The sequence below is a fragment of the Microcoleus sp. B3-D2 genome (assembly GCF_036705345.1).
Lineage (GTDB): Bacteria > Cyanobacteriota > Cyanobacteriia > Cyanobacteriales > Microcoleaceae > Microcoleus.
Genome location: NZ_JAUBUG010000064.1, coordinates 1 through 42,595 on the forward strand (window position 1 = coordinate 1; position 42,595 = coordinate 42,595).

General features: G+C 45.3%; 23 protein-coding genes. 9 read left to right on the forward strand and 14 right to left on the reverse strand.

Annotation, left to right across the window (positions count from 1 at the left end; translation table 11 throughout):
• Positions 1-63 precede the first annotated feature (63 nt).
• The 5 genes from QUB14_RS21665 to QUB14_RS21685 all read right to left on the reverse strand — a co-directional run bounded on the left by QUB14_RS21665 (position 64) and on the right by QUB14_RS21685 (position 5,806).
• Entirely contained in the window at positions 64-1,851 is a 1,788-nt protein-coding gene (locus QUB14_RS21665) for a tetratricopeptide repeat protein (protein ID WP_333297317.1), read from the reverse strand.
• 3 nt (positions 1,852-1,854) lie between these two features.
• Positions 1,855-2,502, reverse strand: a complete 648-nt coding sequence (locus QUB14_RS21670) for a tetratricopeptide repeat protein (protein WP_333219149.1) — start codon at positions 2,500-2,502, stop codon at positions 1,855-1,857.
• Positions 2,503-3,600: 1,098 nt separating this feature from the next.
• On the reverse strand, positions 3,601-4,152 hold the full coding sequence (locus QUB14_RS21675; RefSeq protein WP_333219147.1) for a shikimate kinase: 552 nt from the start codon (positions 4,150-4,152) through the stop codon (positions 3,601-3,603).
• Between the two features lie 22 nt (positions 4,153-4,174).
• On the reverse strand, positions 4,175-5,059 hold the full coding sequence (locus QUB14_RS21680) for a LapA family protein (RefSeq protein ID WP_333219145.1): 885 nt from the start codon (positions 5,057-5,059) through the stop codon (positions 4,175-4,177).
• Positions 5,060-5,167: 108 nt separating this feature from the next.
• Positions 5,168-5,806, reverse strand: coding sequence for a flavin prenyltransferase UbiX (locus tag QUB14_RS21685; RefSeq protein WP_333219143.1), 639 nt, complete (start codon positions 5,804-5,806; stop codon positions 5,168-5,170).
• Positions 5,807-5,902: 96 nt separating this feature from the next.
• Between QUB14_RS21685 and QUB14_RS21690 the strand changes: the two genes are divergently transcribed.
• A complete protein-coding gene (locus QUB14_RS21690; RefSeq protein ID WP_333219141.1) occupies positions 5,903-7,150 on the forward strand; it encodes a tetratricopeptide repeat protein in 1,248 nt (415 codons plus the stop codon).
• 480 nt (positions 7,151-7,630) lie between these two features.
• Here QUB14_RS21690 and QUB14_RS21695 read toward each other — a convergent pair whose 3' ends face one another.
• On the reverse strand, positions 7,631-9,997 hold the full coding sequence (locus QUB14_RS21695) for a ribonuclease R family protein (RefSeq protein WP_333219139.1): 2,367 nt from the start codon (positions 9,995-9,997) through the stop codon (positions 7,631-7,633).
• Positions 9,998-10,873: 876 nt separating this feature from the next.
• Between QUB14_RS21695 and QUB14_RS21700 the strand changes: the two genes are divergently transcribed.
• Entirely contained in the window at positions 10,874-11,863 is a 990-nt protein-coding gene (locus tag QUB14_RS21700; protein WP_333219137.1) for a hypothetical protein, read from the forward strand.
• 214 nt (positions 11,864-12,077) lie between these two features.
• Here the strand turns inward: QUB14_RS21700 and clpP are convergent, their stop codons facing one another.
• Positions 12,078-12,710: an ATP-dependent Clp endopeptidase proteolytic subunit ClpP gene (gene clpP / locus QUB14_RS21705; protein WP_333047400.1), complete on the reverse strand. Its 633-nt coding sequence runs from the start codon at positions 12,708-12,710 to the stop codon at positions 12,078-12,080.
• A gap of 1,025 nt (positions 12,711-13,735) precedes the next feature.
• On the opposite strand from clpP, the gene QUB14_RS21710 reads away from it, so the two are divergent.
• Positions 13,736-17,620, forward strand: a complete 3,885-nt coding sequence (locus QUB14_RS21710) for a PAS domain-containing protein (protein ID WP_445251857.1) — start codon at positions 13,736-13,738, stop codon at positions 17,618-17,620.
• A 537-nt stretch (positions 17,621-18,157) separates the two neighbouring features.
• On the opposite strand, the gene QUB14_RS21715 is transcribed toward QUB14_RS21710, so the two are convergent.
• From QUB14_RS21715 to QUB14_RS21725, 3 genes are all read right to left on the reverse strand, one after another.
• The gene (locus QUB14_RS21715; protein WP_333219133.1) at positions 18,158-19,378 is read right to left on the reverse strand and encodes a heparan-alpha-glucosaminide N-acetyltransferase domain-containing protein; all 1,221 of its coding nucleotides are present in this window, start codon (positions 19,376-19,378) and stop codon (positions 18,158-18,160) included.
• Positions 19,379-19,548: 170 nt separating this feature from the next.
• The gene (locus QUB14_RS21720) at positions 19,549-20,961 is read right to left on the reverse strand and encodes an adenylate/guanylate cyclase domain-containing protein (RefSeq protein ID WP_333219131.1); all 1,413 of its coding nucleotides are present in this window, start codon (positions 20,959-20,961) and stop codon (positions 19,549-19,551) included.
• A 48-nt stretch (positions 20,962-21,009) separates the two neighbouring features.
• Positions 21,010-26,538 carry an ATP-binding sensor histidine kinase gene (locus QUB14_RS21725; RefSeq protein ID WP_333219130.1) on the reverse strand — a complete coding sequence of 1,843 codons (5,529 nt, stop codon included), beginning with the start codon at positions 26,536-26,538 and terminating at the stop codon, positions 21,010-21,012.
• Positions 26,539-26,894: 356 nt separating this feature from the next.
• Between QUB14_RS21725 and QUB14_RS21730 the strand changes: the two genes are divergently transcribed.
• Positions 26,895-27,776: a Cof-type HAD-IIB family hydrolase gene (locus QUB14_RS21730; protein WP_190658377.1), complete on the forward strand. Its 882-nt coding sequence runs from the start codon at positions 26,895-26,897 to the stop codon at positions 27,774-27,776.
• A gap of 583 nt (positions 27,777-28,359) precedes the next feature.
• Here the strand turns inward: QUB14_RS21730 and QUB14_RS21735 are convergent.
• From QUB14_RS21735 to QUB14_RS21750, 4 genes are all read right to left on the reverse strand, one after another.
• Positions 28,360-29,250, reverse strand: coding sequence for an alpha/beta fold hydrolase (locus tag QUB14_RS21735; protein WP_333219127.1), 891 nt, complete (start codon positions 29,248-29,250; stop codon positions 28,360-28,362).
• Between the two features lie 207 nt (positions 29,251-29,457).
• Positions 29,458-31,485: an adenylate/guanylate cyclase domain-containing protein gene (locus QUB14_RS21740; RefSeq protein ID WP_333219125.1), complete on the reverse strand. Its 2,028-nt coding sequence runs from the start codon at positions 31,483-31,485 to the stop codon at positions 29,458-29,460.
• Complete coding sequence (locus QUB14_RS21745; RefSeq protein WP_333219123.1) at positions 31,475-36,151, reverse strand: response regulator; 4,677 nt, start codon at positions 36,149-36,151, stop codon at positions 31,475-31,477. Before QUB14_RS21745 ends, QUB14_RS21740 begins: the two co-directional genes overlap by 11 nt.
• An 812-nt stretch (positions 36,152-36,963) precedes the next feature.
• Entirely contained in the window at positions 36,964-37,473 is a 510-nt protein-coding gene (locus QUB14_RS21750) for a hypothetical protein (protein WP_333219121.1), read from the reverse strand.
• Positions 37,474-37,550: 77 nt separating this feature from the next.
• Here QUB14_RS21750 and QUB14_RS21755 point away from each other — a divergent pair, with 77 nt between their 5' ends.
• From QUB14_RS21755 to QUB14_RS21775, 5 genes are all read left to right on the forward strand, one after another.
• Positions 37,551-38,468 (forward strand): histone deacetylase, encoded by a 918-nt coding sequence (locus tag QUB14_RS21755; protein ID WP_333219119.1) that lies wholly within the window; start codon positions 37,551-37,553, stop codon positions 38,466-38,468.
• A gap of 136 nt (positions 38,469-38,604) precedes the next feature.
• A complete protein-coding gene (locus QUB14_RS21760) occupies positions 38,605-39,885 on the forward strand; it encodes a glycosyltransferase (RefSeq protein ID WP_333219117.1) in 1,281 nt (426 codons plus the stop codon).
• 85 nt (positions 39,886-39,970) lie between these two features.
• A complete protein-coding gene (locus QUB14_RS21765) occupies positions 39,971-40,981 on the forward strand; it encodes a glycosyltransferase family 2 protein (RefSeq protein ID WP_333219115.1) in 1,011 nt (336 codons plus the stop codon).
• Between the two features lie 195 nt (positions 40,982-41,176).
• The gene (locus QUB14_RS21770; protein ID WP_333219113.1) at positions 41,177-41,758 is read left to right on the forward strand and encodes a serine acetyltransferase; all 582 of its coding nucleotides are present in this window, start codon (positions 41,177-41,179) and stop codon (positions 41,756-41,758) included.
• A gap of 254 nt (positions 41,759-42,012) precedes the next feature.
• The gene (locus QUB14_RS21775) at positions 42,013-42,372 is read left to right on the forward strand and encodes an acyltransferase (RefSeq protein ID WP_333219111.1); all 360 of its coding nucleotides are present in this window, start codon (positions 42,013-42,015) and stop codon (positions 42,370-42,372) included.
• Positions 42,373-42,595: the final 223 nt, after the last annotated feature.

Genomic DNA, 42,595 nt, shown 5'->3' on the forward strand with positions numbered 1-42,595 from the left:
AGTCCGAGAGTTCAGCCTTGTGGCTGGAAACGCTATGTACGGGCTTTCACCGTGATTCACGTTTCAACGAATCGCACGACTTCCGATAATTGCTTGAGTTTTAAGGACTTGTGCCACTGCTTCTGCTTCTAATTCTGCACCAGGAAGGGCGTCAAGTTGTACAGGCAAGTCCCCCAATTTAGGCGGTAGACTTGGCATTATAGGATTACCAACAATTAAAGTATTTGGCGGATTAACTCGCTGATTTTTTTGTTTTTGTTGATGGGTTAAATCTAATACCTGAATGGAAGGTGCAGTTAAGATAGTATGTTTTTCAATCAGATATTTACCATCCGGATCAATTAAAGCATAAAAAGGCAACATAAACAATGAGTGTTGGGGAATTAAAATTACTAAATCTTGGGGATTGTTTGGTAATAAATCAGCAATGGGTTGAATAAAAATTTGGTGAAGTTGCTGTAATTGAGGCTTAGTCTGAGAAGCACCACGAGAAAACAAACTATTGCGGGCATCAATTACTAATTTGTTAAGGTCTAAACCTGAGATTTCTTCCTTATTTGCTGGATTTTTAAAAGCATTTAGATCGACTGGGCGTAAGGTTATTTCTCCTGTTGGTTTGATTACCCAAATATAAAGCTCTCGATCAGAAATTAAAGAATATTCAACTAAAGTAGCTTGTTCAACTGCGGCTATTTTTTGAATTTCTGCAATCGTAGGCGGTTTAATTGTTCCTTGCTGAGAACTTGAATTTGGTGTTTCTTCATTAGCTAAACGTTGGGATAATAATTCCACAAATGCCCTCGATCTTCCCCGTTCTGATACTTCTAAAGCTTGATTAGGTTGTTTTTGAGTAATCAAAGCTTTTTGTAATAATTTATAGCTAATATTATGGGATTCAAACATTGAAATTTTATTAGCATCATTTAAACCGGGCTGCAAAGATTCAATTACTTTAATAGATTCTGTTAAATTTACAATTGCTTCATTAATTTTGTTAGTTTCTAACAGATTTAAACCAATAATTCGCAAGGTAATTGCGATACTAGCCCGATCTCCAATCGTTTTTTGGATTACTAAAGCTTGATTTAAGGAATCTAAAGATTGAGTAAATTTACCTTGTTTTTGATAAATCTGCCCCATATTAGTTAAAGTAACACCTATTCCTGCTTGATCTTTTTCTTTTTGATAAATAGCTAAGGCTTGCTGATTAAAATTTACTGCTAGATCGTATTGACCTAAGTTAGTATAAATTTGAGCAATATTATTAAGAGTAATAGCAACACCCAAACTATTATTAATCTCTTGATAAATACTTAAAGCTTGCTGATAAAGAGTTAATGCTTGCTTATCCTTACCTTGATTACTGTAAATTTGTCCCAAGTTATTCAGATTAACCGCCTCACCTTGACGCACCATTGATTCAGCACTAAAAGCATTACCAACTCCAGCACGAATCGCTGAAATTTGACGAACAAAAGCAGGATTTAAAGAAGATTTTCCTAGAATATCATGTAGTAACTGAAAATCTTGAGCTTTTAATCCTTGATAATCTTTACCAAGATTTTTTTGATAAATTACTGAAGCTTGTTGGGCAAAATCTAAGGCTTGTTCATATTGTCCAAGGCTAAAATACAGAGCGGCTAAGTTATTACGAATTGCTGCTTCATCTCCCCGATAACATAAACTGTTATTAGGATTTTGATGAAAACAATCACTTATTAGCTTTATTTTCGTTAAAGCCTCTTGATAAGCTGCCAATGCTTGACCATATTCGCTAAGATTAGCATAAGTTACTCCTAAATTATTAAGATTCTGAACTTCTCCAATACGATCAGTTTGTTCTTGATAAATTGCTTACAGTTGCGTATATATTTTAAGAGATTGCTGATAATTACCTAATTTAAAATAAATTGCGCCCATTGGGTTAAGCGTATATTTTTCAGTGGTTAAAAAGCTATCACGATCCCCTTTTTTTATTTTAATAAGTTCCTGAAAAATAGTTAAAGCTTGTTGATAAGATGCTAAAGCTCGCTCGTAGTCTCGCTTGCGATCGTAAACTTCCCCCATATATTTAAGTGTATATCCTTCATACGCGCGATCGGAATCAGGTAATTTACCTAGTGCTTTAAAAATAACTAAAGCCTGTTGAAAATAGTGTAAAGCCCGATCGTATTTCCCTAAACTAAGATATACTTCCCCTATATAATTCAGACTATTTCCTTCACCCGCCCGCGCCCCTACTTGACGAAAAATTCCTAGGGCTTGATTATATTTATATAAGGCAGATTCGGCTTCAGCTCGTTGATAAAGATCGTAACCTTCTTGATTAAGATAAACAGCATCAGTAATTTTTTGTTCGATTGTTGAATTTGCTGCTTGTGCTAATTTTTGTGGACTGGATATAATATTATTAATAGGGTAACTTACCGATTTCCCAGAAACGGTTAAGCATAACAACAAGGTGGTTATTAGCAAACAGATATATTGAAAAGACCAACGCATAATCTATTTTCTCCTTTAAGATTTACCGTAGTTAGCCTTAACTAGACTATAATGTATGGAATTTTAAACAAATAAGCAATTTCTTGCAGCCCTCACGAGGAATATTAGATAATTACTTTGACAGATAAATGCAAAATCAAGGTAAAAAAATTGCCATAAACCTAATTCATTGATGGGGTGACAACGCCTCTGAAACCTTGATTGTAAAAGCATTGAAGCCCCTGAAGCTCAAAAAAGATAGTGCATTATTGACAGGCTGATTGACTCATAAGATTGTCCGAGGGATCCTTGAAGCTGATTCAAAGGCTCTGGCCACTCTCTTTTATTGACTCTAGCACAGCAAGCGTATCTTTTCGCTTGGTCACTCAACTCACAACCTTGACGCAGCTTTGCTTTCAACCTGCTTGGCACCGTCAAAAAAATCTGGCATAAGCCTGATTTTTCCGGGTAAACTGTATCTGTTGCTCAAAATGTTATTCCCAAGAGCCCGCAAGTCTGGCAGCCAAAAACTCGATCGCAATAAAAAAGCAGCTTTTGAGAGCTGCTCGTCAGAATGCATGAGGTATTGTTTTTAGAATAGGACAGGTTGAATTCGAGCGGTGCTGGGTTACATTTTTTGATACCGGAAAGTTGATGAGTGAATGGACGATCGTAAAATCGTCACATAGGACGATAGCATTGATGCTAAATTTCCCGACAATCAAGTTAGCGTTTAACTGTCCTTGCGCCCTACAGCCCTTCAGCGGTGGGGCCCTTTTATTTTTAGGGAGAACTCAATAGGCGACCTTAACGCATCAGATGAGTCTGCCATTAGTTCTTGTATAAAATCTCCGCATCGCCACATCCTCATACTTATAAAAGTTACGCCTCACATCCACTCAAACCCGGTGGACTGCAAAATATTGGGTGGTTAAACCGACACATTCAGACAAAAACCAGTATTTTTACCGAAGTCATACCCTTTTAGATTTTAGATTTTGGGAATGACTGATGAAGCTGGTGGTTTGGAGCTTGTGTAGAGTTGCATTATTTTTGGGAACTAATACCACAAGTCCTGAGAAACCTGTTATTTTCTGAGAAACCGGGTTTATGAATGTATCAATTGAGATCGGACCCGGTTTCTGATTTGATAACTTTTTGGATTTCCTCGATCGCCCTAGTCGCCACTGCTTCAGGTCTTTCGCCCACGCCAGCACAGACTCGGACATCTGCTTGAGTGTAAAAACGCTCTCGCTCTTTCAAAAGGCTTTGCAGCTTAGATTTGATCTCGCCCTCCTGCAGTAGGGGTCGAGCGGTGTCCGAACGCAGTCGATCGTACAGTTGATCTACAGGCACATCCAGCCAAACCACTACACCGTAGTGCAAGTAACCCCAATTCATCGATCGGGCCACAATGCCGCCGCCCGTAGCCACAACCGAATTTTGATAAGCAGACAATTCGCCGAGCACTTTAGTTTCTAGTTCCCGAAAAGCCTCTTCCCCCTCTTGAGCGAAAATCTCAGCAATTGACTGATTAGCAACTCGAACAATTAGTTCATCAGTATCAAAAAAACGGTATTTTAATTTTCTTGCCAAAATCCGCCCCACCGTTGTTTTTCCCGCACCCATCATCCCGACGAGATAAATATTTACTCCCCTCAACCCATCCACTGCCAAATCCTCCGATATTTTTCTATTTTTTTAGGTTAATCGATCCGCCACTGGCGCGATCGTCGTCATCAAACTCATCACCCTCATCCAATCCCCAATCATCCTCTGCTTCTGCAAGAGGATTTATTGGTGCTTCATCAGCGGGTTTAGGAATCTCCCCTCCTGGAGGAACCAGCACTCGATACTCCGCATCGTATACAGCCTCAGTTTGCCCCACCCCAGACTGGCTCGGATCTCGATAGCCGTAAGAATATACTGAGCCAGCCCAAGATTTGCTTTTCGGTTCCTGCTGAGCCTCGTAAGCCCTCGGATTTGCCCCTGGAACATCATTTACCTGCGGTCGATCGGGAAAATCGCGATCGTCCCCCCAATCGTCATCACCCCCTTGAGAGCCGGATTTTGAGCCATCTGAGACCCAATCGTCCTCATCGTCTGCTGCTGCATAAGTCCCTGGTTGAGCGTAATCCTTCGCCCCATCCTGGTTCGGAGTTTCTTGCAGGAAAGTCCGGGAACTGTAACCTGCCGGCGTACCGTACTCAGTTCGGTAGGAACCAGCAGCCTGAGTTTGGCTATTTTCCCTATTCATATCCGGGTCAATCCCCTCTTTTCTAGGAGGGGGAGGTGGCGTGTAAGGTGTTCTCCTGTCCTCTGGGAAAGTATCGGGACGGCTGCGACTGGATCTGCCGGTGCGCTCTCTCGTTAGAGATAGGTAATTTGAAAAAGCCAGCAAACCAGAAATCAATAAAGATGTGAGAGCTCCCACCACCATGCTGAGCAGAATCCAGATAGATAAGGGCAAAGCAGGCGATCGAACTCCCAAAAACACCAGCGATAATGCCGGCTCCACATTTTGCAGGGCAAAAATAGTCAGCCCCACCACAATTACTAGCAAAAATACAGGTCGCATTTTAAAAATATTGGTAATTGGTAATTGGTAATTGGGAATTGCTAATTTAAACTAACAAATCATCAATAACAAATAACAAACTGTCAACTGTCAACTGTCAACTGTCAACTAACTCCCTTCTTCTTCCTTCCAGCGTTTGAGAGGAACGCAATCAATCCCCAACTGGTCTAAAGCGCGAGCCACCACAAAGTCTACCAAATCTTCAATAGTTTGCGGATTGTGATACCAAGCAGGAATCGCTGGTACAATTCTAGCTCCAGCTTCCGCCAAGGTAGTCAAATTCCGCAGGTGAATCAAGCTAAAAGGCGTTTCGCGAGGCACGAGTACCAATTTTCGCCCTTCCTTGAGCTGAACGTCGGCCGCTCTTTCGAGCAAATCCGAACTCAAGCCAGCCGCCAATTTGCCCAGCGTACTCATGCTACAGGGAATAACGATCATCCCTTGGGTGCGAAAGGAGCCACTAGCAATATTAGCACCGACATCTTGCCAGGGATGGCACCGAAGTTTACCCATTGTGGCTACTCCTGCTTGTTCCCGCCAGAATTCCTCTTGAAGCGTCGGCTCTGCGGGCATTCGGGTGTTCTGTTCGCTTTGCCAAACCATGTAAGTAGACTTGGAAGCGACCAGTTCAATAGCGCGATCGGCTTCCAACATAAACTTCAGAGTTCGCACCGCATAAATCAGTCCCGATGCGCCGGTAACTCCTACAATTAGAGGTTGGGCGGGGACTGAAACATAATTAGTCATTAGCAAATTATCCTTTAATTGTAGTAGTAAGGTGGGCATTGCACGCTTACGAGTAGTTTGGTATAAAATTAATGCTACCTAAAATTATGCAAGCTTATGAAAAAAAATGCTGCTCATTCTCTCGCTGTTTCTTGTCAACCTACTGTACTTAAACTAGATGATTACAAATGTTACCACAATTTAGCGTCAGCCCTAGTTAAAGAAGATAAATTAGATGAAGCCGCTGCCGTCTACCTGCACGCTATTGAGCTTTACGCGAACTGTTCGTGGCTGCACCACTATTTAGGAAATGTCCTGCAAAAACAAGGTAAATTAGCTGAAGCCGTCTCTGCTTACCAGCAGGCTATAGAGCTTTATCCCAATTTTTCTTGGTCGCACAACAATTTAGGCAATGCTTTAGAAAAACAGGGCAAGCTAGAGGAAGGTATCGCAGCCTACCGCCGTGCTATTGAGCTTTATCCAAACTTTTATCTATTTCACACCAACTTAGATAAAGCTTTGCAAAAACTCAGTCGTCTCCGCGTCTTTCCACCTAAATCTTATTCTAAGTTTATATCGCCCTTGGCCAGTTTGGACAACCTGCGCCTAGCAATAGTTAGCACTCCCCGTTCTGGCAACACTTGGCTGCGGAAGCTTCTAGCATCAATGTACGATTTGCCTCAAATAGCCGTCCACACGCCTAGTGAAATAGCTTGGCAATCTCTGCCACCAAAAGTAATATTACAAATCCACTGGCGGGATACTGATAATTTTGTTTCACTGCTTGCCGAAAATGGATTTCGCCCAATAGTTATTGCCCGCCACCCTCTCGATGTCTTGATTTCAATTCTGCACTTTGCAGCTTACGAGCCACAAACTGCCCGCTGGTTAGACGGTGAAGCTGGCAGCGAAATTTCTATTATTAATAAATCCCCGCTCTCTTCGGAGTTTATCGATTATGCTGTAGGTAAGAGATCTGGCGCCCTTCTCTCTATTAGTACGGCATGGTGGAATAGAAAAAACACTTGGCAAATTCGCTATGAAAATTTGGTCGATGATACTGCCGAGGAACTATCTAAATTAAACCAACAACTGGGGCTGAAACCGGCGCGTCCAATATTAGATGTGATTCCCCTTCATTCCCTCGCTTCTTTAAGAACAACTGCTGCCAACAATCACTTCTGGCAAGGAAAGTGCGGAAATTGGAAACATCTGCTCACAGCAGCAGTTGCGCGGCGAATTGCGATTTCCCGTCAAAGCGTGCTAAATCAACTCGGATACGTTTGCGATGCTGATGAAAATTTGACAGAAGAAATGGCCCTCGCTACTTGGAATTCTCTGGCAGTAAGCGCAGTTAACTCCTAATATAGGGGTTTTTATTTAAATGCTGCCCGCGCTCAGTAATTGGTAATATCATACCAAATCCGGCTTTAATACTCCTCTATTTTTTAGTTTCTAATATCTAGGACGAAACTTCGTGTAGTTTGACCGCAACGATCGAATGACTTGTTTGATTTCAGAGTGGAATAACTGCAATTAAAGTTCTAGGTCAAAAAGATTAAATAGGTAAGGATAAAGCACTGGATGAGCGATAAACACCTAAATTATCGCGATTGCCCCTTGCGTCTTTTTCTTAAAATTTATTTACAGCAAGCTGTTTATTTATGTCCGGCTACTTATTAGTTAGTTGACGATGGACTGTTATTAGTAATTAGTGGTTCGTCATTAATTATTTTTTGATGATTGCTGAGTATAGTTTGCCGCCCACCTCTCAATACTTAGTTGCTAGACAATGACAACTAAGTATTGAGGAAAATCAACAGTCAACTGTCAACTGTCAACTGATTATTCATCATCATCAAAAGCTTGACTGCCGCCGCCAACTGCAACTAAATCAATTTGCTGGCGGTAGTAATCCACACTCTTGACTTGAACTTCCACCCGATCGCCCAAACGGTACTGATTGCGGTTTTTGCGACCCACCAAAGTTTGCTGGCGCGATCGATATTCGTACCAGTCATCCTTCAGCGAAGAAACGTGTACCAGTCCTTCAACTCGCAGGATGTCGCTCTCCGGCGGCCGCACCTCAATTTCCACAAAGAAACCATAAGACTGCACACCTGTAATCAAACCCTGGAAAGTTTGCCCGGTGCGTTCTTTCATCAATCCGGTTTTCTTCAATCCCTGCAAATCGCTTTCGGCATCCTCAGCAACCCTTTCGCGTTCCGTCAGGTGTACCACGGCCGATGCAAACTCCGTCTCAAATTCGTGGTGCAAATCTGGCGGGAGAACATTCCAAGTAATTTGACCGTGACAGGAGGAATGGTGCAAGTCAACTTTTTCCTTAGCCCGTGTTGTGCGACTGCTGCGGCCTTGCTCGAACACCGCTTGCAACACCCGCAGTATCAGCAAATCGGCGTAGCGGGAAAGCGGCGAAGTGCAGCGCGTGTAACCCTCTGACAGCGACAAACCGAAGTGCGGCTTGGGAGTTGTGCTGTAAACAGCGGGCTTCATCGTGTCTTCTAGCAGGTAGGTGAGAACTCTTTCCGACTTAAGGCCGGCAAACTGCTGGGTAAATCGCTGAAAGTCCAAGGGCAAAACTTCTTCTTCGCTTTCGAGATACAGTTCGCCTCCGAGGTTGTTGGAGAGTTTGATGAACTCTTGAATGTCTGCCGGGTCTGGCATCGGCTGGACGCGGTAGATTGCAGGGACTCCCAAGGCCTGCAGGTGAGTGGCGACAGCTTGGTTGGCGAGTACCACCAACTCGGAGACAGCCGACTGGGCGGGGGGAGCGAATGCAAAAGCTCCTAATTCGCCTTCGTCGTCGAAGTGAGAGTTAGCATCGGGCAAATTTAGTTCAAAAGCTCCCCGCTTGAGCCTTGCCTTTCTGGCAGCCTGTGAGGCAGCCGACATTTGATCTAGGAAAGGACGGAGGGCGGATGATAAAGGGTGATCTTCGGCACCGCCTGGTTCGAGAATTGCTTGAGCTTGCTGGTAGGTGAGGTGGTAGTCAATTTGAATGACGCTGGCTTGAATTTCGTATTCTAAGAGTTCTCCAGATTCGTCTAGGGTGAGCAGTATGCTGAAGGTCAGCCGTTCGGTATCTGGCAGCACAGAGCAGCGCTCGTTGAGGATTTCTGGGAGTACGGCGATGATTTTTTCTCCCAGATGGGCGGCGGTGCCTCGCTTGCGGGCTTCGCGGTCGATCGGGGTTTCTGGCTGCACGTACTCGGCGGCGTCGCTGATGTGGATTCCTATTTGCCAGCGGCCGGGCTTCAGGGTTTCGATCGACAAAGCGCGTTCCACTGGCGGATCGGATAGGAATGAGGTCGGATCGAACTCGTTTTCGGCTCCTCCCTCGGAGAGATTTTCCTCCTCAACTTTAGGGGCAGCGTTTTCGCTGTTGGTTGTTCCCGGTTCGTTTTTGCTGAAGCTAACAGTCAGAATGTTACGCAAATCTAGCCGTTTTTTGATGTCGGTTTTTTTGACTTTGCTGGGCAAATTTTCGGCTGCTTTGATGACGGCGGCGGGGAACGATCGCGGCAAGTCGTGTTTGCAGCATACGATGTCGAGGTCGTCAGCGGCTTCGGCGTCGGAACCGAGTACCTGTACTACTTTGCCGACTGGGCGGTGGGTGCCGAGGGGGTAGCGTTTGACTTCGACGTGTACTAGGTGGTCGATCGCCTCTTGAAGATTTGTGCCATTTGCGAGCAAGTCTAGTTCAAACAACAGGCGATCGTCCAGGGGGATTGCTCTGTAGCTGACGCGGCCGGTGGGGGTGGCAGTTTGCTTGACTCGCGCCAGTACCGAGGGGTTGGCGCGTTCCAGGATGAGCATGACTTCGCCTTCGGGCGATCGGCGGCGGCTACCTTCTTTGATGATTTTGACTAAGACTCGATCGCCATTCCAAGCTGTCGAGAGGTGACTTTCCCGCACGTAAACGTCTTCTGAGCCTTCGGCGTCTTGAATTGCAAAGCAAAATCCTTTGCTCGAACAGCGCAGTTTTGCTTCTACTACGTCGTCTTCAACTACTCGGCGATAGCGGCCTTTGTCTTTGACTAATATGCCAATTTTCTCTAGAGCTTCTAATGCGATTTGAAGTTTGAGTTGACTGGTGGCGTCGTTGCAGTCGAGTTTTTTCTCTAATGCTTTAGGAGCCACTAATTTGTCTTCTGTAAAATTTGCCAGCAGTGCAGCGATAGAAAATTCCATGTAGCGATCGATCCTCTTGTTTCCAGCAATTAGTCTAAATTTTGGCGAAATCAGCCGCACCCCCTCGGGCCCTCGCAGTGCCTGCTTCCCAACAAATGCGCGGGTTGATAGGTGGAGACGCGAGCACAGCCACCTTGTTTCATCGCGAGGTTTTTTTGAGATTCTCTCCCGACACCGACTTGGTGCTAATTGTCTGCTGTCTGTCTTGAACTGACTGCTGACGGTGCAGACAAATGTCCCGCACGCTATTCCCCAATACAATTTTTTAGCGTTGGTTTGTTTGCTTTTAGGTCAGCAGCGCCGAGCACTTTGCGAATTAGAAAGCCCCTGTCGGTTCTTAAAAGATGGCTCGATACTGAAAGCGACGGCTTGAGTCGAGGATGAGCCGATGGAGGGATGGAGAGGGAGAAAATTTGCATTTCTGCCTTCTGCCTTGTTTCCTTCTGCCTTGTTCCTTCTTCCTTTTGAAGTGCCTCTTGCTTCTTGCTTTAGCAAAGAACTTACCGGATCGAGGCAAAATTGCTAGTAGCTCGCTGCTGCGATGCCCCTGTGTTTTGCACGCGATCAGTCCTTGCGGACGGAGGTGCAACGAGCGGGCCGGGAGCAATCTGTGCTGTAGAAAGTGCAGGTACGCAAACCGGAGACTTTTACTACTTTTGCTTAGTTGCTGTGTCATCTCCTATAGGTAGAAATGACGCCCGATGCTTGTTAGCTTAAACCGCTGGATGTGGCATGGGGTTTAGTGGCGTTTAAGGTTGCGCGGATGACTCACCTTTAATTTATTGTATGTTGAATAGGTGCTTTCAGAAAATTGTTTTCTCAGGGCTGTACTACACTTAAGTCATAAGCCCCCTCTGGTTTCGGGGTCAAAAAATTATGTTTGCTGAATTTCGCGCCCTTTATCCCGCTGGACAGTTAATTTGTGAGTTGCTGACTGTTCATCACGGTAAGTTTGTTGTTCGCTGTCTGGTTCAGGTTGACGGCAAAACTCTGGCTACGGCTATGTCGGCTGCTGAGTCTGTTGAGGATGCTGAAGACCGCGCCCGGTTGCGAGCGATCGCTGTCCTTGGATTTGCTGCGCCCGATCGTGCGATAGCGAGTGTTGATCCGGCTCCGGTTGCTCCGGTTGCTCCGGTTGCTCCGGTTGCTCCGGTTGCTCCGGTTGCTTCGGTTGCTGCTGTTCCCCCTCCCCCTCCTCCTGCTGTTCCGGTTCCTGTTGGGCCGACAAGTGTTCCTCTTCCGGTTCTAGAAATGCCTGTTGCTGACAAATTGCCTGAAACACATCAAAGCAATTTTGTCAAGACTGAAGCGAAATTAAATGAAGAGCCGATCGCACCTGTACCGGAACCGCTGCCTCCAAAGGTCGATCGCGTGGAGCCTACTGGATTTGTACCGAAGCAGTTAGACTCGGACGCTTGGCTTTCTTCCAGCTACGGCGAACCACTTGAGGAACTGGATGTGCCGACTCCTAGCCAAAGTGAACCGCTACAGGGTGCGGCCGAAGTCAGGGGATTGCAACCGATCGCAGTGGGAATCCCCAGCGATGCGATCGAGGATAATTCTGATACGATCGCCCAAATAGAGGCAATCCTCAGGCGCTTGAAATGGACTAAGAAACAAGAAACTGACTGTCTCGAACAAAATTTCGGCAAGTCGTCGCAGAGAGAGCTTTCTAGCGAACAGTTGGTAGATTTTCTAGAATATTTGGAAATCTACAGCAGAACTACTGAGGAAATCAAACGATTGGGCTGGACTGCCAACCAAGGAAAAGATTATCTCAAACAAGGTTACGGCAAAGAAGCGCGCCATTTCTTAAATCAAGTAGAATTGCTCGACTTCCTGCAATATCTCGAATCTTTGCCTTAGTAATTCTGTAGGGTTTCTAGGTGTGAGGTTTTTTTAGAAAAAGCTAAATATAGCAGTTTTCAATTGTATGAAATACAGTAATGACTTAACTGTGACGCCGTATCATGCGCCCCAGCATCTGTAATTCACTCCACTGAAAACTGCTATATGACCGTTAAAAATTAAAAATCAAAAATGAAGAATATTTTCTCATTTTTGATTTTTAATTTTTTATTTAGACGACAGCGGCGATCGGTCTGCTGGCGGAAGGACGGCGATCGATCACTTGATCGACTAATCCGTAGTCCTTTGCTTCTTCAGCGGACATGAAGAAATCCCGTTCGGTATCTTCTTCAATGCGGGAAAGCGGCTGACCGGTATGGTTGGCAAGATGTTCGTTCAGGCGGCGCTTGTGGTACAAAATCTCTTTGGCCTGAATTTCAATATCCGTTGCTTGTCCTTGAGCTCCGCCTAGAGGTTGGTGGATCATAATCCGGGAGTGAGGCAAACTCATCCGCTTGCCTTTAGCGCCGGCACTCAACAGAAAAGCGCCCATGCTGGCGGCCAAACCGAGACAAATAGTACAAATGTCGGGGCGGATGTGGTTCATCGTGTCAAAAATGCCCATACCTGCTGTTACCGAACCCCCTGGGGAGTTGATATAGAGGTAAATATCTTTCTCCGGGTCTTCGGCGTCTAAAAATAGCAATTGGGCAACGATCAGGTTGGCTAAGTCAGAGTCAACCTGTTGGCCCAAGAAGACGATGCGATCGCGCAGGAGTCGCGAGTAGATATCAAAGGCGCGTTCGCCGCGACCGGATTGTTCTATAACGGTTGGGATCATTGACAGGGCCTGCCTATTACGTATCTTTTTTTTATTTTAGCGATTTGGGTTTATTTGTAGTGAGCCATCGGTGGCGGGCGATCGGCTTTTACGCGCAAAATCCTTAAGTTGGGACGGGTTGAGGCATTTGGGCCGTCGCAATTTCTCGATCGTCCGCTCGATCTGCTGTTTCTGCTTTAGACTAATTGCAATCTAACTGCAATAACGACATAAGTAGTCGAAACAATTCTGTGTAAAGAAACAGGAGGCAATTGCTAGGCAGTAGCCCTTATGCCTGTCTTGACAGTGGGCTTAAATGTTGTCTGGCAGAGCTTGGTAGGCTGTTGAAATCCTCCTTAAGGCAATACTGCGGACTATTTTGAGATAGGGATGCGATGCCTGCGGCCAGCAACGCTTACGCAGTACAGCACAGAAGCGAAAAAATTTAGTCGAATCGGATTTAAAAACAAACAGAAAAAAAAGCACTCTTTTAGGTTAAGCTAAAAAAACACACAACCTCTTCAGATTTACTGATGATTATTATTCAATCAATCTTACAACAAATACCAGGAATTAGTCAACCCCAAAGAAGTTTTTAGGGGTTTTATTTTCAGCTATTTGGCTCGTTTAGGGCAAAGTTAAATTTACAAATCTTAGTTGTCGTTATAGTTTTTTTTAAAGTAGAAGAACTGATCATCGTCACTTTCGCAAAGGCTTTAACTTTCCACAATTTAATCAACGCTGCTTAAAAAGTGTCGGGACTATTTTTAAGGGAGCTCTGCCTGTCTAATTTTTGACAGATATTGAGTACGAGAGATACCATGTGTTTAAACTGTATGAAATCTTCTAAGAGAAACGATTAAGCGTTGGCCAAATAAATGGATTCAACCCTCACCTTTGGCATTAAGGCAAATTCGGACGCTGATTGCGGAACAGGGTCAATCCTATTCAATCGTCATTCGAGAGGGCAGCAAACAGCTTTTAGCTCAGTATTTTTAAGCGAGGAATGGTGTGTGAGTGATTTGGTAGATGAGGCTGCTCCTAAAAATTTATTTGCAGGCGATAGCGAGATGGCGATGCGGATACGATCGCACGATTGGTCGCAAACTTCACTGGGGGCGGTCGAAACCTGGTCGGACAGCCTGAAAACGGCTTGGCAAATCCTGTTGACCGAACTCGATCGCACTCAGCACCCGGAAAAGACGCAGCTAGAATCTAATCTTCTGCCGCAGGAGCGCCCATCAACAGATGCCTTGCGCCAAGCTGCCCAAGCCGATGCGTTTCGAGTCAGGCTCACCAATGCGCTACGCCCGCTGAGTGATGCCAATGAGATTCAGGCAACCGCTGCCCGCATTCTGGGGGATTCTCTAGGAGCAAGCCGCGTCATTTACATCGAAGTGTTACCAGGCGGCAAAGAGGTCATCGTTCATAAAAACTACACGAACGGTGTTGCCGAACTGAGCGGGCTGTACAATCTGGAAGACTTCGGACGCAACCTGACAGACGACCATCGAGCGGGGCGAACAGCGATCGTTCCCGATGTGGCAAACTACCCTAAATACACGGCAAGCCAGAAGGCAAGTTATCAAGCGATTGATATTGCTGCACATATTGATGTGCCGCTGATCAAGAACGCTCGATTTGTCGCGTTGCTGGCGGTGCATCAGGCAAACCCTCGTCCGTGGAGGGAAGATGAGGTGAGACGAGTCGAGGAAACCGCAGAGCAGACGTGGGCAGCCATCGAGCGTGCCCGTGCAGAAGCCGCATTACGCCAGAGCCGCACCGAACTCGAACAGCAAGTGCGGAACTTCGATGCGATCGTAACTGCAATTCCCGATTTTATTTACACCTTTGATTTGGCGGGACGGTTCACGTATATCAGCCCGGGGTTGCTCGATCTTTGGCAGAAAACTTCGGATGAAGCTCTGGGAAAGAATTTTTTCGAGCTAGATTATCCAACCGATTTAGCGACCCGACTTCAACATCAGATTCAACAAGTCATCGAGACGTGCCAGTTGCTCAAAGACGAAACGCCCTACACTAGCGCCATCGGCACGCGCACCTATGAATACATTTTCGTGCCGCTTTTATGCATAAACGGTGCTGTAGAAGGAGTGGCAGGCGTGATGCGAGACATCACCGATCGCAAACGGGTAGAGCAAGCCTTGCGCCAAAGCGAGGAGCAGACTCGGAATATTCTGGAGACCATCGCTGAAGCCTTCTTTGCCCTGGATGAAAACTGGCGGTTCACCTACGTCAATCGCTCTGCCGGGACACTGCTCGATCGCACTCCAAAGGGTTTGATTGGCAAGAATTTATGGGAAGAATATCCAGGACTGATTGGCAATGATTTGGAGCAGATTCACTGGATCGCCATGGGCGATCGTGTGGCTGCGTCAATGACCGCGTTTTACCCGGATCACGATCGCTGGTACGAAGTTCGCACCTACCCAGCGCCAAATGGCATCACCGTTTATTTCAACAATGTTACCGAGCAGATTCAAACTGCCGCAACCCTGCGTCAATCCGAAGAACGCTACCGCACTTTATTTGAGTCGATCGACCAAAGCTTTTGTCTCTGCGAAATGCTGTTTGACGAGAACGGTGAACCGATTGATTATCGCTTTCTGGAAGTCAATCCGATCTTTGAAAAGATGACGGGACTTCAGGATGCAGTCGGGAAAACGGCGCGGGAACTGGTTCCAGATCTGGAAGCGCACTGGTTTGATATCTATGGCAAAGTCGTGCACACTGGTGAATCTGTGCGGTTTGAGAATCAATCCGCTGCGATGAATCAGTGGTTTGATGTCAACGCTTTTCGAGTCGGCGAACCGCAAAATCATCAGTTTGCCCTCTTGTTCACTGATACAAGCGAACGCAAACGGGCAGAAGAAATTTTGCAGCGAGCCGGCGAATTCGATGCTTTCCGTGTTTCTCTCGCCGACGCGCTGCGTCCGCTTGCCGACCCAGTGGAGATTCAGGCTACTGCCAGCCGTGTGCTGGGTGAATATCTCGGCGCCAACCGGGTGGCGTACTTTGAGGTTCGCGGTGCTGATTACGTCGTTGAGCGTGATTACGTCAATGGAGCCTTAGCGATCGCTGGCAACTACCCGATTGATTCGTTCGGGCCGAAGCTGCTCGCAGCATTCGGCACTGGTCGCGCCGTGTCCGCATCTGATGTGGAAGCCGATCCCAACCTATCTCCAGATCAGCGATCAGCCTACGCCGCGATCGAGATTGGGGCATACATCGGCATACCCCTGGTCAAGGAGGGCGAGTTCGTAGCGGGGCTGGCTGTCCACACATCCGAGCCGCGAGCCTGGACACTGGACGAGGTGTCCCTGGCCGAAGAAGTGGCCGAGCGCACTTGGGCGGCAGTCGAACGCGCCCGCGCCGAAGCAGCCTTGCGAGACAGTGAGGAGCTAAAGCAACGCATACTCCAAAGCAGCCAAGATTGCATTAAAGTCTTAACGCTCGATAGCGAAATCGTCTATATCAATCCAGGCGGATTCTGCTTGTTGGAAATCGACGATCCGTCACTCGTTCTAAACACTTGTTGGCAAGATATCTGGCAAGGTAAATATTATGAAAATGCCAAGGCGGCGATCGCGGCTGCCAAAGCGGGCAACGTCGGTCAGTTGCAAGGCTATCTTCCCACTTGCAAGGGCACACCAAAGTGGTGGGACATCATTATCACACCCGTGCGGAATACCACTGGAGAAGTGACGCAACTTTTAGCAATTTCACGTGATATCACGAAGCAAAAGCAAGCTGAAACTGAACTGGAACGAATGCTGGCGCAAGAGCAAGTTGCACGAGAATCTGCCGATCGCGCTAACCGAATCAAAGATGAGTTTTTGGCGGTGCTGTCCCATGAATTGCGATCGCCACTCAATCCGATTCTCGGCTGGTCAAAACTATTGCAGCAGAGGAAATTGGACGCGGCAAAAACCGCAATGGCATTAGAGACGATCGAGCGTAACGCGCAACTCCAAGTGCAACTCATTGACGATTTGCTCGACATCTCTAGGATTTTGCGCGACAAACTGATTTTAACCGTGATGCCCGTCGATCTGAGTAAAGTCATCTCAGAAGCCCTAGAAACGGTTCGCTTGGCCGCAGAAGCGAAAGCCATTCAAATTGACACAACGATTTTACCCAGTGTTGGCATCGTAATCGGCGATGCTGGGCGCTTGCAGCAGGTGGTTTGGAATCTGTTGTCTAACGCAGTCAAATTCACACCTCAGCGGGGACAAGTCGCTATCACCCTCACTTTGGATGAAACCCACGCTCAAATTCAAGTTACCGATACTGGAAAAGGGATTCGCTCTGATTTCCTGCCCTATGTCTTCGAGCATTTCCGGCAAGAAGATGGAGCCACCACCCGCAAATTTGGCGGCTTGGGATTAGGACTGGCAATCGTGCAGCAAATTGTGCAATTGCACGGGGGAACAGTCGCGGTTGATAGCCAGGGTGAAGGACAAGGAGCTACGTTTACAGTTCGGCTTCCGCTTGCGCCTCGCTCTCAGGAATTGCCAGGGATCGAGCAGCCATCCGACTCAACCGCCGGAGATTTAAGCGGCATTCATGTCTTAGTCGTGGATGATGAGGCAGACTCACGCGAGTTTGTGGCGTTTGTTTTAGAACAAGCGGGGGCGATCGTCACCAGCGTTGCCTCTGCAACTAAAGCACTGCAAGCATTGTCCCAAGCGGTTCCAGAGATCGTTGTCAGTGATATTGGGATGCCAGAAATGGATGGCTATATGTTGATGCGTCACATTCGTAGCCTGCCGCTTGAGCAAGGCGGACAAATTCCCGCGATCGCCCTCACAGCCTATGCTGGAGAGATGGATCTACAGCAAGCGATCGCCGCAGGCTTTCAACGTCACCTTGCCAAACCTATTGATCCAGAGGCAGTGATTGCGATCGTCACCGAATTAGTATCATCAGCCTAAATCTGCCAAAGCAAACACCACCTGACTCTCAAATCTTGCCTACTTATAACCCTGAGCACGATCGCGGTTCGGTTTTTTAGGAAGTGATGGCGATAGCCGAATTACCGCAATGAAGGCACAAGAAAAACTGCAATAATTCTTGTACTTTCTTGGTTGCGAAAGATCGGCCTCGGCAATCTTCATGGATCAACTACAGCGATCGCATTATTAGGATTAAATAGCTTGCAGAGAGAATGAAATATGCGATCGCAAACTGTGCGGTTCTGGAGTTAGTCTAGCCGTCTTTCCCAAAAGATAGGGGCAGTGGTGACTTCGACATGGCAAGCGATCGCCATTCGCTATAATATTTAGGCCTAAAAATAGCGAATACACTGTTGGCGAATTCAGAAAAGACCTATGCTCTTGTAGTTAATTTAGTAATTAAACAATATAGTGAACTCTTGTTTTGCCGTGGTATTCACCGACAATACCCAAAGCCTTCTCAAGTATATCGGGCGCTACCCAGAAAAGAATTATATCCACTACATACCAAACCACTCAAATTTTTATCGCCCAACCGCGGCGGTATATTCCATACAAAATTAACCACCAAAATAAGACCGCTGTCACGGCAAATGCCAGAGAACCATTCAGCGGCCCCGCCCACGGCACAAACCAGTTTTCATAAATCCAAGTGTAAGTGGTTGGAGCATTTCCCCCGCTGCCGATATGGGTTTTCAACAGAACTCTGGCGACAATACCGGAAGCAACAAACAGGAAAATAGCATTCAATCCCATGATTTCAAAGGGTCGCCCCCATTTCCAACCTCGCACTTCTATTGTGTCGTAGCAAACTGCTAGTAATAGCAACGCCCAACCAGCGGTAAACACTACATAGGAACTTGTCCAAAGTTGTTTGTTGATCGGAAATAAAAATCCCCACAAACGGCCGATTACTACGCAACGGAACCCCCAGATTGCTAAGTTTAAACTGGTGCGGGTTTTGATTTGCTGCACGCGCAGCCATTCTCCGGTAAAGTAGCCTGTGAGGACTGTGACAACTGCGGGTAAGGTACTCAACAATCCTTCGGGGTCGAAGGGGCCGCTTTTGTACAGGTGTTGGCTACCGAGAATTAGCCGATCGACATATCCCCCTAAATTGCCCTCTGGCGTGAGTTCGCCGGCAGTGTACCCCCCTACAGCAAATACGGTTAAGGCAGCCCAATAGCCCAAAAGTACGGCAACAGCGAGCAGTTTTTGATTGCGGGGGGAAAGGTTGAGAATGGCGATCGCACTGATGAAATAAGCTAAGCCGATGCGCTGCAATACTCCCATGATGCGGATTTTACCGAAGTTTTCCACCGGGGCGCTGTTGAGAAGTACGTCAAGGGCGATCGAAGATGTATTTAGCAGCAATCCTAATATAAATAAAATCGCGGCGCGGCGCGCAATTCGCCAGTAAATATTTGAAGAAGGAAGAAGGAAGAAGGAAGAAGGAAGAGGGTTTTTATCCGATTCTGATTTTTCCTTGGTTTGTGTAATTTTTGAGGTTTCTATTCCGGTTTTTGGATAATTTTGAATATATTTAGGCAGCGAGAAAGACATCGCGCAGCCAACGATGAACAAGAAAAACGGAAATACTAAGTCTGTCGGGGTGCAGCCGTGCCATTCTGCGTGCCCTAGCGGCGGATACACCTGTTTCCAACTGCCGGGGTTGTTGACTAGAATCATCGAGGCGCTCGCAATTCCGCGAAAAACATCAAGGGATTTGAAGCGCATAAATTAACTTATTTGTTCACTGTTCACTGTTCACCGTCCACTGTTCACTATCTTAGCGGATGCCCATTTCCTAATTCTTTTCGGCCCAATTCCCAATTCCCCATGCCCAACTCCCAATGCCCCATGCCCCATGCCCCATGCCCCATGCCCCATGCCCCATTACCCCTCAACTAAATTTCTATTCCTTCCAGAGTCATAATGACTGCATTCTTCATCAACATCTCGCAGCGTTCTGCATAAAAAGCTGCTGCCTTATCATACTTGTTGACTTGCAAGACGCGCAGAAACATTTGCCTTGCTTGCGCGAATTGCTGCTGGTAGTGAAAAAAAATTCCCTGTTCAAAATAAGTTTGAGTTTGTGCTTTTAGTTCGATCATTGTCGGCGAGTCGCCATCGTAAATTTCAAATACAGCAACAGGTGTTTGTTTTCCTTTTACTTGAACGCGATCGAGAAATCGGCACTTGTAATGTTGAGGATCGTCTATCCGGCAAAGGGTTTGGACGCTAGCTACAATAGCCACCCCATAAAGCTTTGTCAATCCTTCCACGCGGGAAGCTAAATTAACGGCATCAGAAATCACCGTACTTTCCATTCGTTCCGCTTCGCCAATCGTACCTAACATTAAAGTCCCCGTATGCAAACCAATCCCTATCGAAATAGGTTGATAGCCACTGTTTTGCCTGTGTTTGTTATAAATTTTCACTTGCTGCTGCATCTCAATTGCTGCTTGCACAGCATCTTCAGCCCTGTTAGGAAACAAAGCCATAATCCCGTCACCAATATATTTATCTATAAAACCGTTGTACTCGCGGATAACTGGGCCAACTCGGCTTAAGTAAGAGTTAATAAATTCAAAGTTTTCTCGGGGAGACATACTTTCTGACAGACTTGTAAATGAGCGAATGTCCGCAAACATAATCGTCATTTCTGCTTGTACAGAGTCTCCTAGTCTGGCATCAACTATGCTTTCTCTTTTGAGAAACTTCAAAAATTCACGGGGTACAAAACGGGCTGATGCGGCTGCAATTTTTTCTAGTTCGCTCTTGCTGGATTCGATTTGATTGAGCGATCTAAATGCTCTCAGTGCGGTGACTACTGTGGTAAATAATTTTTTGTTAGTAAGTTCTGTTTTGGTTTTGTAATCATTGATATCGTAGCTGACAATTACTACATCTTCTGGTACTTGCCCGGGCTGTCCAGTGCGTAAAATAATTCGCACAATTTGATTATTTAAAATATCGCGGATGTATTTAACTACTTCCAAGCCTGCTTCTTCTGTTTCCATAACTACATCGAGTAAAATCAATGCTATGTCGTAGTTATTTTGGATTATTTCTTTAGCTTCTTTCCCTGAGTAAGCGCTGATAAAGGTTATACTTTTTCCTTCAAATTTAAAATCGTTTAACGCTAGTTTAGTAATATTGTGAATTTCTATTTCATCATCTACAATTAATATTTTCCAACTGTCTTCTAGCGGTTTTTGTTCCGCCTCGTCTTCTTCTGCAAATATTAATTCATCGTCGCCCGCCGCGATTAATTCGTCATCGCCTGCAGCCAACAGGTTTTTACTAGCTTCTGACATATATCGTTCTCCTATATAAAACTTATATCCATGTTGGCGGTTTAATAACTAATTGCTCATTTTAGCGGGAAATTCAATCATAAATTTTGTGCCTTTATTTACTTGACTTGTGCAGTTAATTGTGCCTTTTAGTTTTTGAGTAACAAGGTTATAAATAATGTGCAGTCCCAATCCCGTGCCTCCCTGACCTCTTTTGGTTGTAAAAAACGGTTCAAAAATTTTACTTAGATTTTCTGGGTCAATTCCTTTGCCGTTATCGGCATATTCAAATATTAGCCGATCGCCCTCTAGTTTGAAATCAAAAGCCAGAACTCCTTCGTCTTCTCCATCGTAGGCGTGAATTAGGGAATTCAACACCAGATTTGTCACAATTTGACACACTACGCCCGGGTAACTGTCCACTACAATATTTTCATCACACTTAATGTGTATTTTGTGCTTAGTTCTTTTTAGTTTGGCTGTTAAGGATGTCAAAATTTCCTCTAGATAGTTTTTAACATTAAACGTGCGTTTTAACTCGCTCGACTGATCTACAGCTACTTCTTTAAAACTGTGAATCAAGTCGGCTGCCCGCGTGAGGTTAGATAAGATCATATTACTGCTTTGCATGGCGGTATCCAGAAACTTTTCTAACTCGGAACGTTTTATTTGGCCGTTACTGTAAACCTCAAAAAACTTTGTGGCTTTTTCAGCAAGCAGGGAGGCGGCGGTGATGCCGATGCCGATGGGAGTATTGATTTCGTGGGCAACACCTGCAACCAACCCGCCGAGCGCAGCCATTTTTTCCGACTCTACCAGTTTATTTTGAGCCGATTTTAAGTCTTCTAAAGTTTGGGAGAGCTCGGAGGTACGCTGCTGTACTAAATTTTCGAGATTCTGATTGAATTGGTGCAAGTTGGCGTAAAGTTGGGCATTCTCGATGGAGATAGAAATTTGAGAAGACAGCAGTTTTAATATTTCTAACCTGTCTTGTGTAAAAGCGCCTGTAGTCAGATTGTTTTCTAAATATAGAATGCCAGTGAGTTGGCTTTGATTAATTAACGGAGTGCAAAGAATTGATTTAGGTTGAACAGCCATTATATAGGGTGTGCGAGTAAATTGTCCTTCGCGGCTGGCATCGTTTAAAACTATACTTTGCTGGGTGCGGGCGACGTAATTCACAACTGCAACTGCCAGCAAAGTTACTTCTCGATCGTCGGCTACAAAATCTATCGGGATTGATTGCATGACAGCAACGCGATCGACATCTACAGAGCCTGATGCTTCAATCACCCATTGACCCTCTTTTTCTAGTATTAAAAAGCCTGTTTGCGCCCCCGCATTTTCAATAACAATTTTCATCATTTTTGCCAGCAGTTTGTCTAGAACTATTTCGCCGGCTAAGGTTTGCGATGCTTTAACTGCTGTGGTCAAGTCTAGCACGCCTGCACTGTCGTTCGTAGTGGAAGCGCTGCTGGTAGATTTGTGAGTTTCAATATTAGTTGAAATCGAGCCTGAAGTTAGCAAGTGCGAGTATTTCGATTCTAAATGCGCTGCTTTGGCTGTTGCTCCCCAGCGCTGATAACAATAACGCGCTTCTGTCAAGTAAGTTTTAGAACTTTTTTCTCGTCCTATCGATAGATAAAATGCTCCTGCCAATTCTGCTGCTAGTGCTTGTACTTGTATGTATCCGTTTTCTTGGGCTCCTTCAATTGCGCGATCGTAATATTCCATTGCTCTCACAACCTTGCCCAAAACCCGCGCTTTTTCTGCCGTAAGTAAGTCGCATTTATGCTGAAGATTCATGGGCGCCGAAAGCGCTTTTTGTTGCAGTTTTTTCCGGTTACTGACAGCGTAAAAAATATGCTCTTCTTGTTCCTCATTGGTCGCAGATGGATAGGCTGCTAGGCGGGCTAGAGAATCGTAAAACTGGTATTCAGAAACATTAATAAAGCCTGCAACTCCGTCTAAATATACTTCGGCTTGCGCTGCATTTTCTAGCGCTGTAGCGATATCTCCAAATAAATACGCTAGGATTAATTTTTGCACATAAAAGTGCTGTAGCCCCACCCGATCGTTAGCTTTCAACAGCAGCGACAACAATTTTTTTTCGCTGTATGCTTCATCTAATATAAGGTGTGGACTTTCCAATTTTCCCATCAATTCCAAAATAGTTTGCCGATATATTTGATTCCAATTCAAGACAGTTTCTTGCTTGAGTTGAAACAGCAAATGGTTGTAACTTACCATTCTCCGTTCCAGTTGTGGCAATTCTTGACCGATGAAATACAAAGACTGACAAATATTTACCGCTGCATATCCAACACATTCTAAATCCCCATTTTCTAGCGCGCTTTGATAGGCGTCCTCTAATAGCGGCAAAGAGTCTTTAACGTGATGCTTGCCGTTCATCAAAATGAATGCTACTAAATTAAGCGTTTTGCTTTTGAATTCTAACGCATTTAATCTCTCGCTCAAATTTAAAGCTAATTGACCAAAGCGATCGCCAGATTCAATATCTCTAACTATTCCTTTTAAAATTGCTCCGTAATTAGCATAGCCGAAGGCAGAAAAAGTAGAGTTTCCGTAATTAATAGATAAATTCACTTGCTCGCACACAATCAGCGGCAGCAGCACAGGTTCAACTATAAATGTAGCTGAAAACATACTGGAAAGCACGCGCATAGTTGCTAACTTGTGCGGATTTGTCATAATCGGCAAGTTAATTAAATCTTCTATTTTCTTTCCTGTTAAATAAGCTGCGGTTTTAGCCAGTGCTTGCTGAATGTGGAGGGGAATCGGCGATTCGGGAAAGTTTATTCCTAACATTTTTAGTGCTTCGCGACCAATTTTTACCGATTCTTGGAGTTTGGCTTGCATCGCACAAGCTATGATTCTGATTTCAAATACTTTGATTTTGTCTAGTTCATTTTTTGCGTGTTGCAGGACAATTCTCGCCCATTTTTCCATTGGCTCAAAGTCGGTATTGAGGTAAGCAGCTTCTGCTGCTGACTCGTAGAGTGCAAGAGTCAATTCGTAGTCAGTTTCCCAACTTTCCGGGGGCAGCAGTTCAATACCTGCGGTTAAATATTTCAGGGCAAGTTCGTAAGCTGCACTTGCTTTTGCTTTGCGGCCTGCAATTAAATTTAATTTGCATAAATGAAATTGTTCTAATTGGCTGGTGATGATTTCTTTGGCAAAATTTAGTTGGTTTACGGTATCGAAAATATGCTCTTCTAATTGCTCTGGCGGTGCATTGCGTAATAAAAAACTGCCTATTTTTAGATGAATTTCTTGTTTTTGAGAATCGGATATTAAAGCATAGGCTGCTTGCTGCACTCGCTCATGCAAAAATTTGTAAGTTGCGCTCAAAATATCAGCCACTGGCAGGGAAAATTTATCGGTAAAGTCTCTAGATATTGTGTCTGTTACTTCTGTGCTTGCTGCTAGTGCGATCGGCATTTTGTAGGCGTTATTCACGAGCAAAATCAGACCGGACTGAAGTGCCTCACCGAGGTCGGTTGCTGCGGACGCCAGAGGTTTTTCGGCGATTGTCGAGAGAGTTTTTAAATCAAATTTGTTTCCGATACAAGCGGCTACTTTAAGCAGTTCCTGGGTAGCCTCTGAAAGTTTCTGAATGTTATCTATCATTAATTCGACAACATTGTCAGTTATTCCCATTTCTTGTATTTGTTCGATCTCCCACTGCCACTCGCCTGTGATATGGCATTTTTTCACAATTTGCTCTGAGATTGGTTGCGCTAATGCCGACAGGTTAGATTCAGCTAGCTTGACCAAATTATTCGAGGGTAAAACTTTAAATTTAATTAAGTTTTTTGAGTTAAGAAATTTAATCAATTGAGTTAAAAAGAATGGATTTCCAGCGGTTTTTCGGAAAAGCAATTCTGCTAAACTTAGGGATTTTTCTGGGGCGCAGTTCAAAGTATCGGCAACGAATTGGTTGACGCTGCTTATATCTAACGGCGGAAGGGCGATCGCCCTCACAGTTCCGCCTGCTTTTTTAATTGCTTCGGCGGTCAGCATTAGGGGATGATTTGCATCTACTTCCTGCTCTCTATAAGCTCCAATTATTAATAAATATTGAGTTTCCAGGTCAGTTGCTACCAGTTCTATTAACTTGAGAGATGCTGAATCGACCCACTGCAAGTCGTCCAGAAAAATTACTAGGGGGTGTTCTTTTTGAGCAAAAACGCGGATGAAGTTTTGAAATACTAAATTAAAGCGATTTTGAGATTCATTTGCTCCTAAATCGGGCACGGGGGGCTGCGGCCCGACAATCAGTTCTACTTCGGGAATAGCTTCAATAATTACTTGGCAGTTGCCGCCGAGTGCTTTTAAAATTTTTTGTTTCCAAACATGAATTTGTGCGGCATTCTCTGTGAAAATTTGCCGTAACAAATCTTGAAAAGCTTGGAGCAAAAAAGCGTAGGGAATATCGCGCTTAAAATGCTCAAATTTGCTGTCAATAAAATACCCGTTTTCCCGCCGAATCGGCTTGTAAACTTCATATACTAACGACGATTTGCCCACACCTGCACCACCAGAAATCAGCACGATTTCTGTATTGCCTCGCCTCATCCGCTGGAAAATACTGAGAAGCATATTAACTTCTGCTTCTCGCCCGTAAAACTTTTGCGAAATTTGCAGGTGACTTGACTGATCATGTTCGCCGAGGATTATGTGGGAAATTTTGCCTGTTGTTTGCAGTTGAGCGAGACAATTTTCCAAGTCGTACAAAAGTCCGAAAGCACTTTGATACCTGTCTTCGGCTGTTTTTGCTAAGAGTTTTATGACGATATCGGAAACGACTTGAGGAATCTCTTTGGTTCCTACTTGATTGATTCTGCCTTCGATGCTTCTGTTTTCTACTTTTTGCTTTCTGTTTTCACAAGGAGAAACTGGCGTTTTAGCAATATGGCAGTGTACTAATTCCATGGGATCGATCGCCTGAAAAGGCAATTCGCCACACAGCATTTCGTAAAAGGTGACGCCTAAAGAATAAAAATCGGTGCGGTAGTCGATCGCCCGATTCATGCGTCCCGTTTGTTCAGGAGACATATAGGCGAGAGTGCCTTCGAGTAAATGGGGATGGCTGGGGGCAGGGTTTTCGCCCGGTAGCAGGGAGGCGATCGCAAAATCAGCAATCTTGACATCTCCTGTCTCGATATTGACAATAATATTGCTGGGTTTAATATCTTTGTGAATAATGTGGTGTTCGTGAAGTTGCCCAATAGTTTCTGCTAGTTTGATGCCAATATGCAGAAATTGTTGTAACTCTAGCTGGTTGGTGCTGAGAAAGTCTTTTAGGGAAATGCCACCAAAATCTTCTAAAACTAAAACAGGAAAGTGATTGTATGTTTCTATTTTGTAAAGCTTGACTATTCCGGGCAAACTCAAATTTTTAAGAATTTCGGATTCGTGCAGGAGTTGGGATATTTGCGCTGGGGTAGGGTATGTCGGCGTGAGAGTTTTGAGGATAACAGGTTTTTGTTCCTCAAGCTGCATCCCTCGATAAATAACTGTGTGAGGGTTTGTATAAAGTTCTTCATCAATGCGGTATCCAGGGATAGAAATCATGATATTTGGGGGGAATTTGAAATATCTGGTTATACAATTTTAAATGTTAGATTGGGAATGATTGATGACATAAGGTTTTGGATCAGACCTACAGTTGCATTCTTTTTTGCCACAAGTATTATTAAGTAAGTGGAAATACACATCGCGATCGAGTGCGGTTTTTACGGCAGTAAACTGGCTACTATTATATAGCTGAGCTAAAACCATCCCTAAAGAGTTCTCCTCGATACTTTTTTTGTCGCTTATTTACTTATCTATATTTTAGTCTTCAAAAAATCAGAAGTCGCACTTTGCTATCCCGCCAGTGGCAAAATAAATGGGTGCTTGCAAATCAACAGCTAAAATCTAAAAAAATCATGCAGAATATAACTGCCTCAAATCCAGCTAATGCGACCGATCGCGCTTTTGGCACCGCAGACATTCAATTGCTGGTAGTGGATATAGACGGCACGATCGCAGGTTTGTCAAATACCATCCGAGAACCAGTCAAGCAGGCAATTTTGGCGGCCGAGTCGCGGGGAGTGAAAGTGGCCGTCGCTACGGGCAGGATGTACCGCTCAGCTTTGCGTTTTCACCGCGACATCGGCTCAACATTGCCGCTGATTTGCTACCAGGGCGCGTGGATTCAAGATCACGCTACTCAAAAACGGCTGCGGCACTTGCCGCTGTCGAAACAAACTGCTCTGCAACTGTTAGATTATTTTGAAGAACCGCATTTGCGACCGCTCCTTTCGATCCATTTCTACATTGAGGATCAACTTTACGTGCCGGAAATTACCGCAGCTACCCGAATTTATGCCGAACGATCGGGCATTGAACCAATGGTGATTAAAGATTTGCGGCGAGATCTTCCGGGGGAACCGACGAAAGTTTTGGCTTTGTGCGAGAATCCGGGGGTACTCGACGGCTTGCTCAGCAGTATGCGGCAGCGCTACACGCCTGCGGAGCTTTATTTGACTCGATCCGTTGCTACTTTTTTTGAAGCTACGCATCCTTTGGCGAATAAGGGAGATGCGGTGCAGTATGTAGCGGAGGAACTTTTGGGTTTGCAGGCGGCGAACGTGATGGCGATCGGCGACAATTTTAATGATGTAGAAATGATTGCCTACGCGGGTGTGGGCGTGGCAATGGGCAATGCTCCTGATGCGGTGAAGGCTGCTGCTGATTGGGTGGCGCCGGATGTGGAGGAAGATGGGGTGGCGGCTGCGATCGAACAATTTGTTTTGGGCGATCGTTGATATTTGTAGCACCAATAACCCAGGGGCGGGTTTAGCGACATTTGGAAAAAATGTATATCAACTCGCCCCGACCCAGCGACAATTTATTATTATATAACTCTCTAGTTTTGAGTTCTATGCAATCAAATTTTGATTATAAAAAAAATCCACAATTTCGGATTTTTCGAGATTAAGTCCACTCAATTACTTTGTTTGCAACATCCCAATATTTATTTAACGAACCGCGAAGACGCTAAGAACGCGTTCGGCGAAGCCGTTCCCGAAGGGTAGGAAGAAATGAAGAAAGCGGGGCGGGCTTACAGATCTTCTGGATGTGAATTTATAGATAATTTCAAACTCTTAAAAATGGGTTCCAACAGAAAGAGCACCGACGACTGGCCGTGTTTCGTCTCGGTGCTCTTACTGGTTCGCTCCTCACACGTCCATCAATATAGCTGACTCAGTAAATTGTGTCAATACTTTTTACAAAAATTGTTTTTTGAGTCGGCTGCTGCCGGGGTGCTGGTGCGGTGGAGCGAGGCTGAACCTTTGTAAGGCAGGGGTTTTTGTCGATCGCCCAAGGGTTGGATTCAGCATAAAAATTTTACTTCACTTCCAGCAGCCAGTCCAAAATCAGAGCGTTGACTTCACTCGGCCGCTCGTCGTGGGGACAGTGGCCTGTGTTGGGAATGGAAACAAATTTCACTGGTTTATCGTTGGCGGCCAATTGTTGATAAATTTGGCTGCCGGCGATTGGCGTCCACGGGTCGTCTGCGCCCCAAAGTACCAATAACGGACGATCGACTTTGGGCAGCAATTCTGAAGGTTGAGGGCCTGGAGGGGCTGTGAGAATCGAGGCAAACACTTGTTGAGCTCCGGGCTCGCAGGAGGGGGCGTGGAGGATCTCTACGAGTTCGTCGGTGATGGCTTCGCGGTTCCCGTAGACTTGGCGCAGGGTGTTGCGGATGCGGTGTTTTTGGCGGATGTTGTTGAACATAAAGGGGCCGATCAGGGGCGATCGAACTAATTTAGTAAAAGTCCCCATTACTACTCGCAGCGGGAAATTCAGTTCGTCGGGTCGGTGGTTGAGCCCGCCAGCACAGTTGATTAAGACTGCACCTGCTGATATTTCTGGATGGTTGGCGACTACCATCAAACTCAGCAAAGCGCCGATCGAATTCCCGACAAATACCGCCGGTTCCTGTACCAGATCCGCCCAGAAATCAGTCAGCAATTCTTCCCACAATTCCAGAGTGTAATCTAGGGCTGGTTTGGCGGAAGCACCGAATCCCAGCAAGTCCAGCGCAAATACGCGATAGCCGCCGGCCGCTAGTGGGGGGATATTTTGCCGCCAATGTCCGATCGAAGCCCCAAATCCGTGAATCAAGATCAGAGGGCGGCCGGTTCCTTGGACGGTATATTGGATTTTGTGACCTTTCCAAGTCCAAATTAGCTTTTCAAAACTCGTTGCAGATACTAATTGTTGTGCAGTCACGGCTATTATGTAAAGTTTCGTTAACTACTTTCATCATAGCAGAAGTCAGTAGTCAGTAGTCATGAATTATTGGTTATTGGTTATGTGTTATTGGTTATGTGTTATTGGTTATTGGTTATTGGTTATTTGTTATTTGTTATTTGTTATTTGTTGTAATACCCCATGCCCAATGCCCCATGCCCAATGCCCCATGCCCAATGCCCATTTTTAGTTTTTTTCTAGCAACCAATAAGTCATCATATTCCCCTTACCTTTTACCGGAATCACGCCTCGCCTCTCAAACAAATACTTATCTTTCAAAAGGTCATAAGTAACATCAGTAACTTGAATTCTGCCTGCAAAACCCGTAGCTTCCATCCTCGCCGCTACATTCACCGTATCTCCCCACAAATCATAAGTGAACTTGCTCACACCAATTACTCCCGCAACCACCGGCCCGGAATTGATGCCGACGCGAATTGCCAGTTTTTCCCCTGTCTCGGCGCACAACTTTGCTATTTTTGCCTGCATTCCCAGGGCCATTTGGGCGATCGCCTCGGCGTGGTCCTGTCTCGGGGTAGGCAATCCCCCGACTACCATGTAAGCATCGCCAATAGTCTTAATTTTCTCCACACCGTACTTTTCAGCTAACTGGTCGAAGTGGGAAAAAATTACGTTCAAGCGCTTGACCAACTCGGTGGGAGACATTCTAGCAGACAACTCAGTAAAGCCAACAATATCAGCAAATAAAACACTTACTTGGGCAAAACTGTCGGCGATCGTGCTTTGCTCTGCCTTCAAACGTTCTGCTATTGGTTTTGGCAAAATATTTAACAGCAACTTCTCGCTTTGTTCTTGTTGAACTTTTAGGGCTTCTTGTGCTAATTTGCGCTCGGTAATGTCCGAAACAGTACCCTCATAGTAGAGCAGCTCACCTTTTGAATCTCGAACAGCCCGGACATTTTCTGACACCCAAATCCGCCGCCCGTCTTTGCGGCATACCATAGATTCAAACCCCGAAACGGCATTCTCAGCATCCATAGCAGCCACGAATTCGAGGCGGCGTTCCTGGTCAACGTACAGTTGCTGAGCAATATTTTTAATGTCGGACATCAGTTCTTCTGGGGATTCGTAACCGTACAATTTAGCCAAAGCTGGATTAGCGCTGAGATAGCCTCCTGCAGGCGTGCTTTGAAAAATGCCTTCCATCGCATTTTCTACAATACTGTGATATTTTTCTTGGGCAATACGCAGCAATTCTTCTGCTTGTTTGCGCTGAATTAAAGAACCTAATTGAGTGCCGACTGCATTAAAAACGTCTATAAATCGTGCGTCTTTCCCACCATACGAAATTTTAAAGAAAACTAGCACTGCCAATACTTCATCGCCTACCAAAATCGGCACGCCAAAACCCGCTTTGAATCCGAGTTCTAGTGCTATCTGACTTCGGAAAAAATGCGGGTAGCCCTTGGAAATATCTTCTACCCATTCCGGTTGCTTGGATGCCCAAACTCGTCCCGGCAGCCCTATATTCCGGGCAAATGTCAGTTGTTGACTTTGGGTGCGGAACGATTCCATGCTGGGGTTGCTGGCATACCAGCCCCGGGCAGATTGCAGCACAGTTCCTTCTGCATCGGGAATCCAAGCTTCTCCTACATCCCATCCGATTGTTTCGCCAACATGGTGCAGAATTACTTCTAAAGCTGAGTGAAAGTCTACTGCTTCGCCGATCGCCCGCGTAGTTTCCAGCAAAAACCGGATTGATTCTTCAGCCCGCTGCCGTTCTGCAATTTCTTCCTGCAATCTAGAATTGCGATCGTGCAGTTCCCTAGCTTGCAGTTGCAGTTGGGATTGCAGCAAACGAAGGGAAAGTTGGTTTTGGACGCGGGCTAAGACTTCTTCTACTTGAAACGGTTTAGTAATATAATCTACTCCTCCTACTTGAAAAGCTTTAACCTTTTCCATAACGTCATCTAGCGCACTAATAAAAATGACCGGAATATCTTTAGTTTTGCGGCTCAACTTTAACTTTTCACAAACTTCATACCCGTTCATTTGCGGCATATTAATATCTAGTAAAATTAGATCGGGAGGAGATATTTGTGCCCCTTGCAAAGCCAAGTGTCCGTTAATAGCCTTCCTGACATGATACCCGTGAGATGTCAGCATAGTGGATAAAAGTCGCAAATTATCCGGCATATCGTCAACGATCAGAATGTCTTTAGGAGTCGCTGGTAATGGATGGTCATTCATCATAATATAATTGAGTTAAATCGATAATGATATCTATCCGAAAATTATCAACTAAATCTGTTAAAGCGTTAGCGAGATTTGCCTCAGTTTCGGGAATTTCCTCGATCAGTTCGAGGATGCGGTTGTCGTCAACACAAAGTGCTGCTCGGTGCAACTCGACCACCCAGTCTGTGGGCATTACACTCAAATCTTCGGTGGTCAAACTTTTAAGCAGCGTCGGTGTTGAAAAAGAAGTAGATAAGTTTTCTTTCTCATAAATATAACGCAGGTTGAGGTGATGCGCTATCTTTTCAAAGAGTACCTCTTCCCGAAACGGTTTACAGATCAAATCGTTACAACCAGCCGACAAAATTATTTGTCGCTGCTCGTCAAAAGCACTGGCAGTCAGGGCAATAATTATTGTTTCTCTACCTTCTAGAGTTTTTTTGATCTGTCTTGTCGCTTCATACCCATCCATCACGGGCATCAGCATATCCATTAATATCAAGTGCGGCTTCCAAGTTGAATGCAAAGCAATTGCTTCTTGACCGTTTGTTGCTTCCCGGACTTCAAATCCCAGGGGTACCAGCAGCTTAAGCAGCAGTTGGCGATTTTCCGCTACATCTTCAACTATTAATATCCGATAAGTTTCTTGTCCTGCTTCTAAAGCAATAACTTGTTTAATCGGTGATTTTTCTTGTTCATCACTTTCTGTTACTAAGTTAACCCAGATATTAAAGCTAAAAGTTGTCCCTTGACCGAGTTGACTTTCAACAGCAATATCACCTCCCATAATCCGGACAAACTGTTGGCTGATCGGCAACCCCAGACCAGTTCCCTGCATGGATTTTCGACCAGTTTCGGTTTGTACAAAGGGCTTAAATAATGTGGAAAGTTCCAAGGGAGAAATGCCGGAACCCGTGTCGGCAATTTCAAAATACAATTGGGATTTGTTTTCTTCGGTGGCGTCTTCTTCAGCTTGGCTGCTGACGCGCACAGTAACGGTTCCCTGTTGAGTAAATTTAATCGCATTACCGACCAGGTTAATTAAAACTTGCCGCAATTTAGCTTCGTCTGTTTGAATGTACTGCGGCAAATCATCGGCATTTTCAAAGATTAGGTGCAAACCTTTTGAGTTGGCTTTTAGTTGCAGCATTTCTTTGAGAATGTTGAGAAGGTTGTAGAGATTGAAGCGGCTGGGATTGATAGTGATTTGACCTGCTTCTATTTTGGACATTGACAAAACATCATTGATGAGTTCCAGCAAATGTTCGCCGCTGCGGTTAATAATTTCTATGTATTCTTTTTGTTCTTCCGTAATAGAACTGTTGCGGGCCATGACTTGGGAAAAACCGAGAATGGCGTTGAGAGGTGTACGGAGTTCGTGGCTCATGGAAGCTAGAAATTGGCTTTTGGCGCGGTTGGCAACTTCGGCGTTTTCTTTGGATTTAATCAGTTCCATAGACTGCCTTTGAGTGCGGGCGAGCAATTCCGCTTGCTGTAATGCTACTCCTAGCTGAGTACCTACATCAACTGCAACGTTGATTTCAGCTTCGATCCACTGCCGGGGAGCTGAATTTTGATAGGATGCTAGTAATCCCCAGAGCGTTTTTCCGCAGAAAATTGGCACAATAATGTAGGAGTTAGCTTGAAATTTTTCTAGCAATTGGATGTAACAATTATCGAAACCTTGCTTGTAAATATCTGGGACACAAAGGTAAGTTTTACCTCGGCTGAAAACTCCGCCTTGGGTTTCTTGCAAATAGGTATCCTGTATTTCTTGTGAGGGGCTATCTAATCCTTTGACAACGCAACGTTCGCTGTCTAAAGCGCCTTCAGTAAAGTGAGAATCGAGTTCCTGTTCTTGGATGAAAGAAACCCACTTGTGGTCACGGGATTCGGCTACAAATTCGCCGCTCCAGTCTGGATTGAAACGGTAAATGGCGACTCGATCGCACTTCATGGTTTGGCGCAATTCTCGGGTTGTGGCGTAAAAAATTTCTCGGATATCTAAAGTTTGCCGCATTCTTTCAATGATGCGGGCGATCGCTCTTTGTCGTAAAGCACTTTCTTGCAGTTCGGTTTCTGCCTGCTTGCGTTCGGTAATATCTACAGCCATTAAAGCAATGCCGATCGCTGTACCGTTATCGTCAATTAGCTGAGTATTGTACCACTCGCAGATGATAATTCTGCCGTCTTTAGTCCGATTTTCGGTAGTGCCGCTGGATTTGGCATTCAAGTCATGATTGAAAATCTCCGATAATTGCGGGTGGTAGCTTTCAGGTACGATCAAATCGGAGGCCACTCGGCCAATCGCTTCTTGCTCACTGTAGCCAAAAATAGCAACTGCCGCGGGATTCCAAGTGATAATTTCTAAATTGAGGTTTAACTCGATAACTGCGATCGGCGTTTGCTGCAATAAAAACGAGATTCTTTGCTGCGATGCTAGCAGTTTCTCTTCGGCTAATTTGCGGTCTGTGATGTCATTAGCGGTGCCGAGAATTTGTTTGGGTTTACCATCAGTTGTTCTGAGAAATACTGTATCCCAACTGTGCATCCACCGCCATTCACCGTTTTTGTGTTTCATTCGGTATTGAAATTGAATGATATCGCCGTCTTTGGCTCCCTCCATTTTTTGGAGATGTTCAAAAAAAGCTGGCAAATCCTCGGGGTTCATCAGCGTTGACATCATTGCTGTACCCATATCTTGTATTTCTTGGGTGGTGTATCCCAGCATCGTCGCCATTTGTTGGTTACTGTAGACATTCCGCTGTTCAATTACATCGTAAACGTACAAGAGGTTAGGATTGGAATCGGCGATCGCTTGAATGAAGTGCTGGCTCTCTCTGAGTGCGGATTCTGTTTGTTTGCGAACGCTAATATCTCGCGCCACGATAATCACTGAATCTGGAGTAAGCGGAGAAACTTTAGCATCGAGGCAAACTTCGCGCTCTCCGATTTTAAAGCTATATTCAACATTGAGGGTTTGCTTCGTTTTTAGAGCTTGTTTGATGGCATTTAATACTAAATCTGCTATAGGTTGCGGCAAGACTTCATGAGCGGTTTTGTTAATCATTTCGCTTGGAGGTTTCACCAGATTTGTTGATGCTGTCGGGGCGATTTTGATGCAGCGCCCTTCTGCATTTCTGACTAAAACTGTGTCAGTCATGGCGGCAAAAATCGCCCGCAATTCTGTTTCAGATTCTTGCAGAGCTTGCTCGGCGCGGACGCGGGTGCGAATTTCTGCTTGCAGCACTTTATTTTGCCGATCGAGCTGCTGAATTCGGTTTTTTTCTCGTTCGAGCAGTTTAGCTTGAGCGATAGCGAGCCCTACTTGAGCCGCCACAGCTTCTAATAAGTCGATTTCCTCGGAAGTCCATTCCCGGTAACGATCGCACTGGTGCAAACAGATAGCGCCGTTTGCCATGCCTTGGTAGGAAGTGCGAATTGCCAGCATTGATTTTAACCCAACCTTCTGGCAAATCGGTTGAACAGCTTGCAACAGAGGGTCTGAATAAACATTGTTGGAGGCGATCGCCAGATCTTGTATCATCATTTGTATGACGTGAGGATTGCCCCAAATTGGAACAGGTACGTTCCGAATAGATTCGCACTCGGGTTCGAGATACTCTGCCGCCAGAGGAATATCGACTTGGGGGGTAGTAACGTAAGTATGAATCAAACAGCGATTGGCGCAGAATGCCAGACCGATTTGAGTTGCAGCTATTTGAAATATTTGTTCTGGCTGCAAGCTTGAGCGAATTTCTTGAGTTATTTTTGCAATTAACAATTCTCGTTGAACTTGCCGTTCTAAAGCAGCTTTAGCTCCCGCCATTTCTATTTCTGCGTGCTTGCGATCGCTGATATCAAAAACTACGCCATACCAAACAATATCGCGATTATCGCGTATTTCTGGCCGAGAATTAGATTGCAGCCATTTGAGTTTACCCGACGGTGTAATAATCCGCCATTCAAAGGCAAAAGGTTCTAAAGTTTGGGCGCTAGTAGCAATTTTTTTGACCAGATAATCTTGGTCATCTGGATGATTTTGAGAGAAGCAAAATTCGGGATCTCTTAATATTTCTTCACTCTCGAATTCGTAAATATCCCGACAAGCATAACTAATATATTCAAACTTGAAACTTCCATCGGCCTTCTTTATAAATTGATAAAGAACTCCCGGTATATTGACTGCCAATTTCTGCAACCGTGCTTTGCTTTCCCGGAGTGATTGTTCTGTTCGCTTGCGAAATTCTACCTCTTGTTGCAGTTGGGCATTCTGCTGTTTTAATTGTTTTGATAGCTGTTGTATAGTCAATTGACTTTCGAGCCGCACTAAAATTTCTTCCACTTGAAAAGGCTTAGTAATGTAGTCAACACCGCCGACTTCAAAAGCTTTGACTTTGTAAAAAGTTTCCTCAAAAACGCTCAAGAAAATAACCGGGATTTCTCTAGTTTTTTCGTTAGCTTTCAGTCGGGCGCACACTTCATAGCCGTTCATTTTGGGCATGGCAATATCCAGCAAAATTAAGTCTGGGAGGACGGTTAAATTAGCATTAACCACCATTTCTCCCGAAATTGCCCGCTGAACTTTATACCCTTCTTTCGTCAATATGTCTGATATAAACCGCAGGTTTTGGGGCTGATCGTCAATAATTAAAATTTGAATATTTCCTTTATCTAATATCATTTTTGTCTGATTACTGTGAATTTTTTAGTGCTAGCAGCAGGTTGATAATTTAATAAGTTTAGCGATTCCTTTCCGATCGTAATTATTTTTTATTAAACACTTTTTGACCTCACCAACAAAAAGAGTAATTTTAGATATTAGTTCATCAAATAACGCACATTCTCTACTTTTAACTTATTAGTTGCTAGTCTTAAGTTAGCAACTAAAGTTAACCGTATTTTAATTATATTTAATTGCCCACAAAAATCCCCTTATTTGCTGTCCAAATTAAGTTGGTGGAAAAACAATCATCGCTTAGGCACTCCACACCAAAGCAACCGGGTTTTTTAACTTTGTTCAAGGGCTGCGACAACGTATTTTTGTACAACCAGGTTGAGCCGCCTGGGACAGTTTTTTTTACTTGACTTTAGCATTAAAGATCCCAGGAGGGTAACGCAAGTTTCTTGACATTTTGCTGCCATCTTCAAAAAGTTTTAGCACATATACATACCTGGACGCAGTGCGAGGCGAATAAACCGGGTTTTTACTCTTGCCCCAGGGAGCATCTCAACGAAAGCAACCAAGCTAGAAATTGGAGTTTTGAGCCAGGAGAGAGGAGGCAGGAGGAAAGAGGAAGAAGGAAGGAGCCAGAAGAAGTGTTTTTACAAATATGAGATGCTCCCTTGCCCCAGGCTGCAACGAAGTATGGCTGTGAAAAAACTCGGTTTCGACGCACCCGTCCACAACTCTTAAGATATTTATAGGTGACTAAGAGTATACATCGCTCATCCCGCACCCAAAGCCTACCATATCAACTATTTTCTCGGTCTTTTCTATGCCAGCAATTCCTTAAGTTTAGCAAAATTTTCATGGCTGAAGTAAATTTTAATTTCTAGTTCTTGGTCAGATTCCCACAGCAGCAGCATATTATCTTCGCCCAAGGCGATTTCGGGATTGTTTAATTCAAGTGTTTGATATTTAACTTCGGGAATGCCTACGCGAATTACCAGTTCCGATTCCAACTGAGGATAGATGTACAATTGCTGTTGCAAGTTGTCAAGTTCTAATTTGTCAACAGTGTTGTTACGTTGGACGGGAGAATCGGGTGTGGACCAATAGAGAGTTTGCTCCCGAATTTCGGGATTGACTATCACAAATGTTTCGTCAAAACGCTGGGGGTGCCAGTGAATTTCGCTCAGACCGCCGATTTGCGGAATTAGTCGCTCTACCCAGCTAATTTCTTTGCCGTTGAGGTTGCCCCACCACTCACTGATATTATGGAGGTTGTCACCATTTTCGGGGTGGCTGCTGCCGGACTGCCAGACTGTTTTTAGTTGTTGCATATAGAGGTTCTCCAGCGAATTTAAATTTGAGATTGCAGGCTTTCAATTGGAGATTCATTCGTTATACAATAATTTTAATGGACTTACCAATTATTTACCACGAAGATTACGTTGCACCTCTGCCACCGGATCACCGCTTCCCGATGGCAAAGTTTCGGATGCTTTACCAGATGCTGCTCGCGGAGGGGGTAGCAGATAAATCGCAATTTCACGCTCCCGAACTTCCCCCTCAAGAATGGATTGAATTAGTCCACGACCACTCCTATGTTCAAGCTTACTGCAACGGGACGCTAGATAACAAAGCGACTCGGCGAATTGGTCTGCCTTGGAGTCGCGCCCTTGTTAATCGCACTTGCACTGCGGTTGCAGGAACTGTACTAACTGCCAAGCTCGCTTTAGACTACGGTTTGGCTTGCAATACTGCGGGCGGAACTCATCACGCCTTCCCTGCTTTTGGGTCTGGTTTTTGTATTTTTAATGATTTGGCGATCGCCTCTCGCGTCTTACAAAAAAATGGTTTAGTTCGCAAAGTTTTAATTGTCGATTTAGATGTCCACCAAGGAGACGGAACCGCCGTAATATTCCAAGATGACAGCAGCGTTTTTACTTTCTCAATGCACTGCGAAGTAAATTTTCCCGGCACTAAACAAAAGGGCGATTTAGATGTATCTTTGCCTGTGGGTATGGAGGACGACGAATATTTACAAACCTTGGATAAATTCTTACCTGATCTGCTTTCAAATGTCAAGCCAGATTTAGTTCTGTACGATGCTGGAGTAGACCCTCATCACGGTGACAAACTGGGAAAATTAGCTTTAACTGATACGGGCTTATTTCGCCGGGAAATGCAAGTTTTGATGGCCTGTTTGGCTGGCGGCTATCCCGTTGCCTGCGTGATTGGCGGGGGCTATTCCGATGACGCTAAGGGGTTAGTTTACCGGCATTCGCTGCTGCACCGAGCCGCCAGTCAAGCCTACAGGCAGTATCGACTTTGATCCAGATCGGCGAGATTTAAAATTGACTTCAGTATTGTTTGGCGATATGATTGCGTGTTTAGGGTATGACTTCATACTAAAAACTGGCTAAAGTGGCATTAAAATAGATGTATCGCATTCAATCGTAGTGTATTTTATGGAATCCTACTCGTTAAAGCTCAGAGAAGATGGGGCACAAGAACCGAATTTGATGCCGATCGACAAGCGCTACCTGCTCGTCCTCAACATCCCATCCTCCTGCGACTCCAAAGGCAGCAGGTATCTCGATCCCCTGTGGGCAAAAGACTTAATCGAACACTTCAAGTATTTGAAAAACTTCACGCTAGCATCGCCGCGCGCGCTAGAAAACCCCCCACAAAATACCAGACAGGTGGATTCGGAAACATCATTTGCTGATGCTAAATTTATTGACCTTCCCTCGCCAAATACCTACGCCCAAGCAATATTGCTGCTGCCGGTGACGGTTGCCCAACTTTGGGGCGCGATCGCCTCTGCAGATATCGTACACAGCGCCGTAGCAGGCTGGCCGATTCCGATGGCATGGTTAGTGACGCCAATAGTCCTTATACAGCGGAAACCATACCTGATCGTAGTCGAGTCCGCACCGTGGCGGCTGCCACCGGGCATCCCTGCCAGCATTAAAGCCAAAATTCTAGCTTACATATCCGAAACATTGAATCGCTGGTGCATCAACAGCGCCGACTTGACCATCTTTACACAGGCAGAATACCAGCAGAGTTTATTAACAAAACGACACAAAGAAAGTCACATAATTAATGCTTCGTGGATAGATGAAGCAAATATTATTTCGGAAGCCGACGCGACAAAAATATGGCACGAAAAACTGTCTCCCTCACCCAAACAACTAAAAATTATATTTGCGGGCAGATTGCATCCTAATAAAGGCTTGTTAGTTCTCCTAGAAGCAATGAAAATCTTGGACGAGCAAAACATTGCCGTCAAGCTGGACATACTCGGTGAAGGCCAACTGTTAAGCAACTGCCAAGCAGCCAGCCAGGCGATGCAAAAATCGGCACAGATTGAACTTTTGGGAACCCTTCCTTACGGCTCAGAATTATTCGGGCGGCTGCAACAATATCATGCTGTTGTGGTTCCCAGCATCTCAGACGAGCAGCCCAGAATCGTATACGATGCTTATTCCCAGGCCGTACCTGTACTGGCAAACAACACAGCCGGACTCCGCGACTGCATAGAAAACGGCATCACAGGCTCGATCGCTCATTGCAATGACCCCGTTGCTTTAGCAAACTTGCTCAAACAGTCGGGAGAAAACTTGAACCTACTTCAAAATATGGGCATGGCAGCTCTGAACAAGGCTCGCAGCCTGACTCACCAAGAAATGCACCGGCAGCGGTGGCAGCTTTTGTTAATTATGTTGGAGAAATTAAAAAAGTAGGCGATACCTGCAGGAGGGCGATCGCTCCAGCTTGCCAGAACGGTACAACTTGAGCTAAAAAGTTGTTAAACAAACAACGGTACTTATGTCGAAGGCCAGCGAGTCCAATCACCCCTATCCACTGCTGGTTGTCATTGTTAACTACCGAACCTCTAGTTTGACAATTGACTGCTTGCGCTCTCTAGTTAGCGAAGTGCAATCGCTGCCCGGTATGCGGGTCGCAGTTGCCGACAATGCTTCAGGCGACAGTTCTACCGAACAAATACCAGCGGCGATCGCAAAAGAAGGGTGGAGTGAATGGGCATCCTTCGTTCCCCTAGACCGCAACGGCGGATTTGCCTTCGGCAACAACGCCCTCATCCGTCCCGTCTTGCAATCCACCAATCCCCCCCCTTACTTCCTGCTGCTCAACCCAGACACCATAGTTCGCCCCGGCGCCCTCAAAGCCCTCGTCGATTTCATGGACACTCATCCCGACGCCGGCATCGCCGGCAGCCGCTTGGAAGATCCCGACGGTACTCCCCAGGAGTCAGGGTTTCGGTTTCACACCCTAGCCAGCGAGATCGATTTCGGCTGGCGTCTTGGTCCTGTGTCGAAGTTATTGAAAAACTGGGCCGCAGCGCCTCCGATTTCCCAAGAAATCTGCCAAACAGATTGGGTAGCTGGAGCCAGCATGATCGTTCGTCGCGAAGTATTTGAAAAGATTGGCTTGATGGATGAAGCTTATTTCATGTACTGCGAAGAAATGGACTTTTGCCTGCAAGCTCACAAAGCTGGCTGGAGTTGCTGGTATGTACCTGAAAGTCGCGTGGTCCACCTAGTAGGTCAAAGCTCAGGCGTCACTGATACCAAAAAGCCCGCCAAGCGGTTGCCGACCTATTGGTTTGATTCCCGGCGTAGGTACTTTATCAAAAACTACGGCTTGGTTTACACAGCATTAACTGATATATCCTGGGCTTCGGGTTTTGCAGCCTGGAGGGTGCGCCGCGTACTTCAAGGGAAACCCGATGGCGATCCACCACAATTCCTGAGGGATTTTGTATTAAATAGTGTATTTTTTAAGGGGGGTAAGATTGAAAAATCCAAAAACTTTTAAAGGGAGTTGGTAAATCGGTCAAAGCCAAGTAAATCAGGTTAGCCTAGGCAAGCAAAATATTTTATGATGCAGCCGAGAAATTAGTATTCTAGATCGATAAAACCGGCTTGCTCCTTCCTCAAAAACCTGATAGACCCATTAATATCGTCGGCATCTAGCAATAGAGTAAACAAGAAATAGTGTGAATTAGAGCTTATGGTAACTGAGCAAAACTTAATCACCAGTGAAAATCAAGTAGAAGACCCCGGCCTGGGACTGTGGCAGCAAATTAAAGAAGACTGGATTGCTCACGGTCGAGATTGGACAAAACCGGGATTTCGCGCCGTAGCAGTGCAGCGTTTTGGCGTCTGGAGAATGCAGGTAGAACCGAAATTACTGCGAGCTCCTTTGAGCATTATTTATCGATCACTCTACCGAAAAGTCCGCAATAGTTACGGGATAGACTTGCCTTACACTGTGAAGCTCGGGCGGCGGGTGGTGATTGAACATCAAAACGCTATTATTATTCACGGATATTGTACGATCGGCGACGATTGCATTATCCGCCAAGGTGTAACGTTGGGAAACCGCTATTTGGAAAAACCGCTAGAATCCCCTCAATTGGGCGATCGGGTTAACGTCGGTGCTGGTGCAAAAATCCTCGGAAAAGTAAACTTGGGAGACGACGTAAATATCGGGGCCAACGCTGTAGTTTTATCAGATGTTCCAGCAGGCAAAACAGCAGTGGGCATCCCCGCCAAGATTCTTGGATCTACTCATAACCACCAAAATGCTTAAATCAACCGTTCAGAAAATCCTCCGCCACCTTGCCATGCGTTACGGCAAGTTCCCCGGCCTCTACACCAAATTCTGCAACCCCAGTTCCGAAGAATACACCGAATTTCGGCGTTGCACAATTTGAGGAGGATGCTTGTGGGGTGTGCCGGCTGCTGTGAAAATACACGCCTTCGGGTTCATGAGCCCATCCCACAAAACAATCAAAATCATCCCGCAATTATGCAACACCCGAATTTCTCCGTCGGCACGGCAACTTGTACGCGCTCGGCTCTAATTGCAGCATCCTGCCCAGCACCGTCTTTACAGATCCCGCCTACGTCCGCATCGGCAACAACGTCCACTTCTCCTCCTGTACCCTGATCGGCCACGACGGCTCGATCGCCATGCTCAACCGAGCTTACAACGTTAAACTAGATTCCGTAGGCAAGATAGATATCGGCGACAACGTATTTATCGGCTACGGGGCGATCGTCCTCCCTAACGTCACCATCAGCTCAAATGCGATCGTCGGCGCCGGTGCAGTCGTCACCAAAGATGTCGCCGAGGGCGATGTAGTTGCCGGCCTCCCCGCCAGACCGATCTGCCGCGTCGAAGACTTAGGAATAAAAATTTAATAACATCAGCGATGTATAATAAATAAATGAGTGAATATGAATAGGTTTATGTTTCGGTAGATATGTCAAATATTATACCTACTTAGTTCTTCTTATGTCGCCCATGATTTTTTGATTTGAATAATTTCTGACTAACTTAATTTATGTAAGCTGTTGTGCATTTAAAACGCATATTGGTATAATATAACATAATGATATTCAGAAAAAGTGAATGCCTGCTAAA

What these genes read in the sequence shown, in the direction of transcription:
- QUB14_RS21670 (WP_333219149.1), bottom strand. Translation starts at nt 2,502, where the DNA reads ATGCGTTGGTCTTTTCAATATATCTGTTTGCTAATAACCACCTTGTTG.
- QUB14_RS21680 (WP_333219145.1), bottom strand. Translation starts at nt 5,059, where the DNA reads ATGCGACCTGTATTTTTGCTAGTAATTGTGGTGGGGCTGACTATTTTT.
- QUB14_RS21685 (WP_333219143.1), bottom strand. Translation starts at nt 5,806, where the DNA reads ATGACTAATTATGTTTCAGTCCCCGCCCAACCTCTAATTGTAGGAGTT.
- QUB14_RS21690 (WP_333219141.1), top strand. Translation starts at nt 5,903, where the DNA reads ATGAAAAAAAATGCTGCTCATTCTCTCGCTGTTTCTTGTCAACCTACT.
- QUB14_RS21695 (WP_333219139.1), bottom strand. Translation starts at nt 9,997, where the DNA reads ATGGAATTTTCTATCGCTGCACTGCTGGCAAATTTTACAGAAGACAAA.
- QUB14_RS21700 (WP_333219137.1), top strand. Translation starts at nt 10,874, where the DNA reads ATGTTTGCTGAATTTCGCGCCCTTTATCCCGCTGGACAGTTAATTTGT.
- QUB14_RS21710 (WP_445251857.1), top strand. Translation starts at nt 13,736, where the DNA reads ATGGCGATGCGGATACGATCGCACGATTGGTCGCAAACTTCACTGGGG.
- QUB14_RS21715 (WP_333219133.1), bottom strand. Translation starts at nt 19,378, where the DNA reads ATGCGCTTCAAATCCCTTGATGTTTTTCGCGGAATTGCGAGCGCCTCG.
- QUB14_RS21720 (WP_333219131.1), bottom strand. Translation starts at nt 20,961, where the DNA reads ATGTCAGAAGCTAGTAAAAACCTGTTGGCTGCAGGCGATGACGAATTA.
- QUB14_RS21725 (WP_333219130.1), bottom strand. Translation starts at nt 26,538, where the DNA reads ATGATTTCTATCCCTGGATACCGCATTGATGAAGAACTTTATACAAAC.
- QUB14_RS21730 (WP_190658377.1), top strand. Translation starts at nt 26,895, where the DNA reads ATGCAGAATATAACTGCCTCAAATCCAGCTAATGCGACCGATCGCGCT.
- QUB14_RS21740 (WP_333219125.1), bottom strand. Translation starts at nt 31,485, where the DNA reads ATGATGAATGACCATCCATTACCAGCGACTCCTAAAGACATTCTGATC.
- QUB14_RS21745 (WP_333219123.1), bottom strand. Translation starts at nt 36,151, where the DNA reads ATGATATTAGATAAAGGAAATATTCAAATTTTAATTATTGACGATCAG.
- QUB14_RS21750 (WP_333219121.1), bottom strand. Translation starts at nt 37,473, where the DNA reads ATGCAACAACTAAAAACAGTCTGGCAGTCCGGCAGCAGCCACCCCGAA.
- QUB14_RS21755 (WP_333219119.1), top strand. Translation starts at nt 37,551, where the DNA reads ATGGACTTACCAATTATTTACCACGAAGATTACGTTGCACCTCTGCCA.
- QUB14_RS21760 (WP_333219117.1), top strand. Translation starts at nt 38,605, where the DNA reads ATGGAATCCTACTCGTTAAAGCTCAGAGAAGATGGGGCACAAGAACCG.
- QUB14_RS21765 (WP_333219115.1), top strand. Translation starts at nt 39,971, where the DNA reads ATGTCGAAGGCCAGCGAGTCCAATCACCCCTATCCACTGCTGGTTGTC.
- QUB14_RS21770 (WP_333219113.1), top strand. Translation starts at nt 41,177, where the DNA reads ATGGTAACTGAGCAAAACTTAATCACCAGTGAAAATCAAGTAGAAGAC.